The 55215-nt window shown below is 70.8% G+C and carries 57 protein-coding genes (1 of these 57 cut by a window edge); 33 read left to right on the top strand and 24 right to left on the bottom strand.

Features of this window, described 5'->3' with window-relative positions; all coding sequences use genetic code 11:
• Nucleotides 1-792, bottom strand: partial view of a phosphogluconate dehydratase gene (gene edd / locus A6A25_RS05055; protein WP_073886570.1) — the 5' portion only. Its footprint begins 1074 nt before the window's first position; the window shows 792 of its 1866 coding nt (coding positions 1-792); it begins with the start codon at nucleotides 790-792; its stop codon lies beyond the left edge, outside the window.
• Between the two features lie 227 nt (nucleotides 793-1019).
• On the opposite strand from edd, the gene A6A25_RS05060 reads away from it, so the two are divergent.
• From A6A25_RS05060 to A6A25_RS05075, 4 genes are all read left to right on the top strand, one after another.
• Nucleotides 1020-1316 carry a hypothetical protein gene (locus tag A6A25_RS05060; protein WP_073886642.1) on the top strand — a complete coding sequence of 99 codons (297 nt, stop codon included), beginning with the start codon at nucleotides 1020-1022 and terminating at the stop codon, nucleotides 1314-1316.
• A 118-nt stretch (nucleotides 1317-1434) separates the two neighbouring features.
• A complete protein-coding gene (locus A6A25_RS05065) occupies nucleotides 1435-2196 on the top strand; it encodes a hypothetical protein (protein ID WP_073886571.1) in 762 nt (253 codons plus the stop codon).
• 9 nt (nucleotides 2197-2205) lie between these two features.
• A complete protein-coding gene (locus tag A6A25_RS05070) occupies nucleotides 2206-4083 on the top strand; it encodes a fumarate reductase/succinate dehydrogenase flavoprotein subunit (RefSeq protein WP_073886572.1) in 1878 nt (625 codons plus the stop codon).
• Between the two features lies 1 nt (nucleotide 4084).
• Nucleotides 4085-4834 (top strand): succinate dehydrogenase/fumarate reductase iron-sulfur subunit, encoded by a 750-nt coding sequence (locus tag A6A25_RS05075; protein WP_073886573.1) that lies wholly within the window; start codon nucleotides 4085-4087, stop codon nucleotides 4832-4834.
• A 58-nt stretch (nucleotides 4835-4892) separates the two neighbouring features.
• Here A6A25_RS05075 and A6A25_RS05080 read toward each other — a convergent pair whose 3' ends face one another.
• The 5 genes from A6A25_RS05080 to A6A25_RS05100 form a co-directional block, all read right to left on the bottom strand.
• Nucleotides 4893-5096 (bottom strand): hypothetical protein, encoded by a 204-nt coding sequence (locus tag A6A25_RS05080; RefSeq protein ID WP_073886574.1) that lies wholly within the window; start codon nucleotides 5094-5096, stop codon nucleotides 4893-4895.
• On the bottom strand, nucleotides 5093-6298 hold the full coding sequence (locus tag A6A25_RS05085) for an MFS transporter (protein WP_073886575.1): 1206 nt from the start codon (nucleotides 6296-6298) through the stop codon (nucleotides 5093-5095). The genes A6A25_RS05080 and A6A25_RS05085 overlap by 4 nt, the downstream gene beginning before the upstream one ends.
• A 68-nt stretch (nucleotides 6299-6366) precedes the next feature.
• A complete protein-coding gene (locus tag A6A25_RS05090) occupies nucleotides 6367-6957 on the bottom strand; it encodes a TetR/AcrR family transcriptional regulator (protein ID WP_073886643.1) in 591 nt (196 codons plus the stop codon).
• Between the two features lie 48 nt (nucleotides 6958-7005).
• Nucleotides 7006-7317, bottom strand: a complete 312-nt coding sequence (locus A6A25_RS05095) for a hypothetical protein (RefSeq protein WP_143192961.1) — start codon at nucleotides 7315-7317, stop codon at nucleotides 7006-7008.
• A 200-nt stretch (nucleotides 7318-7517) separates the two neighbouring features.
• Nucleotides 7518-7988, bottom strand: coding sequence for a hypothetical protein (locus A6A25_RS05100; protein WP_073886577.1), 471 nt, complete (start codon nucleotides 7986-7988; stop codon nucleotides 7518-7520).
• Nucleotides 7989-8209: 221 nt separating this feature from the next.
• Between A6A25_RS05100 and A6A25_RS05105 the strand changes: the two genes are divergently transcribed.
• On the top strand, nucleotides 8210-8734 hold the full coding sequence (locus A6A25_RS05105; RefSeq protein WP_073886578.1) for a hypothetical protein: 525 nt from the start codon (nucleotides 8210-8212) through the stop codon (nucleotides 8732-8734).
• A 198-nt stretch (nucleotides 8735-8932) separates the two neighbouring features.
• Here A6A25_RS05105 and A6A25_RS05110 read toward each other — a convergent pair whose 3' ends face one another.
• The 3 genes from A6A25_RS05110 to A6A25_RS05120 form a co-directional block, all read right to left on the bottom strand.
• Nucleotides 8933-11776 (bottom strand): vitamin B12-dependent ribonucleotide reductase, encoded by a 2844-nt coding sequence (locus A6A25_RS05110; RefSeq protein WP_073886579.1) that lies wholly within the window; start codon nucleotides 11774-11776, stop codon nucleotides 8933-8935.
• Between the two features lie 105 nt (nucleotides 11777-11881).
• Nucleotides 11882-12340, bottom strand: coding sequence for a transcriptional regulator NrdR (gene nrdR / locus A6A25_RS05115; RefSeq protein WP_073886580.1), 459 nt, complete (start codon nucleotides 12338-12340; stop codon nucleotides 11882-11884).
• Between the two features lie 196 nt (nucleotides 12341-12536).
• Nucleotides 12537-13034, bottom strand: coding sequence for a LysM peptidoglycan-binding domain-containing protein (locus tag A6A25_RS05120; protein WP_143192962.1), 498 nt, complete (start codon nucleotides 13032-13034; stop codon nucleotides 12537-12539).
• Nucleotides 13035-13275: 241 nt separating this feature from the next.
• Between A6A25_RS05120 and lexA the strand changes: the two genes are divergently transcribed.
• Nucleotides 13276-13953, top strand: coding sequence for a transcriptional repressor LexA (gene lexA, locus A6A25_RS05125; protein WP_241828507.1), 678 nt, complete (start codon nucleotides 13276-13278; stop codon nucleotides 13951-13953).
• Nucleotides 13954-13957: 4 nt separating this feature from the next.
• Here the strand turns inward: lexA and A6A25_RS05130 are convergent, their stop codons facing one another.
• Genes A6A25_RS05130 through A6A25_RS05140 form a run of 3 tightly spaced genes read right to left on the bottom strand, consistent with a single transcriptional unit; the run spans nucleotide 13958 to nucleotide 16977 of the window.
• Nucleotides 13958-14989 (bottom strand): hypothetical protein, encoded by a 1032-nt coding sequence (locus tag A6A25_RS05130; protein WP_198932570.1) that lies wholly within the window; start codon nucleotides 14987-14989, stop codon nucleotides 13958-13960.
• Between the two features lie 4 nt (nucleotides 14990-14993).
• A complete protein-coding gene (hflX, locus tag A6A25_RS05135) occupies nucleotides 14994-16439 on the bottom strand; it encodes a GTPase HflX (protein WP_073886583.1) in 1446 nt (481 codons plus the stop codon).
• A 43-nt stretch (nucleotides 16440-16482) separates the two neighbouring features.
• Nucleotides 16483-16977 carry an ArsR/SmtB family transcription factor gene (locus A6A25_RS05140; RefSeq protein ID WP_073886584.1) on the bottom strand — a complete coding sequence of 165 codons (495 nt, stop codon included), beginning with the start codon at nucleotides 16975-16977 and terminating at the stop codon, nucleotides 16483-16485.
• A gap of 62 nt (nucleotides 16978-17039) precedes the next feature.
• Here A6A25_RS05140 and A6A25_RS05145 point away from each other — a divergent pair, with 62 nt between their 5' ends.
• From A6A25_RS05145 to A6A25_RS05155, 3 genes are all read left to right on the top strand, one after another.
• On the top strand, nucleotides 17040-18257 hold the full coding sequence (locus tag A6A25_RS05145) for an MFS transporter (protein WP_073886585.1): 1218 nt from the start codon (nucleotides 17040-17042) through the stop codon (nucleotides 18255-18257).
• Nucleotides 18258-18358: 101 nt separating this feature from the next.
• The gene (locus A6A25_RS05150; RefSeq protein WP_158073681.1) at nucleotides 18359-18625 is read left to right on the top strand and encodes a hypothetical protein; all 267 of its coding nucleotides are present in this window, start codon (nucleotides 18359-18361) and stop codon (nucleotides 18623-18625) included.
• Nucleotides 18618-19478 (top strand): SMP-30/gluconolactonase/LRE family protein, encoded by an 861-nt coding sequence (locus tag A6A25_RS05155; protein WP_073886587.1) that lies wholly within the window; start codon nucleotides 18618-18620, stop codon nucleotides 19476-19478. Before A6A25_RS05150 ends, A6A25_RS05155 begins: the two co-directional genes overlap by 8 nt.
• On the opposite strand, the gene dapF is transcribed toward A6A25_RS05155, so the two are convergent.
• From dapF to A6A25_RS05170, 3 genes are read right to left on the bottom strand one after another with little or no spacing between them, the layout of a single operon-like run.
• The gene (dapF, locus tag A6A25_RS05160; protein WP_073886588.1) at nucleotides 19475-20275 is read right to left on the bottom strand and encodes a diaminopimelate epimerase; all 801 of its coding nucleotides are present in this window, start codon (nucleotides 20273-20275) and stop codon (nucleotides 19475-19477) included. The two genes, A6A25_RS05155 and dapF, sit on opposite strands and share 4 nt — an antisense overlap.
• Before the next feature lie 10 nt (nucleotides 20276-20285).
• Entirely contained in the window at nucleotides 20286-21194 is a 909-nt protein-coding gene (gene miaA, locus A6A25_RS05165) for a tRNA (adenosine(37)-N6)-dimethylallyltransferase MiaA (RefSeq protein ID WP_073886589.1), read from the bottom strand.
• A gap of 4 nt (nucleotides 21195-21198) precedes the next feature.
• Nucleotides 21199-21888 (bottom strand): class III extradiol dioxygenase subunit B-like domain-containing protein, encoded by a 690-nt coding sequence (locus tag A6A25_RS05170; RefSeq protein ID WP_073886590.1) that lies wholly within the window; start codon nucleotides 21886-21888, stop codon nucleotides 21199-21201.
• Between the two features lie 185 nt (nucleotides 21889-22073).
• On the opposite strand from A6A25_RS05170, the gene A6A25_RS05175 reads away from it, so the two are divergent.
• Entirely contained in the window at nucleotides 22074-23408 is a 1335-nt protein-coding gene (locus A6A25_RS05175; RefSeq protein ID WP_073886591.1) for a DUF349 domain-containing protein, read from the top strand.
• A gap of 458 nt (nucleotides 23409-23866) precedes the next feature.
• Here the strand turns inward: A6A25_RS05175 and A6A25_RS05180 are convergent, their stop codons facing one another.
• Nucleotides 23867-24352 (bottom strand): Rv2732c family membrane protein, encoded by a 486-nt coding sequence (locus tag A6A25_RS05180; protein WP_241828500.1) that lies wholly within the window; start codon nucleotides 24350-24352, stop codon nucleotides 23867-23869.
• Nucleotides 24340-25806: a tRNA (N6-isopentenyl adenosine(37)-C2)-methylthiotransferase MiaB gene (gene miaB / locus A6A25_RS05185; RefSeq protein ID WP_073886592.1), complete on the bottom strand. Its 1467-nt coding sequence runs from the start codon at nucleotides 25804-25806 to the stop codon at nucleotides 24340-24342. Before miaB ends, A6A25_RS05180 begins: the two co-directional genes overlap by 13 nt.
• Nucleotides 25807-25863: 57 nt before the next feature.
• Here miaB and A6A25_RS05190 point away from each other — a divergent pair, with 57 nt between their 5' ends.
• Nucleotides 25864-26811 carry a TAXI family TRAP transporter solute-binding subunit gene (locus A6A25_RS05190; RefSeq protein ID WP_241828501.1) on the top strand — a complete coding sequence of 316 codons (948 nt, stop codon included), beginning with the start codon at nucleotides 25864-25866 and terminating at the stop codon, nucleotides 26809-26811.
• Between the two features lie 260 nt (nucleotides 26812-27071).
• Nucleotides 27072-27995: a beta-propeller fold lactonase family protein gene (locus A6A25_RS05195; protein ID WP_241828502.1), complete on the top strand. Its 924-nt coding sequence runs from the start codon at nucleotides 27072-27074 to the stop codon at nucleotides 27993-27995.
• A gap of 1 nt (nucleotide 27996) precedes the next feature.
• Here A6A25_RS05195 and A6A25_RS05200 read toward each other — a convergent pair whose 3' ends face one another.
• On the bottom strand, nucleotides 27997-29376 hold the full coding sequence (locus A6A25_RS05200) for a HAMP domain-containing sensor histidine kinase (RefSeq protein ID WP_073886594.1): 1380 nt from the start codon (nucleotides 29374-29376) through the stop codon (nucleotides 27997-27999).
• On the bottom strand, nucleotides 29377-30048 hold the full coding sequence (locus A6A25_RS05205; protein ID WP_073886595.1) for a response regulator transcription factor: 672 nt from the start codon (nucleotides 30046-30048) through the stop codon (nucleotides 29377-29379).
• A gap of 161 nt (nucleotides 30049-30209) precedes the next feature.
• Between A6A25_RS05205 and A6A25_RS05210 the strand changes: the two genes are divergently transcribed.
• The 4 genes from A6A25_RS05210 to A6A25_RS05225 all read left to right on the top strand — a co-directional run bounded on the left by A6A25_RS05210 (nucleotide 30210) and on the right by A6A25_RS05225 (nucleotide 33478).
• Nucleotides 30210-30938 (top strand): amino acid ABC transporter ATP-binding protein, encoded by a 729-nt coding sequence (locus A6A25_RS05210; RefSeq protein WP_198932576.1) that lies wholly within the window; start codon nucleotides 30210-30212, stop codon nucleotides 30936-30938.
• 62 nt (nucleotides 30939-31000) lie between these two features.
• Nucleotides 31001-31888 carry a glutamate ABC transporter substrate-binding protein gene (locus A6A25_RS05215; RefSeq protein WP_073886597.1) on the top strand — a complete coding sequence of 296 codons (888 nt, stop codon included), beginning with the start codon at nucleotides 31001-31003 and terminating at the stop codon, nucleotides 31886-31888.
• Nucleotides 31889-31958: 70 nt separating this feature from the next.
• A complete protein-coding gene (locus tag A6A25_RS05220) occupies nucleotides 31959-32633 on the top strand; it encodes an amino acid ABC transporter permease (RefSeq protein ID WP_073886598.1) in 675 nt (224 codons plus the stop codon).
• Nucleotides 32630-33478 (top strand): amino acid ABC transporter permease, encoded by an 849-nt coding sequence (locus A6A25_RS05225; RefSeq protein ID WP_073886599.1) that lies wholly within the window; start codon nucleotides 32630-32632, stop codon nucleotides 33476-33478. The genes A6A25_RS05220 and A6A25_RS05225 overlap by 4 nt, the downstream gene beginning before the upstream one ends.
• A 58-nt stretch (nucleotides 33479-33536) precedes the next feature.
• On the opposite strand, the gene A6A25_RS05230 is transcribed toward A6A25_RS05225, so the two are convergent.
• Nucleotides 33537-34628: an Rv2629 family ribosome hibernation factor gene (locus A6A25_RS05230; protein WP_143192963.1), complete on the bottom strand. Its 1092-nt coding sequence runs from the start codon at nucleotides 34626-34628 to the stop codon at nucleotides 33537-33539.
• A gap of 48 nt (nucleotides 34629-34676) precedes the next feature.
• Between A6A25_RS05230 and A6A25_RS05235 the strand changes: the two genes are divergently transcribed.
• The 8 genes from A6A25_RS05235 to A6A25_RS05265 all read left to right on the top strand — a co-directional run bounded on the left by A6A25_RS05235 (nucleotide 34677) and on the right by A6A25_RS05265 (nucleotide 42165).
• The gene (locus A6A25_RS05235) at nucleotides 34677-35375 is read left to right on the top strand and encodes an EcsC family protein (RefSeq protein WP_073886601.1); all 699 of its coding nucleotides are present in this window, start codon (nucleotides 34677-34679) and stop codon (nucleotides 35373-35375) included.
• 68 nt (nucleotides 35376-35443) lie between these two features.
• Nucleotides 35444-36643 (top strand): MFS transporter, encoded by a 1200-nt coding sequence (locus A6A25_RS05240; protein WP_073886602.1) that lies wholly within the window; start codon nucleotides 35444-35446, stop codon nucleotides 36641-36643.
• A 183-nt stretch (nucleotides 36644-36826) separates the two neighbouring features.
• Complete coding sequence (locus A6A25_RS43835) at nucleotides 36827-36979, top strand: hypothetical protein (RefSeq protein WP_158073682.1); 153 nt, start codon at nucleotides 36827-36829, stop codon at nucleotides 36977-36979.
• Between the two features lie 32 nt (nucleotides 36980-37011).
• Nucleotides 37012-37203, top strand: a complete 192-nt coding sequence (locus tag A6A25_RS05245) for a hypothetical protein (RefSeq protein ID WP_073886603.1) — start codon at nucleotides 37012-37014, stop codon at nucleotides 37201-37203.
• Between the two features lie 36 nt (nucleotides 37204-37239).
• Nucleotides 37240-39879, top strand: a complete 2640-nt coding sequence (locus tag A6A25_RS05250) for an ATP-binding protein (protein WP_073886604.1) — start codon at nucleotides 37240-37242, stop codon at nucleotides 39877-39879.
• 49 nt (nucleotides 39880-39928) lie between these two features.
• A complete protein-coding gene (locus A6A25_RS05255; RefSeq protein WP_073886605.1) occupies nucleotides 39929-40468 on the top strand; it encodes an NADPH-dependent FMN reductase in 540 nt (179 codons plus the stop codon).
• On the top strand, nucleotides 40465-41634 hold the full coding sequence (locus A6A25_RS05260) for an MFS transporter (RefSeq protein WP_073886606.1): 1170 nt from the start codon (nucleotides 40465-40467) through the stop codon (nucleotides 41632-41634). The genes A6A25_RS05255 and A6A25_RS05260 overlap by 4 nt, the downstream gene beginning before the upstream one ends.
• A 102-nt stretch (nucleotides 41635-41736) precedes the next feature.
• A complete protein-coding gene (locus A6A25_RS05265; RefSeq protein ID WP_073886607.1) occupies nucleotides 41737-42165 on the top strand; it encodes a CBS domain-containing protein in 429 nt (142 codons plus the stop codon).
• Nucleotides 42166-42204: 39 nt separating this feature from the next.
• Here A6A25_RS05265 and A6A25_RS05270 read toward each other — a convergent pair whose 3' ends face one another.
• Nucleotides 42205-42735 carry a CGNR zinc finger domain-containing protein gene (locus tag A6A25_RS05270; protein WP_198932571.1) on the bottom strand — a complete coding sequence of 177 codons (531 nt, stop codon included), beginning with the start codon at nucleotides 42733-42735 and terminating at the stop codon, nucleotides 42205-42207.
• A 62-nt stretch (nucleotides 42736-42797) separates the two neighbouring features.
• Here A6A25_RS05270 and A6A25_RS05275 point away from each other — a divergent pair, with 62 nt between their 5' ends.
• From A6A25_RS05275 to A6A25_RS05285, 3 genes are all read left to right on the top strand, one after another.
• Nucleotides 42798-43448: a maleylpyruvate isomerase family mycothiol-dependent enzyme gene (locus A6A25_RS05275; protein ID WP_073886609.1), complete on the top strand. Its 651-nt coding sequence runs from the start codon at nucleotides 42798-42800 to the stop codon at nucleotides 43446-43448.
• Between the two features lie 77 nt (nucleotides 43449-43525).
• Complete coding sequence (locus A6A25_RS05280) at nucleotides 43526-44458, top strand: DUF3500 domain-containing protein (RefSeq protein WP_073886647.1); 933 nt, start codon at nucleotides 43526-43528, stop codon at nucleotides 44456-44458.
• Nucleotides 44455-45087, top strand: coding sequence for an endonuclease V (locus A6A25_RS05285; protein ID WP_083667986.1), 633 nt, complete (start codon nucleotides 44455-44457; stop codon nucleotides 45085-45087). The genes A6A25_RS05280 and A6A25_RS05285 overlap by 4 nt, the downstream gene beginning before the upstream one ends.
• Here A6A25_RS05285 and A6A25_RS05290 read toward each other — a convergent pair.
• Nucleotides 45075-46295, bottom strand: coding sequence for a 6-phospho-beta-glucosidase (locus A6A25_RS05290; protein WP_073886611.1), 1221 nt, complete (start codon nucleotides 46293-46295; stop codon nucleotides 45075-45077). The two genes, A6A25_RS05285 and A6A25_RS05290, sit on opposite strands and share 13 nt — an antisense overlap.
• Nucleotides 46292-47158, bottom strand: coding sequence for a LysR family transcriptional regulator (locus tag A6A25_RS05295; RefSeq protein ID WP_073886612.1), 867 nt, complete (start codon nucleotides 47156-47158; stop codon nucleotides 46292-46294). Before A6A25_RS05295 ends, A6A25_RS05290 begins: the two co-directional genes overlap by 4 nt.
• Before the next feature lie 71 nt (nucleotides 47159-47229).
• Here A6A25_RS05295 and A6A25_RS05300 point away from each other — a divergent pair, with 71 nt between their 5' ends.
• Nucleotides 47230-48126, top strand: a complete 897-nt coding sequence (locus A6A25_RS05300) for an alpha/beta hydrolase (RefSeq protein WP_073886613.1) — start codon at nucleotides 47230-47232, stop codon at nucleotides 48124-48126.
• Nucleotides 48126-49289 carry an MFS transporter gene (locus A6A25_RS05305; protein WP_073886614.1) on the top strand — a complete coding sequence of 388 codons (1164 nt, stop codon included), beginning with the start codon at nucleotides 48126-48128 and terminating at the stop codon, nucleotides 49287-49289. The genes A6A25_RS05300 and A6A25_RS05305 overlap by 1 nt, the downstream gene beginning before the upstream one ends.
• Here A6A25_RS05305 and add read toward each other — a convergent pair.
• Nucleotides 49246-50247, bottom strand: coding sequence for an adenosine deaminase (add, locus tag A6A25_RS05310; RefSeq protein WP_073886615.1), 1002 nt, complete (start codon nucleotides 50245-50247; stop codon nucleotides 49246-49248). The genes A6A25_RS05305 and add overlap by 44 nt on opposite strands.
• Nucleotides 50248-50406: 159 nt before the next feature.
• Here add and A6A25_RS05315 point away from each other — a divergent pair, with 159 nt between their 5' ends.
• The 4 genes from A6A25_RS05315 to A6A25_RS05330 all read left to right on the top strand — a co-directional run bounded on the left by A6A25_RS05315 (nucleotide 50407) and on the right by A6A25_RS05330 (nucleotide 54916).
• Complete coding sequence (locus tag A6A25_RS05315) at nucleotides 50407-52248, top strand: Xaa-Pro dipeptidyl-peptidase (protein WP_073886616.1); 1842 nt, start codon at nucleotides 50407-50409, stop codon at nucleotides 52246-52248.
• Nucleotides 52249-52340: 92 nt separating this feature from the next.
• Complete coding sequence (locus tag A6A25_RS05320; protein ID WP_073886617.1) at nucleotides 52341-52853, top strand: M23 family metallopeptidase; 513 nt, start codon at nucleotides 52341-52343, stop codon at nucleotides 52851-52853.
• Nucleotides 52854-52982: 129 nt separating this feature from the next.
• A complete protein-coding gene (locus tag A6A25_RS05325; protein ID WP_073886618.1) occupies nucleotides 52983-53744 on the top strand; it encodes a M23 family metallopeptidase in 762 nt (253 codons plus the stop codon).
• A 116-nt stretch (nucleotides 53745-53860) separates the two neighbouring features.
• Nucleotides 53861-54916, top strand: a complete 1056-nt coding sequence (locus A6A25_RS05330) for a DUF4192 domain-containing protein (RefSeq protein WP_073886619.1) — start codon at nucleotides 53861-53863, stop codon at nucleotides 54914-54916.
• The last annotated feature ends 299 nt before the right edge of the window (nucleotides 54917-55215 follow it).

The raw sequence follows: 55215 nt of genomic DNA on the forward strand, positions 1-55215 counted from the left end.
CGCGGCCTCCTCGGTCAGCGACTTGCGCAGCTTGGTGCCCGGCGGCACGAAGCTCGCGCCGGGCAGGTGCAGGCCCATGACCTCGACCACGAGCTGGTTGGAGTTCGCCGTGCCGTAGAACGTGCAGGTACCGGGGCTGTGGTAGGACTGCGCCTCGGCTTCGAGCAGGTCCTCGCGGGTGGCCTTGTTCTCCGCGAACAGCTGCCGCACCCGGGCCTTCTCCGAGTTCGGCAGGCCGGAGTGCATCGGGCCGGCGGGCACCAGGATCGTCGGCAGGTGCCCGAACGACAGCGCGCCGATCAGCAGGCCGGGCACGATCTTGTCGCACACGCCGAGCAGCAGCGCCGAGTCGAACATCTCGTGCGACAGGGCGACGCCGGTGGCCATCGCGATGACCTCGCGGCTGAACAGCGAGAGCTCCATGCCCGCGCGGCCCTGGGTGATGCCGTCGCACATGGCGGGCACGCCGCCCGCGAACTGCGCGACGCCGCCGACGGCCCGTGCCGCGTCCTTGATCCACGCCGGGTACTCGTGCATCGGCTGGTGGGCGGACAGCATGTCGTTGTACGCGGACACGATCGCCACGTTCGGGCGACGCAGTGCACGAAGGAGGTCTTTGTCACCGCCCGTGATCCCGGCGAACCCGTGCGCCAGGTTGCTGCACGCCATGTCGCGGCGGGCGGGGCCCTCTTGCTGGGCCCGGGCGATGCGTTCCAGGTAGGCGGACCGGCCGGCGGCGCTGCGGGCGGCGATTCGAGCCGTCACTTCGGCGACGACGGGATGCACGCTCATGGTTCGCTGTCTCCGGTGGTGATCACGGGCCGTGGTGGGCCCGGTGGGACGACAGCGCTGGCGTCGCACGGACGGACGTGACAGCAGGCACACTATGTCACGACACATGATCGTGACAAAAACGATTCAGATCCTGGGACGCGACCCGGGACACACTGTGGTTCTTGTCACAGCGCCTTCCACTTGGCAGAGTCGGCACACGGACCGACCCGAGGGAGGTGCTGACCATGACGTCCTCCGAGATCGTGGAGCTGCGCCGGGCGCTTGGCCAACTGCGCCACTGCGTCGGCGGCCTGCGCGCGCGGTACGGCGACGTGGCCGCGGTGCAGAGGCTGGCCAACGACGTCGAACGCCTGGACATCGACGCGACCGAACTGTTGGACCTGGACAGCACGCCCCGCCAGCGCCAGGCGCCGCGGGTCGAGCGGGAAGTCGTCGTCGTCCCCGACACGCCGTACGACCCGAAGCTGTGGCACGACGCCGACGACGAAGGGCTCGGCGGCTACCGCAGCCATCGAACCTGACCCGAGGACGAGACCGGCCCCCGCGTGCGAACGCGGGGGCCGCTCCCGTTTACGGGCCGGTTATGTGTCCCAAACCACAATGTGTGACGCACCACAACGACGTGGAACGAGGTGAGGTATGAGGGCGCAGATCGCCCAGCGCACGTTGCGCACGGACCGGTGGTGGCTACCGCCGCTGGCGACGTTCGCGGGCCTGCTCCTGATTTCGATCTACGCGGCCGTGCGGACTTTCATGGGCGACCACTACTGGGTGGACGAGTACCGCTACCTGACGCCCATGTACTCGCCGTGCCTGACGGAGGAGTGCCTGCCCAACGCGGCGCACTTCGGGCGGCTGCTGCCCGAGCTGCCGGGGTTCCTCACCCCGCCGGTGATCATCATTCCGTTCCTGCTCGGCTTCCGAGTGACCTGCTACTACTACCGCAAGGCGTACTACCGGGCGGCGTGGATGTCCCCTCCCGCCTGCGCGGTGGCCGAACCGCACGCCAAGTACACCGGCGAGACGCGGTTCCCGCTGATCGCGCAGAACCTGCACCGCTACTTCTTCTACGCGGCCTCGCTCCTGCTGCTGATCAACATCTACGACGCGTTCTACGCCTTCAGCACCGGCATCGGCCTGGGCAACATCGTGCTGCTGGTCAACGTCGGCCTCCTGGCCGCGTACACGCTGTCGTGCCACTCGTGCCGCCACATCGCGGGCGGGCGGCTCAAGCACTTCTCCAAGCACCCGGTCCGGTACTGGGCGTGGACGCAGATCTCCAAGCTCAACGCCAAGCACATGCAGCTGGCGTGGGCCTCGCTGATCTTCGTCTGCGTCACGGACCTCTACGTCGCGCTGGTCGCCTCCGGGACGATCGCCGACCTCCGATTCGTCAACTGAGGAGTGGTTTTGCCCGAGCTGGAACGGCATTCGTTCGACGTGCTCGTGATCGGTGCCGGCGGTGCGGGGCTGCGCGCCGCGATCGAGGCCCGCGAACACGGGATGCGCACGGCGGTGCTGTGCAAGTCGTTGTTCGGCAAGGCGCACACGGTGATGGCCGAGGGCGGTATCGCCGCGGCCATGGGCAACGTGAACTCGAACGACAACTGGCAGGTGCACTTCCGCGACACGATGCGCGGCGGGAAGTTCCTGAACAACTGGCGGATGGCCGAGCTGCACGCCAAGGAGGCGCCCGACCGGGTCTGGGAGCTGGAGACCTACGGCGCGCTGTTCGACCGCACCAAGGACGGTCGGATCAGCCAGCGCAACTTCGGCGGCCACGAGTACCCGCGGCTGGCGCACGTCGGCGACCGCACCGGGTTGGAGCTGATCCGCAGCCTGCAGCAGAAGGTGGTGTCGCTGCAGCAGGACGACTTCGCCGAGACCGGCGACTACGAGTCGCGGCTGAAGGTGTTCCAGGAGTTCACCGTCACCGACCTGGTGCTGGACGAGGGCCGCGTGGCGGGCGCGTTCGGCTACTGGCGCGAGTCGGGCCGGTTCGTGCTGTTCGAGGCGCCCGCCGTGGTGCTCGCGACCGGCGGCATCGGCAAGTCGTTCAAGGTGACGTCGAACTCGTGGGAGTACACCGGCGACGGCCACGCGCTGGCCCTGCGCGCGGGCGCGTCCCTGATCAACATGGAGTTCGTGCAGTTCCACCCGACCGGCATGGTCTGGCCGCCGTCGGTGAAGGGGATCCTGGTCACCGAGTCGGTCCGCGGTGACGGCGGCGTGCTGCGCAACTCCGACGGCAAGCGGTTCATGTTCGACTACATCCCCGAGGTGTTCAAGGACAAGTACGCCGACAACGAGGCCGAGGCCGACCGCTGGTACGCCGACCCGGGCAACAACCGGCGGCCACCGGAGCTGCTGCCGCGCGACGAGGTGGCGCGGGCGATCAACTCCGAGGTCAAGGCCGGGCGCGGGTCCGAGCACGGCGGCGTGTTCCTGGACGTGTCCACGCGCCTGCCCGCCGAGGAGATCATGCGGCGGCTGCCGTCGATGCACCACCAGTTCAAGGAGCTGGCCGACGTCGACATCACCGCGCAGCCGATGGAGGTCGGGCCGACCTGCCACTACGTGATGGGCGGTGTGCAGGTCGACCCGGACACGGGCGCTTCGTCGGTGCCCGGGCTGTTCGCGGCGGGCGAGGTGTCCGGCGGGATGCACGGCTCGAACCGGCTGGGCGGCAACTCGCTGTCCGACCTGCTGGTGTTCGGGCGCCGGGCGGGCGCGGGCGCGTCGGACTACGTGGGCGGGCTGTCGGCTCGGCCGGTGTGCTCGGACGAGGCCGTGGCCGAGGCGGAGCGGACGGCCGTGGCGCCGTTCTCCGGTGCCGACGGTGGCGGTGAGAACCCGTACACGCTGCACATGGAGTTGCAGCAGGCGATGAACGACCTGGTCGGCATCATCCGGAAGGCCGAGGAGATGGACCAGGCGGTCGAGCGGCTGGAGGAGCTGAAGCGGCGGGCCGCGACCGTGGTGGTCGAGGGGCACCGGCAGTTCAACCCCGGCTGGCACCTCGCGCTCGACCTGCGCAACATGCTGCTGGTCAGCGAGTGCGTGGCGCGGGCCGCGCTGCTGCGCACGGAGAGCCGTGGCGGGCACACGAGGGACGACTTCCCGAGCATGGACGCCGAGTGGCGGCGCAAGCTGCTGGTCTGCCGGTCGGCGGGCTCGTCGGTCGAGGTCGTGGAGGAGCCGCAGGTCCCGATCCGGTCGGACCTGCTGGCGTTGTTCGAGCACAGCGAGTTGCAGAAGTACCTGACCGCCGACGAGCTGGAGGGCTGACATGGGGTACCAGGGGCACTTCCGGGTGTGGCGCGGTTCGGACGAAGGCGGTGGGCTGGAGGATTTCACCGTCGAGGTCAACGAGGGTGAGGTCGTGCTCGACGTCATCCACCGGTTGCAGGCGACCCAGACGCCGGATCTCGCCGTGCGGTGGAACTGCAAGGCGGGCAAGTGCGGGTCGTGCTCGGCGGAGATCAACGGCAAGCCGCGGCTGCTGTGCATGACGCGGATGTCGGTGTTCGCGGAGGACGAGACGGTGACCGTGACGCCGATGCGCACGTTCCCGGTGATCCGCGACCTGGTCACGGACGTGTCGTACAACTACCAGAAGGCACGGGAGATCCCCGCGTTCAAGCCGCCGGCCGGTGTGGCGCCGGGGGAGTACCGGATGCAGCAGGTCGACGTGGAGCGCTCGCAGGAGTTCCGCAAGTGCATCGAGTGCTTCCTGTGCAACAACACGTGCCACGTCATCCGCGACCACGAGGAGAACAAGGAGTCGTTCGCCGGGCCGCGGTTCCTGATGCGGGTGGCCGAGCTGGAGATGCACCCGCTCGACCAGGCCGACCGCGTGCAGGAGGCGCAGTCGTCCCACGGCCTGGGGCTGTGCAACATCACCAAGTGCTGCACCGAGGTCTGCCCCGAGCACATCAAGATCACCGACAACGCGCTGATCCCGATGAAGGAACGCGTCGCCGACCGCCGTTACGACCCGATCGTCTGGCTGGGCAACAAGCTGTTCCGGCGGTCCTGAAGTCCGGACAGGGCGGTGCGGAACAGCACCGCCACGTCGACCACGAACCCGCGTCGCGTCATCCCCGGGTGGCGCAACGCGGGGCCGTGGTCCCAGACGACCGTGACGACCGCGCACCCGCCTCGCCGACCTGGAACCGCCGGCCGCTCCGCACGATCGCGGGCCGCAGCCGTGCGCGACGGGCGAAGTCCGGATCACCGACCTCCTGCCGCCGCCGCGCCTCCGCCTCGAAGTCCTCGACCCAACGCCCGAAACCGCTCACGTCCGTCCTCCTGTCGTCGTGCCGTCCAGGATGGACGGGTCGGCGGGGGCGGACCGTGTGGATCCGGTGGAGGCTTTGTGGAGATCCGGGAGCAGGCTGACCAGGCCGAGCACCGCGAGCCCCACGCCGAGCCACAGCGGCGCGCGCAGGCCGTGGTCGGTGATGAGCAGGCCGCCCAGCCACGAGCCGATGATGATGCCGAGCGTGATGAACGAGCCGTGCACGGTGTTGACCAGCGGTCCGGTGCTGCCCGTCCGCTGGACCCGGGTGACCAGCGCCGGGTTCATCGTGACGCCGACCAGGCCGATGCCGAGCAGGCTCACCACGGTGGGCAGCTTGGCGTCGGTGAACAGGGCGAAGCCGGTGAGGAACAGGGCGTTGAGCCCGAGGCCGGTGACCAGCGTCGGCAGCGCGTACCGGTCGGCGAACCGGCCGACCACGTGGTTGCCGACGACCGTGGCCGCGCCGTAGGCGACGAGCAGCAGCGGGACCGTGCCCGTGGCGAAGCCGGTGACGTCGGTCAGGATCGGGTTGGCGTAGCTGAACGCGGCGAACGTCGCGCCGATGACGCACGTGCTGGTGGACAGCACCAGCCACAGCTTCGGCCGGGCCACGGCCCGCAGTTCGGCGCGCACGCCGCCGTCGCCGCCGGCGCGGTCCAGCCGGGGCACACCCGCGACCGTGCTGGCGGCGGCCACGACGGTGAGCACCGCGATGCCCCAGAACGCCGCCCGCCAGCCGAGGTGCTCGCCGAGGAACGTGGCCAGCGGCAGGCCGAGCAGCGTGCCGAGCATCAGCCCGTTCAGCACGGTCGCGGTGGCCCGGCCGCGCAGGTTCTCCGCGACCAGGGCGGACGTCACCGACAGCGCCACGCCGAAGAACGCCTGTGCCGCCGCGCCGGTGACGACCCGCGCGACGAACATGACGCCGTACCCGGTGGCGGTGGCGGCGAGGACGTTGCCGACGAGGAAGACGGCGAACAGCGTCATCAGCGCGGGCTTGGGGCGCAGGCGGAGCATCAGCACGGTGAGCAGCGGTCCGCCGACGGCCATCGCGGCGGCGAACGCGGTGATCAGGTAGCCGATCTCGGGGATGGTGACGTGCAGGCCGTCGGCCATCTGCGGCATGAGTCCGGCGACGACGAACTCGCTGGTGACCATGGCGAAGATGCCGAGGGCGAGCAGGTGGACGACACGGGGCATTCCGGTGCTCCTATTTTGTATTGATCTATCCAAAACGCGGGCAGCGTCGAAAGGGCTCAAGGCGTCCTTCAGAGGGCTTCGAGTGCGGTGTCCGCGATGGCCTTCAAGGTCGGGATGTCCGCGCCGCCCTGGCTGGCGACCCGGATGCCCGCGATGACGGCGTTGAGGAACCGCGCCAGCTCCGCCGGGTCGCGCCCGGACCTGAACTCACCGTCCCGCAGGCCGGTCGCGATGACCGCCCGCAGCGCGTCCAGCCTGCGTCGCTGGTCGCGTTCGACCAGCTCGGCGGCCTCGCGGTCCCGTCCGGCCAGCTCCACGGTCGTGTTCACGGTGAGGCAGCCGATCCCGCGATCGTCGCGCCGGTTCTCCACCTCGCCCGCGATGACCGCGTCGAACAGGTCGCGCAGGCGGTCCTCCGGTGACCGCGTCTCGTCGTCGAGCAGTGCGATCTGGCTGGCGGTCATCAGCTCGGTGTAGCGGATGAGGGCGCGCTTGAAGAGCTCGTGCTTGCTGCTGAACGTGTTGTAGATGCTGCTGCGCCCCAACCCGGTGGCGCGGCACAGGTCTTCGGTGGACGTGGCCTCGTAGCCGTTCGCCCAGAACGTGCGCATGGCGGCGTCGAGCGCTTGCTCCTCGTCGAACTCCTTGGGTCGGGGCACGTGGCTCACGCTAGCAGTTCTGGAACGGCCTATCCAAAACTCAGCGGCTCACGCCGGTCCAGCGTCGGCCCGCGCCAACCGCTCCGACAACCCACCGGCCACGTCCCCACCGCCCACGTCCTCCAGCACGCCGGGGACGTCCTGGGCAGCCATCCCCACCGCGAGCACGTGCAGGCCGTCCCGGCGCGCCCTCTCGGCGGACCCCGGGTCACCGAACCACTCGTCCCAGTCGTTCGGCGTGACCACCGTCGTGACGCAGCCGCTCATCGACACCAGCTCGCCCTCCGGCAACCCGGCGTCCTGCCAATCCCGCCGCCCTTCCCGCGCCGCCACCCGGTACCCGGCCAGGACGTGCGCCATCAGTCCCACCCACTCGCTCGCATGCCCGGCATCGTAGGTTCCGCGCACGGCACGGGCGTGCGAAAAAACGGGCGATCAGCCGGCGAGACTTGTCCGAGTGTCAGGTTCGAGACTCGCCGATGACGGTACAAACCCGGTACCAAGCCGCGGCTGCGTGCTCTCGCACGGCGGGCGGCAGCCATGACCTGAAGAGGTCGCTGTCAACGCAGCGCTGCGTGCTGGTGAGGCACCTCGATGAGTTCGACGCCGGTCAGATCGCAGACGGTCCGCAGTCGAGTTCGCCATTGCGGCTGGGTGTCCAGGGCGGGGACCACCACCGCGGCGCGGGCCGCGGTCCGGTCCAGGCCCTGCCGGGTGAACCAGGGGTCCAGTGCCGTGGCGCTGCGGATCCAGTGCCGGTACAGCACCGCCTGGCCGACCGCGTGCCGGTAGTAGCCGCCGACACCGCGGGCTCCCCGCACCTTCATCTCGACTGCCCATGGCACCTTGCCCTGGCGCATCAGGGCATCGAGGTAGCGGGCGGCGTTGCTCGTAGTTCGGCCCCAGCGGGGGCCCTGGAAGCGGCAGCGGAGCACCACGGAGGACACCGAGTTGGCCCAGTCGGGCTTGTCGTCGATGTCGTGTGCACCCCACCGCTCCAGCGCGGCCTTCAGCTCGTCGCGCGTGATCACGCAGACTCCCGTTCTCCCCATCGCGTCGTGGCGCTGGTCGGTCGGTGGCTGGTCACGACGCCGTAGCCGTTCAGGGTGCCGGACCCCACTCGGGTTCGTCGAGCTCGACGTCGCCGTTCAAGTCACCGGCGCATACTCGACAGGCAAGCCTTGTGAGTATGCACCGCAGGGGTCTACGCTGATACCCGTCAAGCAAGCCTTTCGGGTATTGGGAGTGCGGCGTGATCCACATCAAGCTGGGCGAGAAGCGGTCGATCCTGCCCGAGCACAACGACGAGATGCGCCGGGAGTGGGTCGGCTACGACCCCATGTTGTCCCCTGAGGCCATCTTCGAGCAGAACCGAGGCCGTTGGCTGTTGGGCAGCCGGGCGGAGAAGGAGAAGTACGCCGTGTTCAGCCACGCCGGGGTCATCCGATGTGTGGCCGAGATCGCCGGCTTCGAACCCTTCGGCAAGAAGCGCGCGATCATCGGCACCGTCCTCGGCGCCGGTCATCCGGTCCACGACGCCCTCATCAACACGGCGGCGCCGGACACCTTCCGCAACCCGGTGACCTACGCCCCCGACCCGGGAGCAGCGATGACCTGTGCGTGCGGCTGTGGTAGCCCGGTGGCCGGTCGCAGCACCTTCGTCGCCGGCCACGACCAGCGCGCCGTGCACCGCCGCATCACCGCGCAGTGGGGTTCCACGCTCGGCTTCCTCACCTGGTTCGACGCCACCTACGGCCGGCCCGACGGCACCGGCTGACCAGGCGCTGCTCACGTCGCCGGCTGACCAGGCGCCGCGACCGACACCCGTCGCACCCGGCGCCGCGCACCCCCGACGCGCCCGCTCGCGGGGCGTCGAGGGCGACTCGCGCGAACGGCGGCTCGCACGTGGTGACATCCGGCGCGCCCGCCGGGATGTTCCGCGAGAATCCGCAGGACATCCCGGCGAGCTTCGCGATCAGCTGCAGCCCGAGGTGGAGCCGCAGCCCTCGCACAGGTAGCACGAGCCGGCCGGGCGCATCTTCGTGCCGCACGTCATGCACAGCGGAGCGTCGGCGGCCTTGCCCAGGTGCAGTTCGAGCAGTTCCGTGGAGCTGCCCACCTTGATGTCCTGCGGCTTGGACTTCTTCTCCGCCTGGGCCGGCTCGGTGGTCGGGGTGGCGTCGACCGACGTGCGCAGGCCTTCCAGGTCCACATCACCGTTGCCGTAGTCGGACGCCACCTGCGCGGTGCGCTCGTCGGCGGTGAAGATGCCCAGCTGGGCCCGCTTCTCGAACGGCAGGTAGTCCAGCGCCAGGCGGCGGAACAGGTAGTCCAGGACGCTGGTCGCGATGCGGACGTCCGGGTCGTCCGTCATGCCCGCCGGCTCGAAGCGCAGGTTCTGGAACTTCGAGACGTAGAACTCCAGCGGGATGCCGTACTGCAGGCCCACCGAGATGGACATCGAGAACGCGTCCATCACGCCGGCCAGCGTCGAACCCTGCTTGCCCAGCTTGACGAAGATCTCGCCCAGGCCGTCGTCCGGGTACGACCCGGCGTGCAGGTAGCCCTCCGCGCCGCCGACCGTGAACGACACCGTCTGCGACGGGCGCTTCTTCGGCAGCCGCTTGCGCACCGGGCGGTACTCCACGACCGTCTCGGTCTTGGCCTCGACCGCCGAGGACGCCTTGGCCGACTTGCCCGCCGACAGCGGCTGGCCGACCTTGCAGTTGTCGCGGTAGATCGCCAGCGCCTTCAGGCCGAGCTTCCAGCCCTGGTAGTAGATCTCCTCGACCTCCTCGACGGTCGCCGTCTCCGGCATGTTCACCGTCTTGGAGATCGCGCCCGAGATGAACGGCTGCACCGCGGCCATCATCCGCACGTGGCCCATCGGCGCGATCGAGCGGTCGCCCATGGCGCAGTCGAACACCTCGTAGTGCTCGGGCTTGAGGCCCGGCGCGTCCACCACGTGGCCGTGCTCGCCGATGTACTCGACGATCGCCTCGATCTGCTCCTGCTGGTAGCCCAGCACCTTCAGCGCCCGCGGCACGGTCTGGTTGACGATCTGCATCGAGCCGCCGCCGACCAGCTTCTTGAACTTCACCAGCGCCAGGTCCGGCTCGATGCCGGTGGTGTCGCAGTCCATCATCAGGCCGATGGTGCCGGTGGGCGCGAGCACGCTGGCCTGCGCGTTGCGCCAGCCGTTGCGGGCGCCGATGCGCTGGCACTCCTGCCACGCCTTGGTCGCGACCTTCTGCACCGCGCCGTCGTTCGCGTGGTACGTGCGCAGCATGTCGTTGGCGGCCGAGTGCTTGCGGATGACCCGCTGGTGCCCTTCGGCGTTGCGGGCGTACCCGTCGTACGGGCCGACGATGCCCGCCAGCTCGGCGGACCGCTTGTACGCCACGGCCTGCATCAGGGACGTGATCGCGGCGGCCAGCGCGCGGCCACCCTCGGAGTCGTACGCGTGACCGGTCGCCATGAGCAGCGCGCCGAGGTTCGCGTAGCCGATGCCCAGCTGGCGGAACGCGCGGGTCGTCTCGCCGATCGCGGGCGTGGGGAAGTCCGCGAAGCAGATCGAGATGTCCATCGCGGTGATGATCAGCTCGACGGACTTGGCGAACAGCTCCGCGTTGAACGTGCCGTCGTCGGACAGGAACTTCATCAGGTTCAACGACGCCAGGTTGCAGCTGGAGTTGTCCAGGTGCATGTACTCCGAGCACGGGTTCGAGGCCGTGATGCGGCCCGACTCCGGCGTGGTGTGCCAGTCGTTGATCGTGCCGTCGTACTGGATGCCCGGGTCGGCGCACTCCCACGCGGCCTTCGCCAGCTTGCGGAACAGGTCCTTGGCGTCGACGTGCTCGATGACCTCGCCGGTCATCCGGGCGCGCAGGCCGAACTGGCCGCCGTTCTCGTAGGCGTGCATGAACTCGTCCGACACCCGGATCGAGTTGTTCGCGTTCTGGTACTGCACGGACACGATGTCCTTGCCGCCCAGGTCCATGTCGAACCCGGCGTCGCGCAGCGCGCGGACCTTGTCCTCCTCGCGCGCCTTGGTCTCGATGAACTCCTCGACGTCCGGGTGGTCGACGTCCAGCACGACCATCTTCGCCGCACGGCGCGTCGCGCCACCGGACTTGATGGTGCCCGCGGACGCGTCCGCGCCGCGCATGAACGACACCGGGCCGGACGCCGTGCCGCCGGAGGACAGCAGCTCCTTGGACGAGCGGATGCGCGAGAGGTTCAGGCCCGCGCCGGAGCCGCCCTTGAAGATCAGGCCCTCCTCGCGGTACCAGTTCAGGATCGACTCCATCGTGTCGTCGACCGACAGGATGAAGCAGGCGCTGACCTGCTGCGGCGAGGTGGTGCCGACGTTGAACCACACCGGCGAGTTGAAGCTGAACACCTGGTGCAGCAGCATCCAGGTCAGCTCGTGCTCGTAGATCTCGGCGTCGTCGTCGGTGGCGAAGTAGCCGTGCTTGAGGCCGGCCTCGACGTAGGTCTTCACCACGCGGTCGATGAGCTGCCTGAGGCTGTGCTCGCGCTGCGGCGTGCCCACCGCGCCGCGGAAGTACTTGCTGGTGACGATGTTGGTGGCGTTGACCGACCAGAAGTCGGGGAACTCGACACCGCGCTGCTCGAAGTTCACCGAGCCGTCGCGCCAGTTCGTCATGACGACGTCGCGGTGCTCCCAGGTGACCTCGTCATAGGGGTGCTTGCCCGCGGTGGTGTAGACGCGCTCCACCTTCAGCTTGGCGTTCTTGTCCCCCGCGCCGTTGCGGGTGGCCGTCTTCTTGCTGGAGCCACCGACGGTCTCCGTCATCCCGGGTCCCTCTCGTCTTGCTCGTCTTGGAAAATTCTCTGCGGCGCGACCACGTCCGGGCTCCCCGTCCGAGGCGGTCGCGCGTTGTCCTGCGTCGCGTTCCGCTCAGTCGTCAGTGCGCTGGGCGGTGCGAAGATCGGCGATCTCCTTCTCGAAGTCCTCGACGGAGGAGAAGGAGCGGTAGACGGAGGCGAACCGCAGGTAGGCCACCTCGTCCAGGTCGCGCAGCGGGCCGAGGATGGCCAGGCCCACCTCGTGGCTCGGGATCTCGGCGTTGCCGCCCGAGCGGATGGACTCCTCGACGCGGTGCGCCAGCTGCTGGAGGGCGTCCTCGTCCACCGGGCGGCCCTGGCAGGCGCGTCGCACGCCGTTGACGACCTTGTCGCGGCTGAACGGCTCGGTGACGCCGGAGCGCTTGACCACCGCGAGCACGGCTTCCTCCACGGTGGTGAACCGGCGACCGCAGCTCGAGCACGAGCGCCTGCGGCGGATCACCTGGCCCTCGTCGACCTCCCGCGAGTCGACCACGCGGGAGTCGGCGTTGCGGCAGAACGGGCATCGCACGACTGGTCCCCCCTCCTGCGGGCAGCATCCATCGCGTCAGCCCCCGTGATGGGGAAAACCCCAACCTGTGGACTAACTACAACGGTGTAACCACTAGATGTAGGGGTCAACCTATGCCTGGGCCCTACTGCTTCGCAACTCAACACGCGTGGCCCGGGTCACTCGAACGGCTCTACCTGCACGACCCGCGAGGAGGTCAAGGGGTGCCGTGGGGGACGACCAGGGACTGGCCGGGGACGACGTCGGAGGCCGGGAGGGGGTTCAGCTCGCGGATGCGGGCGACGACGGCGTCCGGGTCGCTGGCGGGTGCGCTGCGCTCGGCGACGTCCCACAGGGTCTCGCCCACTTGGACGTGCACGACGCTGGTGCGTTCGGGGACGGTGGTGGCGCCGGAGACGTACAGGTAGAGCAGGCTCAGCAGGGCGGCGAAGGCCGCGGCGACCGCCGCGTAGGCGACGAACTGGACGGCGGGGTGGCGGCGCGGGCGGGTCTCGCAGGCGACCGGCTCGGGCGCGGTCTGGTGCACGGCGAGCGGCCGGGGGCGGGTCGACGGGCGGCGGTTGTCCTTATCGTGTACCTCGAACCGGCGAAGGACCCGTGGTCCAGGTCGCAATCCCGCGCCGAGGGCGACATCCTCGACACCGGCACCGTCCACCAGTTCGAAGCCGTTCCGGGTGCCAATGACCACCGCCATGATGTCCTCCAACGCAGGTCATCCGATCATGATCGAACCTGTGTTCGATCGAACGTCCGTGCGAATGTCTACCACTTCGTCGGGCGAAATCGCTAGGACACGCCGACGTTTACTTCGAACAGGTGTTTGATCTGGACACGGAACGCGACTACCGTCCACAAGTGAAGATCGTCGGAGAGCCGGCCTGGGCAATCGGGACCGGTGAGGAGGAAGCACCGTGGCACGCAAGACCAACGAAGACCTGCGCACCGCAGCCGTGCCCTCCGCGCCCGAACCGGCGGACATCGCGGGCAACGCCGGGCTCACCCTGCGCCAGCGCAAGGTGCTCGACGTGATCCGCGACTGGCTCGACCGGTTCGGCTACCCGCCCAGCGTGCGTGAGATCGGGGAGGCGGTCGGCCTGACCTCCACCTCTTCGGTCGCCCACCAGCTGCGCGCGCTGGAGCGGAAGGGGTACCTGCGGCGCGACCCGAACCGGCCGCGCGCCGTGGGCGTGCTGCCCGCGGAGATCGTGACCGGCCTCGACCCGGCCTCCAAGCCGACTCCCGCGTACGTGCCCATGCTGGGCCGCATCGCGGCCGGTGGGCCGATCCTGGCGGAGGAGGCGATCGAGGACGTGTTCCCGCTGCCGCGCGAGATCGTCGGCGAGGGTGACGTGTTCCTGCTGAAGGTCGTGGGTGACTCGATGGTGGACGCCGCCATCACCGACGGCGACTGGGTCGTGGTCCGCCAGCAGCCGACGGCGGACAACGGCGAAGTGGTGGCCGCGATGATCGACGGCGAGGCCACCGTGAAGACGTTCAAGCGCAAGGAGGACGGCCACGTGTGGCTGATGCCGCACAACGAGGCCTACCAGCCCATCCCCGGTGACGAGGCGTCGATCCTGGGCAAGGTCGTGGCGGTCCTGCGCAGGCTCTGATCTCTCACGCCCGACGGCGGCGCGACCGGCGCACGAGTGCTCCCACCAGCACCAACGCCACCGCGCCGCCGCCCACCACCGGCCACGGCGACGACGTGTCGCCCGCCGGGGGAGCGGTGTCGTCCGCGGCCGCCGGGGCGTCCGGTGCAGGCGTGGTGGTGGAAGTGGGTGCGGGCGGCACGGCCAACGCCGCCGCGCCCGTCACCGCGCGCACGGCGGACGACGTGCCACCGGCGTTGCCGAACTCGGACGCCGACAGCAGCGTGCCGTCCGGGTCGAACGCGATCGCCTCGCCCTGCGGCTCACCCGCCAGCGGGACCCGCACCGGGTCGGACTCCAGCGCCTTCGCCAGGTCGCCGTCCGGTACCGGGAACAGGTACGCGTCGGTGTAGGTGCGCAACGCCGCCACCCGACCGTCCCGCGCCATCGCGCCACCCGTGACCAGGCGCGTCACCACGGAGTTCTGCAACGGCCCGCCCGCGGTGTCCGTCGTGCTGATCGACACCCGCGCCACCTGCTCCATCGGCGTCGGTGCGCCCTCGCTCAACCCGGACGCCGGCCGGTACACCAGCGCGGAGCCGATCGTTTCCTTGGTGATGATGTGCGGAATGCCGGAACCGTCGAGCAACAATGCTTCGGCGTCGTGCTTTCCGTCAGGGTACGTCAGTCGGTACAAACGAGCGCTGCCGTCCGGTGAAACCGCGTGCAATGCCACGGTTTCGCGTGATTTCCCGTTGTCGCCGATGTCCGCCACCCAGAGCGTTCCGTCAGGGGCCAAGGCGAGGTCTTCGACGTCGAACGGGTTGTTCGGCGCGGTGATGGTCCGGGTGATCGCGCAGGTGCGGTCGAGCACCTGGATCTGCAACCGGCCGTTGTCGCTGTCGTTCACCGCGAACCACTGGTCGCCGTTGGACGCGAGCCCGGACAGCTCCTCCAGCCGCTGGTCGGTCACCGCGCACACGTCGGCGACGGCCGGTTCCGCCACGGCGGAACCGGCCGTCACCACCAGCCCCAGTGCTACCAGCAACGCTCGCAACGGCTCAGGCGCGGCTTCCGTTCACGGCGAACTGCTCCAGCACGCCCGCCAGGTCCGGCCGGACCCGGGCGGACAGCTCGGTGCCCTCCTCGGTGTGCCGCTCCTTGAGCACCTCGCCCTCGCGGTGCACGCGCGCGACCAGCTCGCCCCGCGCGTACGGCACGAGCGCGTCGACCACGACCTCCGGCCGGGGCGTCATGGCCGCGATGCGCTCACGCAGCTCGGCGATGCCCTCGCCGGTGTGCGCGGACACGAACACCGCCGTGGGGAACAGGTGCCGCAGCCGGGCCAGGCCCAGCTCCGCCACCGAGTCGATCTTGTTCACCACGAGCAGCTCGGTCGGCATCGGGTCGTCGCGCCGCGACGAGATCTCGGTGATCACCTCGCGCACCGCCTTGACCTGCTTCTCCGGCATCGCGTCGGACCCGTCGACCACGTGGACCAGCAGGTCCGCGTCGGCGACCTCCTCCAGCGTCGACCGGAACGCCTCGACCAGCTGGTGCGGCAGGTGCCGCACGAAGCCGACCGTGTCGGTCAACGTGTAGGGCAGGCCCTCGGGCGTCTCGGTGCGCCGCGTGGTCGGGTCGAGGGTCGCGAACAGGGCGTCCTGCACCAGCACCCCCGCGCCGGTCAGCGCGTTGAGCAGGCTGGACTTGCCCGCGTTCGTGTAGCCCGCGATGGCCACGTTCGGCACCGAGTTGGCCACCCGGCGGTGCCGCTTGGTCTCCCGGATGACGCTCATCGCGGCGATCTCGCGGCGCAGCTTGGAGATGCGCGCGCGGATGCGCCTGCGGTCGGTCTCGAGCTTGGTCTCACCGGGACCGCGCAGACCCACGCCGCCGTTGCCGCCGCCGGCACGACCACCGGCCTGCCGGGACAGCGACGCACCCCAACCGCGCAGTCGCGGCAGCAGGTACTGCAGCTGGGCCATCTCGACCTGCGCCTTGCCTTCACGCGTGGACGCGTGCTGGGCGAAGATGTCGAGGATCAGCGCGGTGCGGTCGACGACCTTGACCTTGAGCTTCTCCTCCAGCTGCCGCAGCTGGCCGGGGGAGAGCTCGCCGTCGCAGATCACCGTGTCCGCGCCGGTCGCGATCACGATGTCGCGCAGCTCGCCCACCTTGCCGGAACCGATGTAGGTGGCCGGGTCCGGCCGGTCGCGGCGCTGCACGAGGCCTTCCAGCACCTCGGAGCCCGCGGTCTCGGCGAGCAGGGCCAGTTCGGCCAGGGAGGCCTCCGAGTCGGCCGCCGTGCCCTCGGTCCACACGCCGACCAGCACGACCCGCTCCAGCCGGAGCTGGCGGTACTCGACCTCGGTGACGTCCTCGAGCTCGGTGGACAACCCGGCTACGCGGCGCAGCGCGGCTCGCTCTTCGAGCGCCAGGTCGCCGGTGGACAGCTCGTCCTCGTGGTCGAGCCAGTCGTTGCTGTTGTACGTGTTTTCCGTCATTTGCCCTTCATCGTCCCACGGCACCCCGACCCGGACCGAGTGGTTAATCGCCTGGGTAGAGAGCCAGGTAGATCGCCACGCGTTCCCCGTCGGGGTGGGCCGGCTCGGTTGCCAGCTCATCCAACAACGTCTGGAGGCGCCGTTTTAGTTCCTCGGGGTCGACGCGCGTGACGAGCCGGAACTGCTTCATGGCGGCCGGGCCTACGTCGGCGACCTCGCTCAGGAACGCCTGGAACACGGCCTCGCTGGTCTGCTCCGGGTACGGGACGTCGCCCTTGGTGAGCCGCCAGGACAGCCCGGTCGACCGGTAGGGGATCTCCCGCGCCCCTCGGTTGCCCGTGCGCTCCTCCTGGGGCTCCAGGAAGCCGGTGGCGACGAGTTTGCGCACGTGGTGGAGGGTGGTGGCGGGGTCTTTGCCGAGCCGTTCGGCGATCTCCTTGTTGGTCAGCGCCCGGTCGTACGTGAGCCGGATGATGCGCAGCCGCACCGCCGAGGCCAGGGCTGCGGCTTCGTCGTCGGTCGCCGGGCGTCTCTCCACCCACCAAGCATAGAGAACCAAGTGATTGACAGTTTCCAATCACTCCCGCGACACTTCCCGCCGTGTCCCTCTGGTCTCATCGCGACTTCCGCCTGCTGTGGGCAGGCGACACCATCAGCCAGTTCGGCTCCACGATCGGCCGCACCGTGTTGCCGCTGCTCGCGGTGGGCGCGCTGGCCGCCACGCCGTTCGAGATGGGTGTGCTCTCGGCGGCGGGCACGGCCGCGTTCCTGCTGATCGGGCTGCCCGCCGGGGTGTGGGTGGACCGGCAGAGACGTCGGCCGGTGATGCTGGTGGCCGACTTCACCCGGGCCGGGCTGCTGCTGTCGGTGCCGCTGGCGTGGTGGCTCGGCGTGCTCACGTTGGCCCAGCTCGTCGTGGTCGCCCTGCTGGTCGGGGCAGCCACGGTCATGTTCGACGTGGCCTACCAGTCGTACCTGCCGGTCCTGGTCGGGCGGGACCAGCTGGTCGACGGCAACTCGAAGCTGGAGGCCAGCCGGGCCGTGGCGGAGGTGTCGGGCCCGGCGGCGGCCGGTGGCGTGGCGCAGCTGGTCGGCGCGGCGATCGGCGTGCTGGCCACCGCGGTCGGCTACCTGGCTTCGGCGCTGTTCCTGCTGCGCATCCGCACGGTGGAGCCGCCGCCGCGGCAGCCGGACAAGCCCGGTCTCGTCCACGAGATCGCCGAGGGCCTGCGGTTCGTCTTCGGGCACCGGTCGCTGCGCGCGATCGTCGGCTGCACGGGCACCGCGAACTTCTTCGGCGGCATGGCGGCGGCCGTGCTGGTGCTGTTCCTGGTCCGCGACCTGGGCCTGTCCGAGGGCGTGGTGGGCCTGGTGCTCAGCACGGCGGGCATCGGCGGCGTGCTGGGTGCGCTGACCGTGAACCGGTGGAACGCGCGCTTCGGCCAGACCAAGGTGATCTGGCTGTCCGGCCTGGTCACGTGGCCGCTGGGGGTGCTCGTGCCGCTCGGCGCGGCGGACTGGCGGATCGTGTTCGTGCTCATCGGCGAGGCGGCGGTGGCGTACGGGGCGACGGTCTACAACATCGCCCAGGTCAGTTACCGGCAGTCTTTGTGCCCAGACCACCTGCTCGGCCGGATGAACGCGAGCATCCGGTTCGTGGTGTGGGGCTCGATGCCGCTGGGCGCCCTGGTCGGCGGCGTGCTCGGCGGTGGTATCGGGGTCACGGCCACGTTGGCGCTGGGCATGGGGTTGCAGGCGGCGTCCGTGCTGTGGGTGGTGCTGTCCCCGCTGAGGAAGCCCGATGCCGTTACCGCGTGACTTCCGGCTGTTCTGGGTCAGCGACGCGGTCAACGTGCTCTTCCTGCTGCGCGACCTGGCGCTGTCGACGGCGGTCGCCGCGGTGCTGCTGGGGGTGGGTGGTGCCGGCGACGCGGTGGCGGGGCCTGGTCGCCGGTCGGTTGGCGCGGCTCGGGCAGGTGCGGCTGGTGTGGCTGTCGTTGCTGGTCACGCAGCCGGCGTGGGTGCTGGTGCCGGTGGCCGAGCCGGGGTGGGGGGTGGCGTTGTTCGCGGTCGGCACGCTGGTCGCGTCGGCGGGGATGCTCCTGTCCGTCGTTTGGGTACTCCTGTCACCGCTGCGATCGATGCGGGACCTGCCCGTGATCACTAGCGTCGAGGGGCATGGCTGACACCACCGTGCTGCGCGAAGGTCTCCGGTTCGGCGAGGGGCCGCGCCAGGGACCGGACGGGCGGCTGTACTACTCGGACTTCTACGACCACCAGGTCCGGGCGCTCGACCTGGGCACGGGCGAGGAGGAAGTCGTCTGCGAGGTGCCGGAGCAGCCCTCGGGGCTGGGCTGGCTGCCGGACGGGCGGCTGCTCGTGGTGTCGATGAAGGACCGCAAGGTGCTGCGGCTGGAGGACGGTGGCGCGCTGGTCGAGCACGCAGACCTGAATGGCGTCGCGACCTTCCACGCCAACGACATGCTGGTCGACGCGCACGGCCGCGCGTACGTCGGCAACTTCGGCTTCGACCTGCACGCCGCCATCGCGGCGGGTGGCGAGGCGCCCATGCTCGAACCGGGCTGGGTCGCGCCCGGCACGCCGTTGGCGCTGGTCAGGCCGGACGGGTCGGTCGAGGTGGCCGCCGAGGACCTGAAGTTCCCGAACGGGATGGGGCTGCTGCCGGACGGACGGCTGGTGGTGGCCGAGACGCTGGCGTTCGAGTTGACGGTGTTCGACGTGGATTCCGACGGCCGGCTGTCCGGGAGGCGGGTGTTCGCGTTCCTGCGCGACCACGGGATCGCGCCGGACGGCATCGCGGTGGACGCCGACGGCGGTGTGTGGGTCGCGCCCGCGCTCCAACCGTTCGTGTTCCGGGTCGAGGAGGGTGGGGAGATCACCCGGAAGGTGGAAACCGGTCAGGTGTGCTTCGCGGTCGCGATCGTGGACGGCAGGCTGGTCTGCTGCACGGCGCCCAGTTCGCAGCCCGAGGTGGTGGCCGGCGCGCGGTCGGGCAAGCTGGAGGTGTTCGACCTCTAGAGCGAGTCCCACCACGACTGGTCGAGTTCGCCCCGGGCCAGCAGGACGGCCGGTCCGGTGAGCGTGGAGCCCTCCTCCTCGATCACCACCGACACCTGTCCACCGAGGACGTCCACAGTGGCCTTGCCGGTGTGCCGACCCGTCCCGTACAGCCACGACGCCACCGAGGCCACGGTGCCCGTGCCGCACGACCGGGTCTCGCCCACGCCGCGCTCGTGCACGCGCATCTTCAGGGCACCCTCGTCGAGGACGTTGACGAACTCGACGTTCACGCCGTGCGGGAACTGCACCGGGTCGTGACCGGGCGGCAGCTTCAGGTCCAGTTCCGCGACCGGCACCTCGGTCACGCACGCCAGGTGGGGGTTGCCGACGTCCACCGCGACACCGCCGAAGGCGGTGCCGCCGACCGTGGCCGTGCCGGTGCCGGTGACCAGCACGCGACCCATGTCCACGGTCACCGTGCCGTCGTCGTGCACGGTGACGTGCCGCTCACCGGCGCGCGTACCGACGGTGAACTCCCCCGAGGGCATCAACTCGGCCTCGACCAGGTACTTCGCGAACACCCGCACCCCGTTGCCGCACATCTCGGCGATCGAGCCGTCGGCGTTGCGATAGTCCATGAACCACGGGCCGAAGTCGGGTCGCACGATCCGCAGCACGCCGTCCGCGCCCAAGCCGCGCCGCCGGTCGCAGAGCGCGCGCACCCGTGACCCGGTCAGGTCCAGCAGGCCGTCCGCGTCGGGCAGCACGACGAAGTCGTTCTCGGTGCCGTGGCCCTTCAGAAACTCGATCCCCACGGGCACCAGGCTACGGCGTCACCAGCTTGAGCACGTCCTCGGTCAGGGTGGCGGAGCCGGCGTCGAACCAGGTGACCCGCTGGTCGCGGCGGAACCAGGACCGCTGCTTGCGCACGAACCGCCGGGTGGCCTGCGCGGTCGCGGCGGCGGCCTCGTCCAGTGGGTACTCGCCGTCGAGCGCGGCCAGCACCTGCTGGTAGCCCAGCGCGCGGGACGCCGTGCGGCCGTCGCGCAGGCCGCGTGCCTCCAGGGCGCGCACCTCGTCCACCAGGCCCTCGTCGAACATGCGCGTGACGCGCGCGTCGACCCGCTCGTCCAGTTCGGACACGTCGCGGTCGAGGCCGACGAGCACGGTGCCGTACCGGGCGGGGCCCGGCTTGGGCAGGGTGGCGGAGAACGGCTGACCGGTCAGCTCGATGACTTCGAGCGCGCGGACGACGCGGCGGCCGTTGCTGGGCAGGATCGCGAGCGCGGCGGCCGGGTCGAGCTGCGCCAGCCGCCCGTGCAGCGTCTCCGACCCGAACACGGCCAGCTCCTGTTCGAGCTGGGTGCGGATCTTCTCGTCCGTGCCGGGGAAGGTGAGGTCGTCCAGCACGGCCTGCACGTACAGGCCCGAGCCGCCGACCAGGACGGGAGTGCGGTGCTCGGCGAGCAAGCGTTCGATGGCGGAGCGCGCTTCGCGCTGGTAGGCGGCCACGGACGCGGTCTCGGTCACGTCGAGCACGTCGAGCAGGTGGTGCGGTACGCCGTGGCGCTCGGCTTCGGTGATCTTGGCCGTGCCGATGTCCATGCCCCGGTAGAGCTGCATCGCGTCGGCGTTGACCACCTCGCCGCCCAGTTCGACGGCCAGCCGCACGGCGAGGTCGGACTTGCCGGTGGCGGTGGGTCCGACGACGGCGACGGGGATCGGGGTGTGCACGCCCTCAAGCCTCCCAGACGGCGAAGTGGTAGCCGACGCCGAACGGGGCTTGGAACGCGGACCGGGTGCAGCGCCACGGGCCCGGGATGCCGGCGGCCACCTGCCAGGCGGCCCGGCCGGCGGCGCCCAGTTCGGCGGCGGTGCCGGGGTCGAGGGCGCGCAGGGCGGCGGTGTCGGCGGTGGCCAGCGCCTCGCGGACGTCCTCGTCGAAGGGGCCGGCGCGGTCGTCGGGGCGGCCGACGGCGAGGTCGCCGTGGCGGTGGGAGCCGTCGCCGAGGATCAGCACGGCGGGTACGCCGGCCAGGCGCCGGCCGAGGGCGACGCAGTCGGAGGTGGGCAGGTCCGGGGGGACGAGGTGGACGCGGACCGTGCGTGCGCCGACCCGTTCGCGCAGCCAGGCGGCGATGAGGGCGGGGAGGGGGAGGTCGTCCGTCGGGTCCGCGGGGCCGGGAGAGGCCGTGAGGGACACCCGCACGTCGACCCCGAAGCCGCGGAAGGTGCCGGAGACGCCCTCGACGGTCCGCGGGCCGGACGGGTCGACCCCGACGGCCACCCAGTCCGGGGAGTGGGAGGCCAGGTCCCGGGCCACGTCCAGGCACGCCGAGCGCACCGGTTCGGTGTCCGCCGCGGCCCCGGAGACCAGTTCGGGCACCAGCAGCGGAGGGTGCGGCACGACCACCAGGCGCGAGATCATGGCAGTCCACGCTACTCATCGGCCACCACCGGTACCGATGCGAGCCTTGACCTGTTTGAATGCGCGCGAGGTACTGGGCACTCTTAGGGAGCGTCGCGGTACTCGGGTGCTGGGCCCCGTCGTAGGCGGGGCGCCCGTGGTCGGCACGGGCACCACGAAGTGGGCAGGCGAGGAGGAAGCCGGCGATGACGGAGCACGAGACGACACCGGGAACCACTGGCGACAGTGGTGCGGGGGCGGTGGTCGAGGAGACCCGGGTGGAAGCGACGCCGGTCGTGGCGCCACCGCCGGTCCCCGTGGCGTCGGACCACCCTGACCGCTGGGGGCGCGTGGACGCGGACGGCACCGTCTACGTCAAGACGGACGAGGGCGAGCGGGTCGTCGGTTCCTGGCAGGCGGGCGAGCCCGCCGAGGGCCTGGCGCACTTCGCGCGCCGGTTCGACGACATCCGCACCGAGGTCGAGCTGCTGGTGACGCGGCTGTCCTCCGGCGCGGGCGACCCCAAGCACGCGCTGACCAGCGCGAAGCACGTCCAGGAGAGCCTGGCCGACGCGGCCGTGGTCGGTGACCTCGCCGCCCTGGCCGCTCGCGTCGAGCACGTGCTGGTCCTGGCCGAGAAGGGCCTGGAGGCCGCGAAGGCCGCCAAGGACGAGGCACGGGCGGCGGCGGGCGCGCGCAAGCTGGAGCTGGTCGAGGAGGCCGAGGTACTGGCCAACGAGTCGACCCAGTGGAAGGCGGCGGGCGACCGGCTGCGGCAGATCCTGGACGAGTGGAAGACCATTCGCGGGGTCGACCGCAAGACCGACGAGCAGCTGTGGCGGCGGTTCTCCAAGGCGCGTGACGCGTTCAACCGCAGGCGCGGGTCGCACTTCGCCGACCTGGACCGGCAGCGCAGCGTGGCCAAGAACCGCAAGCAGGAACTGGTCGAAGAGGCCGAGAAGCTCATCGAGTCCGACGACTGGGGCCCCACGGCCGGTCGGTACAAGGAGCTGATGGTCGAGTGGAAGGCCGCCGGGCGTGCGCCCAAGGAGGCCGACGACGCGTTGTGGCAGCGGTTCCGGGCCGCGCAGGACGCGTTCTTCGCCAAGCGGTCGGAGGCGTTCAGCGAGCGTGACGCCGAGTTCGCGGCCAACGCGAAGCTGAAGGAGGAACTGCTCGCCGAGGCCGAGCGGATCGACCCGTCGGTGGACTTGGAGGCTGCTCGGCAGCAGCTCTACAAGATCCAGGAGCGGTGGGACGCGATCGGCAAGGTGCCGCGCGAGCGGGTCCGGGAGCTGGAAGGAAAGCTCCGGGCGATCGAGGAGCGGGTCCGGGGTGCGGTCGACGCGCAGTGGCGCAAGTCGGATCCTGAGGCCGAGGCTCGGGTCGCGCAGTTCCGCGAGCGGGTCGAGCAGTTCGAGGCTCAGGCGGCGAAGGCGCGGTCGGCCGGGGACAAGCGGCGGGCCGAGCAGGCTGACGCTCAGGCCAAGCAGTGGCGTGAGTGGTTGGCGGCGGCTGAGCAGGCGGTCGCGAGTCGGTAATTGAATTCTGTCGAGGGTCGGCCGCGGTGTCGCTACCGGCTCGAGATATCACGTCCGGCTCGATTTGACATGGGGCCCCTTACGGGTACTCCAGGCAGGCCAAAGCCGGCAGGCCCGGCGGGGAAAAGCGTCCCGCCAGGCCTGCCGGCTTCGACCAGCCTAAAGCACCCGAACCCCATGTAAAATCGGGCCTCTGCGGTCCGGCTGCGGGCCCGATCGGTGCAGGTGCAGGCGGGGATGGTGACCTGCTATGCCGGCTCTGCTTTTTATTTGGCCGTTCGGCCATTGGGTCTGGGTTTTATTCATTCACAACGGCACCACGGCATAACTGGCGGCGGCCGACGAGGCTCGATTTTACATGGGGTTCGGGTGCCGTAGGCTGGCTTTGGCCTGCCTGTGGTGCCCGTAAGGGGCCCCATGTCAAATCGAGCCGGAACGCAACCACGGCACTTATCGAATCACTGCATCGGCGGTCGGGAAGCAGCCAGTCTCAGCCATTTCACCAACAACACCACTATCGCCACAACAGCCAAAATCAACCCCAGCCCCGGGCCAGGCCCAGGGTGGTGACCGGTCGTCGTCTGAGTCGTCCAGATCGACAACACCCCAGCCACCGAAGCGGCGAACGAAGCCAGCGCGCAGATCCAGGCCAACGCCCACCGGCGAACGGCAAGCGTCACCGCAGGCAGCAGCACCCCCACGACCACGGCCCCGTAAGCGAACAGCTGGGGCAGGCCCTTGCCCTCGCCGAGCAGCACGCGCAAGCCCTGGATCCCATCGGTCCACGGCAGGATCAGCGACACCAGGATCGCCAGCGCGGCGACGGCGATGGTCAGCGCCCCGGCACCGGGGTCGAAGCGCTTGGCCGCCGAACGTCCTACCCGGTCGATCTCCTCGCGGAGGCCGGCCAGGTCGTCGTTGTTCTCACTCATCAGACCGCGCACCCGCCGACCGTCGCGGGCAGGGGGGCGGGCTTGCCGAACGACGGCAGGCCCAGCGTCACGCCCGGCGTCTTCGGCTTCAGGCCGGCCTCGGACCGGTCGCCCGCCTTGGTCCGGCGGTGCGACAGGAGCGGGCCGTCGGCGATCAGGTTGTGCGGCGCGCCGTAAGTCACGACGGTCTCCACGACGTCACCGGGGCGCACGTGGGCGTCACCGGGCGTGAAGTGGACGAGGCGGCCGTCGCGGGCGCGCCCGGTCATCCGGTGGGTCTCGGCGTCCTTCCGGCCTTCCCCCGACGCGACCAGCAGTTCGACCTGGCGACCGACCTGCTCGCGGTTGAGTTCGTGGGCGATCTCGTTGACCAGGGTGACCAGGCGGTCGTAGCGCTCCTGGACGACCTGCTTGGGCAGCTGGTCGGGCAGCTCGGCGGCGGGTGTGCCGGGGCGCTTGGAGTACTGGAACGTGAACGCCGACGAGAACCGCGCCTCGCGGACGACGTCCAAAGTGGCTTGGAAGTCCTCCTCGGTCTCGCCGGGGAAGCCCACGATGATGTCGGTGGTGATGGCGGCGTCCGGCATGGCCGCGCGCACCTCGTCCAGGATGGACAGGTACTTCGTGGTCCGGTACGACCGGCGCATCTCCTTCAGCACGCGGTCCGAGCCGGACTGCAGCGGCATGTGCAGGGAGTGGCACACGGCGGGCGTCTCGGCCATCGCGGCGATCACGTCGGAGGTGAAGTCCTTCGGGTGCGGCGAGGTGAACCGGACCCGCTCCAGGCCCTCGATGCCGCCCGTCGCCCGCAGCAGCTTGCCGAACGCGTACCGGTCGCCGAACTCGACGCCGTAGGAGTTCACGTTCTGGCCGAGCAGCGTCACCTCCAGCACGCCCTCGTCGACGAGCGTCTGCACCTCGGCCAGCACCTCGCCCGGACGGCGGTCCTTCTCCTTGCCGCGCAGCGACGGGACGATGCAGAACGTGCACGTGTTGTTGCAGCCCACCGACACCGACACCCAGCCGGAGTACGCCGAGTCACGGCGCGCGGGCAGCGTCGAGGGGAAGGTCTCCAGCGAGTCCAGGATCTCGACCTGGGCCTCGCGGTTGTGCCGGGCGCGTTCGAGCAGCACCGGCAGCGAGCCGATGTTGTGCGTGCCGAAGACCACGTCGACCCACGGCGCGCGCTTGACGATCTCGCCCTGGTCCTTCTGCGCGAGGCAGCCGCCGACGGCGATCTGCATGTCGGGGTTCGCGGACTTGGCGGGGGCGAGGTGGCCGAGCGTGCCGTAGAGCTTGTTGTCGGCGTTCTCCCGCACGGCGCAGGTGTTGAACACGACGACGTCCGGTGTGGCGTCGCCTTCGGCGGGCGTGTAGCCCGCGTCCTCCAACATGCCGGCCAGGCGCTCGGAGTCGTGCACGTTCATCTGGCAGCCGAACGTGCGGATCTGGTAACTGCGAGTCACTGCACCTAGTCCTTCCGTCGGGTCCAGCGTAGAGCGTGGACGTGCGACGATGCGCAGGTGTCGGGAACGCTGCTGCGGTTGCACGCGGTCGGGGCCGCCTTGGCCCTGGCCACCCTGTCGTTGAGCGCGTGCGGTGACGACTTCGACCACGTCAAGCTGACCATGGCGGCCGGCAGCCCCGCGGGGGTCTACCACCAGTTGAGCACGGCGCTGGCCGAGGCGTGGACCCGGGACCCCGGCATCGCGCGTCCGCAGGTGGCGAGCACGGCCGGCTCGGTGGACAACCTGGACCGGTTGCGGACCAACCAGGCGCAGGTCGGGTTCTCCGCGGCGGACGCGGCGGAGAACAAGCAGAAGGGGCCGGAGGGCCACAAGCTGTACGCGTTGGCCCGGATGCACGACGACTACTTCCAGGTCGTGGTGCGCGGCGACCTGCGGGTGACCAAGCTGACCGACCTGAAGGGCCTGCGGGTGAGCGTCGGCGCCCGCGACTCGGGGGTGAAGCTGATCGGGGAGCGGCTGCTGGCGTCGGCGGGCCTCTCGGCGGAGCGGGACCTGGATGTCCAGTACATGGACCTGGAGACCAGCACGGCGGCGATGCGCGACGGTGCGCTGGACGCGTTCTTCTGGTCCGGCGGTGTGCCGACGACCGCGGTCACCACGCTGGCCACGACGGTGAAGCTGAACATGCTCGACCTGAGCGATGTGCTGCCGGAGCTGCGCGAGGACTTCCCGGTGTACGGCTCGGCGACCCTGCCCGCGTCGGCCTACCAGCTGGAAGGCGGCCCGGTCGTCACGCTGGTGGTGCGCAACTTCCTGCTGGTGAACGACACGATGTCGGACGATGTGGCGGAAGCCCTGGTCAGGGGCCTGTTCCAGGCGCAGTCGGCCCTGGTCGCGGCGAGCCCGGTGGCGAGGTCGATCGAGGTCCGCTCGGCGATCGAGACCACGCCGATCGAATTGCACCCCGGTGCCATGCGCTATTACCGGGACGTCAAGGTTTAACGCCTTCGACGTCATTCTGACGGTGGAATCCGCACGCGTGGGCGCTCGCCCAAGTCGGGGTCAAGCGCGGCCTCGACCGGCGCTATTCAGCACTGGGTCGTTAGCGTGACAGCAGGCGCGGGACCAGCGGAGTCCTGCGGGAAGCCCCACGCCGAAACGGGGAGCTCATGTCCGTTCATTCGGTATGCACGCGTATTCATGAATCGTCTTCTTCGTTCCTTGCCCCATCGCGGATCCCCCGTCTGGGAGTCGCCGTAGCGGTGTTCGCCGTGCTGGCCGGCACCGGTTTCGATTCCTCACCTAGATGGCCGACCCGCATTCAGGTGTTCGTGGCCAACAGCGGGTCCGACAACGTCACCGTGTACGACACGCGGCTGGGCAAGGTGACAGCCACCATCGGGGTCGGCGACTACCCCGCCGGCGTCGGCGCGCACCCGTCCGGCCACCGCGTCTACGTCACCAACGAGTCGTCCAACACCGTCTCCGTGATCGACACCCGGTCGCTCGCCGTGGTCGCCACCGTGCCCGTGGGGGCCAACCCCTTCGGCGTCGCGGCCACACCGACGCACGCCTACGTGACGAACTTCGGTTCCGGCAACGTCACGGTCATCGACACCGCGACGAACGCGCCGGTGGGGACCATCCCGGTCGGGCGGTTCCCGCACAGCGCGGTCGCCGACCCCGACGGTTCGCGCGTCTACGTGACCAACAACGGCAGCGACAGCGTCACGGTCATCGACGCCCGGTCGCAGACGCCGGTGGCCACCATCCCGGTCGGTGTCTTCCCGTCGGGCATCGCCATCTCGCCCGACGGCGAACGGCTGTACGTAGCCAACACCGGCGACGACACGGTGACCGTCATCGACACCGCCGGCAACCGCCCGACCGGAACCACCAAGGTCGGGAACGCGCCCCTGGGCGTCTCGGTCACACCCGGTGGCCGGGTGCACGTCGCCAACACCGGCTCCAACACGGTCAGCATCCTCGGGCCGTCCGGCAAACCCCTCGACGTGGTGAAGGTCCAGCGCATGCCCGAGGGCTCCGGGGCGGCGCCCGACGACAGCTTCGTCTACATCACCAACACGGGGTCCGACACCGTCTCGGTCATCGACGCCGAGAGCGGCAAGCCCGCCGACCCGTTCGCCGTGGGTGACCAGCCGGAAGGCGTGGCGGTCACGTCCTGAGTCACGCCGCCGGGAACTCCACGGTCACGCGCAGGCCGCCGCCTTCCGGCGACTCCAGCCGCACGGAACCGTCCACCCGCTCCACGATCTGCCGCACGAGCGCGAGCCCCAGGCCGGAGCCCTGCACGTTCTGGTGCGCGGGGCTGCGCCAGAACCGGTCCGTGGCGCGTTCCAGCTCGTCCGGGGCGAGGCCCGGACCCTCGTCCCGCACCGACAGCCGCACCACGCCGTCCCGCCGCCGCACGTCGACGCGCACCAGGGTGCCGTCCGAGGTGAACTTCAGCGCGTTGTCCAGCAGCGCGTCCAGCACGGTCTCCACGCCGCGCGGCGGCACCAGCGCCGTGCCACCGGGCTCGCCGTCGAGCACCAGGTGCACCTCGCGCGCCGCGGCGGCGGGCTGCCACGCCGACAGGCGACCGGCGACCGCCCGGTCCACGTCCACCGGCACGGGGTCGACCGACTGGGCGCCCGCCCGGGCCATGGACAGCAGCTCGTCCAGGATCCGGTTGAGCCGGTTGGCCTCGTCCAGCGCCGCCGCCTGGTGCGCCGCGCCCTCGCCGACCACGTGGTCTTCCAGGTTGGACAGGCGCAGCTTGAGCGCGGTCAGCGGGTTGCGCAGCTGGTGCGAGGCGTCGGCGACGAACGCCCGCTGCGCCGCCAGCACGTCACCGACGTTGGCCGCCATCTGGTCGAACGACCGCGACAGCTGCCGCAGCTCCGGCGGGCCGTCGGACGCGCCGACCGGCTCGACGGGCTGCCCGGACACCACCGCCGCCAGCAGCCGCCCGGTCGCGTCGTCCAGCCGCCGCACGGGCCGCAACGTCCACCGGACCAGCGGCAACGCCACGAACACGCCGAGCGCGAGCACCAGCAGGCTGCCGCCGAGCAGCACCGACCACCACACCAGCACCTCGACCCGCGTCTTCGTCGTCGGCGAGAACGTGACCACCGCGCCCCGGACCTCGCCCGCCTCCAGCACCGGCTCGGCCAGCACCAGCTCGGTCGACTCCCACGGCATGACCAGCTCCGGCGCGACCGGCTGGCGGCCGGCCAGCGCACCGCGCACCAGGTCGGCCACCTCCGGCGAGGTCACGTCCACGTCGTCCGACGACGCCGCGACCACCTGCCCGTCCCGGCCCAGCAGGGCCACCCGGATGCCGTACAGCTCGTGGTAGCGGCGCAGCTCCGGCTTGAGCACCTCCGGCTGGTCGTCGATGAACGGCCGCTGCGCCACGGACGCGAACCGCGTGGTGTCGGTGAGCCGGTCCAGGAACATCTCCTGCTGCTCGGCCTGGGCCACGCCTCGACCCAGCGGTACGCCCAGGCCGAGCAGCACGAGCACGACCAGCGTCAACACGATGCCCAGCAGCCGCGACCGCACTCAGCCCCCGCTCAACCGGTACCCGACACCGCGCACCGTCTCCAGCAACGAAGGACGCCCGAGCTTGGTCCGCAACGTCGCCACGTGCACGTCCAGCGTCCGGTTGGCACCCGCCCAGGTGCGTCCCCACACCTCCGCCAGGATGCGCTCCCGGGTGCACACCGCGCCACCCGCCGCCACCACCAGCGCCAGCACCTGGAACTCCTTGCGCGACAAAGCCACCGGTTCACCCGCCACGGTGACTTCGTGCCGACCCAGGTCGACCCGCACGTCGGCGACCTCGAACACCTCCGTGCCGGTGCCGCCCACGCCGACGGGGTCGCCGCGCCGCCGCCGCACGGCGTGCACGCGGGCCACCAGCTCACCCACGTCGTACGGCTTGACCAGGTAGTCGTCCGCGCCCGCGTGCAGGCCGAGGATGCGGTCGTCGATCTCGCCGCGGGCCGACACGACGATGATCGCCACGTCGCTCGCCGCGCGGATGTGCCGGCACAGCGTGACGCCGTCCACGTCGGGCAGGCCGAGGTCGAGCAGCACCACGTCGACCCCTGTCAGCCGATCGAGTGTCCCCCGGCCGGTTGCCTGCCGGTCTACTGTGAAACCGCGCCGGGTGAGCGCCGGCACCAGCGCTTCTGCCACGCGGTCGTCGTCCTCGACCAACAGCACGCGCACCGTGGAGCCTCCCCGATAAGTGTCGCCACCCTGTGACAGAGTTGAGACCCTAAGTCTTGCTCAACCGCCTGGACTGGTGTGGTGATTCACACCTAGGTTTCCGCCATCGCTCAGGAACCCCTACTGGAGGACTGATGACCGCCGCCACTCCTGCTCCGCCGATGATCCGGATGGCGGGCGTGGACAAGTTCTTCGGACCCCTGCACGTGCTCAAGGACGTGACGCTGGAGGTACCGAAGGGGCAGGTCGTCGTGGTGCTCGGGCCGTCCGGCTCGGGCAAGTCCACGCTGTGCCGCACGATCAACCGGCTGGAGCCGATCGAGTCCGGTGTCATCGAGGTGGACGGCCAGCCGCTGCCCGCCGAGGGCAAGGAACTCGCCCGGCTGCGCGCCGACGTCGGCATGGTGTTCCAGTCGTTCAACCTGTTCGCCCACAAGAGCATCGTCGACAACGTGATGCTCGCGCCGGTGAAGGTCCGCAAGACCCCGGCGGCCCAGGCCCGCAAGACGGCCATGGAGCTGCTGGAGCGGGTCGGCATCGCGAACCAGGCGGAGAAGTACCCCGCCCAGCTGTCGGGCGGGCAGCAGCAGCGCGCGGCGATCGCGCGCGCCCTGGCGATGCGGCCCAAGGTGATGTTGTTCGACGAGCCGACCTCCGCGCTGGACCCCGAGATGGTCCAGGAGGTGCTGGACGTGATGACGACGCTGGCCAAGGAGGGCATGACCATGCTCGTGGTCACCCACGAGATGGGCTTCGCCCGCAAGGCCGCGGACCGGGTGATCTTCATGTCCGACGGCGAGGTCGTCGAGGACTCGACGCCGGAGGCGTTCTTCTCCGCGCCGAAGTCCAACCGCGCGAAGGACTTCCTTGGCAAGATCCTGACCCACTGAAGTCCCACGACCGCGGCGCTGAGCCTGGCGCCGCTCTACCGAAGAAGAGCAGGAGTAAGACGATGAGGGTTCGCACCCTTGCGGTGGCGCTGCTGGCCGGCGGCCTCGCCCTGACCGCGTGCGGCAAGGAGGGTGGCCCCGGCGACACGGGCACGGCGCCCCCTCAGCAGGTCGCCACCGACGTGAAGGTCGAAGGCTCGCCGACGTTCGACAAGATGAAGAACCGCGGGCGGGTCGTCATCGGTGTCAAGGAGGACCAGCCCGGCCTGGGTTACAAGAACCCGACCAGCGGCAAGTTCGAGGGTTTCGACATCGAGATCGCGAAGCTCGTCGCGGCCAAGCTCGGCTTCGCCGACGACAAGATCGACTACAAGGCGATCCCCTCGGCCGGTCGCGAGCAGGCGCTGATCAACGGTGACGTGGACTACTACGTCGGCACCTACACGATCAACGACAAGCGCAAGCAGCAGGTCGCGTTCGCCGGCCCGTACTTCACCGCCGGCCAGGACCTGCTGGTGAAGAAGGACGACAACGAGATCACCGGCCCGGAGACGCTCAAGGGCAAGAAGGTCTGCTCGGTGACCGGCTCCACGCCGATCCAGAAGGTCAAGTCCGACGGCCTGACCGAGCCGGAGAACATCGTCGAGCTGCAGACGTACTCGCTGTGCGTCGAGCAGTTGGAGCAGGGCACCGTCGACGCCGTCACCACCGACGACGCGATCCTCAAGGGCTACGCCTCGCAGTCGCCGGACACGCTGAAGGTCATCGGCAAGCCGTTCTCGAACGAGCCCTACGGCATCGGCCTGCCCAAGGACGACAAGGCGCTGCGCGACAAGGTCAACGACATCCTCGAAGCGGCCATCAACGGCGAGGACTGGAAGAAGGCCTACGACGCCACCCTGGGCAAGTCGGGTTCCCCCGCCCAGAAGCCCGTGCTCGAACGCTACTGATCAACGCTCCGCGGCCGGCCGTCGCTGTGCGGCGGCCGGCCGCACCACACCCACCTAGCCGAGGAAGCCGATGGACGTCCTGCTCGACAACCTCGACCTGTACGGGCCCGGGTTCCTCAACACCGTCGAGCTGTTCCTGATCTCCGCGGTCGGGTCGCTGGTGTTGGGGACGATCCTGGCGATGCTGCGGGTCGCCCCGGTCCCGGTGATGCGGGCGATCGGCACCACCTACGTGACGCTGATCCGCAACACGCCGCTGACCCTGGTGTTCTTCTTCTTCGCCTTGGCGTTCCCGCTGCTCGAGATCGTGAACGCGGACACGTTCGGCGGCTCGGCGGCCAGCTACTACTTCAGCGCGGCTCTCATGGCGCTGATCCTCTACACGTCGGCGTTCGTGTGCGAGGTCGTGCGGTCGGGCATCAACACCGTGCCGGTCGGCCAGGCGGAGGCGTCCCGCGCGCTGGGGCTCACGTTCGGCCAGATGCTGGGTTCCGTGGTGCTGCCGCAGGCGACGCGCGCGGTCGTGCCGCCGATGATGAGCACGATGATCGCGCTGCTGAAGAACACCACCATCGCGGCGGGCTTCTCGGTGTTCCAGGCGGGCTCCATCAGCCTCAACCTGTCCGAGCGCGGCGAGAACCAGCTGATCGGCCTGCTGTGGGTCGCGGCGTTCTTCGTGGTGCTCGTGATCCCCATGACCCTGCTGCAGCGCAGCCTCGAGAAGCGGTGGAGCATCGCCCGATGAGCTCGGTCCTGTTCGACGTCCCCGGGCCGCGCGCCCGGCTGCGCCACCGCCTCTACGCGGCCCTCACCATCGTGGTGGTGCTCGGCCTGATCGGCTTCGTGCTCTACCGGTTCGCCGACACCGGCCAGTTCGAGGGCAAGAAGTGGTCGTGGCTGGAGTACGAGAACATCCAGCTGGATCTGGTCAACGCGCTGCTGAACACGCTCAAGGCGTTCGGGATCGGCGCGGTGCTCGCGATGGTCTTCGGCGCGGTGTTCGCCGCGGGCCAGCTGTCCGACCACAAGATCATCCGCGTGCCGTCGATGCTGGTCGTCGAGCTGTTCCGCGCGGTGCCGCTGGTCGTGCTGATCTTCGTGTTCCACTACGGCGTGTCGCCCGGTCCGCCGCTGTACTCGGTGGTGCTCGGCCTGACGCTCTACAACGGCTCGGTGCTGGCCGAGGTGTTCCGCGCGGGTGTGCTGTCCCTGCCGCGCGGGCAGAGCGAGGCGGCCTACGCGTTGGGCATGCGCAAGACGCAGGTCATGACGAACGTGCTGCTGCCGCAGGCGGTGCGGGCGATGCTGCCGGCGATCATCAGCCAGCTCGTCGTGCTGCTCAAGGACACCGCGCTCGGCTTCCTCATCACCTATGACGAGTTGCTGGACTTCGCCCGCGACTACGGCAGCTACTTCGAGTTCGGCCGGCCGCTGATCCCGGTCACGATCGTGGTGGCCGCGCTGTACATCTCGATGTGCCTGCTGCTCACGTGGCTGGCCACGTACCTGGAGAAGCGCAGCCGGCGCGACAAGAAGGTGGTCGAGCTGGAGAAGAAGCCGGCCGAGGACGTCGTCGCCGCGGCGGTCTGAACACCCTGAACGGCTGGTCGGAGCGTCCCTCGGGGGCGGTCCGACCAGCCGTTCGGCGTCAGTAGCGCAGTAGGGCGCCGACACCCTCGCGCAGGCCGGTGGTGTCCGTGACGACGACCTGCGCGCCGGTCGCCGCCGCGGCCGTGCCCAGCGCCTCGTCGGCCCGGTGCTCGCCGATGTGCTCGACGCCGAGCCCGCGCAGCTCGTTCTCCTTCAGCGCGACCTGGGCGGGGTCGTCACCGGAGAACACGGTGCGGTCGCCCAGCGCCGGGTCGGACACCAGCAGCGCGGCCACCTTCGCCTCGCGCAGCGCCTCCACCACCGGTGCCAGGCCCTGGACCGCGCGGCCGTGCGGTCGGCCCGCCTCGGCGGTGAACTCCTCCACCACGTCGTTGTCCAGGTCGAACTGGTACTGGGCCACGAGCGACTGCACGGCGTGGTCGAACGCGTCGTCGTCGGCGCCCTCGGCCAGGCTCGCGCCCTCCACCTCGATCAGCACGTCGCGGCAACGCGGGCTCAGCTCCTCGCGCACCTCGGCCCGCGCCTGCACCTCGCCGCCCAGCACCAGCAGCCGCGCGTCCAGGTCCGTCACCAGCCGGTCCACCTCGGCGGCGACCAGCGCCGCGTTGCGCCTGGTCGTCTCCTCCACGGCGTTCTGGAACCGCCGGTGCGACCACCCGCCACCGCGGACCTTGTGCAGCGGGTACTCCTCACCGCGCACCTCGTCGTGCACCTCGGCCGCCCGCTCACCGCGCCCGTCGTACCCGTGCAGGTCCGCGCCCGCCCGGTCGACCAGCACGACGACGTGCGGCACGGCGGGTTCCATCCAGGTGGCCAGCGGCAGCAGGAGCGGCAGGTCCGACCAGCGCACGGTCTCCACGGCGGGCGGGCGCGGCAGCACGCGGTCCAGCAGCAGCCTGCCGTGCGCGGCGACCAGCGCCCGACCCGACTTGCCCGGCACCGGCGCCAGCACGGCCTCCTGCATCGCGTCGAGCGTCGCGTCGTCCGCACCCTGCCGGGCCAGTTCCTCCCGCACCCCGCGCCAGCGCAGCTCCATGGCCTTGGCCGCGTCCTCGGTGTCGTGCGAGGCGTCCAGGTAGACCGACGCGAACGGGCCGCGTTGCCTGACCAGCTCTCCCAACGAAGACATGTCCATTGGCCTCGGCTACCCGATCGGGCGCCGCGTAACCTCGGTGGCATGGTGGACGAACCGGGTGCGATCACCAGGGTGCAGCAGAGTGCCGTTGACCACCTCCTCAAGGTGGGCATCAACGGGTTCGGGCCGTTCAAGAGCGCCCGGCAGATGGCCGTGGAGGCGTTGGACAAGGGGTTGACGCCGGAGGAGGCGATCAAGCACCTGATCCGGACGCACGTGGCGGCGGCGGGCGTGCAGGGGTTCGCCACGAACGTCGGCGGCCTGATCACGCTGCCGGTCACCTTGCCCGCCAACCTGACCGCGTCCTACCTGGTGCAGACGCACCTGATCGCCTCGATCGCCGCCGTGCACGGGCACGACCTGGACAGCGACGAGGTGCAGACCGCGATCCTGGTGTGCCTGCTCGGCAACGCCGGTACCGAGCTGCTGAAGAAGGCGGGCATCAAGGTGGGCTCCAAGCTCACCATGAACCTGATCGAACGCATCCCCGCCCAGCTCATCCGCGAGATCAACAAGCGGGTCGGCTTCACCCTGCTGGCCAAGTACGGCACCAGTAAGGCGACCGTCACCCTGGTTAAGGGCGTACCGCTGGTGGGTGGCGTGATCGGTGGCACGTTCGACGCCGTGACAACGCGTGCCGTGGGCGCCTTCGCCTCCCGCTTCTTCACCGAGCGGGAGGAATCGCCGGCGGTCGTGGAAGGCACCGTGATCGAGGGCGAGATCGTCGAGATCAGCGAGTGATTGGCCCAACGTAAGCGCTCAGGCTTGGCCCTTAGCATGGGCCAATCGGCCGCCTAGCGTGACGTCCCATGGGGACGACGAAGGTGCTCGCGGTCGCGCAGGTGGCCAACTCGGTCGGTGACGGGGCGTTCTACGTGTGCTCCGCCCTCTACTTCACCCGGGTCGTGGGGCTGTCGGCGACGGCGGTCGGGGTGGTGTTGACGGTGGCCTGGGCGGTCGGTGCGGTGGTCGGGGTGGGGTTGGGGCACCTCGCCGACCGGTTCGGGCCGAGGCGGGTGGCGGTCGGGTTGGCGGTGGTCACGGCGGGCGCGTTGGCGTCGTTCCTGGTGGTCCGGTCGTTCTGGGCGTTCCTGGTGGCGGCGTGCGTCTACACGTGCGGGCAGTGCGGGTTGGCGGCCGCGCGGCAGGCGTTGCTGGCGGGGTTGGTGGAGCCCGCGCGACGGACGCGGGTGCGGGCCGTGCTGCAGTCGGTGGTCAACGGCGGGTTGGCGGTCGGCGCGGGGTTGGGTGGGCTGGCGCTGCACGTGGACACGGCGGCGGCGTACCTCGTGGTGTTCGCGCTGGACGCGGTCGGGTTCCTGGTGGCGGCAGTGGTGTTGTGCCAGGTGCCGGAGGTGGTGGCGGTCGCCCGCACGGGACGGCTCGGTGTGCTGCGGGACCGGCCGTATGCGCTCGTGGCATTGCTGAACTCGGTCCTGCTGCTCTACATGCCGATGCTGAGCCTGGTCGTGCCGCTGTGGGTCGCCGAACGCACCTCCGCGCCCAAGTGGGTCGTCGGCCTGCTCTTCGTGCTCAACACGGGCGCGGTCGTGGTCGGGCAGGTGCGGGTGGCACGCGGTGTCACGGACCTGCGCACGGCCGCACGGTCGGTGCGGCGCGGTGGGGTGTTGTTGCTCGCTTCCTGCGTGGTGTTCGCGTTGTCCGCGGGTGTACCCGAATGGGTGGCGGTGGCGGTGCTCGTCGTGGCGGCGGGCATCCAGGTCGTCGGCGAGATGCTGCACGGCGCCGGCTCGTGGGAGATCGGCTTCGGCCTCGCGCCGGCCGACAAGCAAGGCCAGTACCAGGGCTTCTACGGCACGGGCACGGCCGTCGCGCGCACCGTGGGCCCCTTGCTGCTCACCACGCTGGTGCTCGGCGGGGGAGTGGCGGGCTGGCTCGTGCTCGGCGCGCTGTTCCTGGCCGCCGCACTGGCGATGACGCCCGCCGTGGCATGGTCGCAGCGGTCGAGATCCGGGCCCGTCGCGAAAAGGATTGGCGCCGCAGCGTGAAGCAGGCTAACGTCATGACCATGTTCTTCCAGATCTACCTCTGAGGACTTCTTCCTCCAGCGCCGCACCGGCCTCGGGCCGTGCCGCGCTCTTCTCCTGGTGGCCTTAGCGGCTCTTCTCACGACCGTGTCGCATCACGGGTCGTAGCCCTTTGCACGCCTCGAACACCGAGGAGGCGAACGCATGCCCACCATGCGCAACGAACCACCCCACGACGGTCAGCCGTCCAACCGCGCCGCACGCCGCGGCGCCCGCTCGAACGGCGCGGTGCAGCCGCGCTTCGGCGGTGGCCGAGCTGTCGCCAACCCGCGCCAGTACGCCATGCGGCGTCGCTGACCAGCGACTTCGCCACACTCCAGGAGGCACACATGACCGACCAGGACACCCCGCAGGCCGACGACGTCGAGCAGGCGGAGCCGGAGCAGACCGCCGTCCCGCTCAACCGCGCGGCCCGCCGCGGCCACGCCCAAAAGAACGGCGGCGTGAACAAGGTCCCCGGCCGCCCGCACCAGAACACGTTCGTGGGACGACGCGTGTTCCGGCGCACCAGCGGCGGCTGATGGACCGGACGCCGCACGACTAGTCTCCGGTGCGCGATGAGCGCACACCTGGTGAGCCCGGAGCTGGTCGGGCGGTCGGCCGAACTCGAGCACCTCGCGGGCGCGTTCCAGAACGCGCCCGCGACGGTGCTCGTCGGCGGTGAGGCGGGCGTCGGGAAGTCCCGGCTGCTCGACGAGTTCACCGCCAATCTCGACGCGACCGTGCTGCTGGGTGGCTGCGTCGAGCTGGACGGGCTGCCGTTCGCGCCGTTCGTCGCGGCGCTGCGCGGTGTCGCGGTGGCGGACGCCGAACGCGCCGATCTCGCACCGCTGCTGCCCACCTCCCACCGTGAGCCGACGGGTGACGAAGCGCGACCGAGGCTGTTCGAGGGCGTGCTGTCGTTGTTGGCCAGGCTGTCCGAGCGACGGCCGGTGGTCCTCGTGGTCGAGGACGCGCACTGGCTGGACCGCTCCAGCCGCGACCTGCTCGACTTCCTGGTGCGCAACCAGCGCGCCGTGCCGCGGTCGTTGGTCGTGGTGACCTACCGGTCCGACGAGCTGGGCGGCCCGGTGCGGCCGTTGCTGGCCGAGCTGAGCCGGGTGCCGTGGGTGCGCCGGTTCGAGGTGCCCCGGCTGTCGGCCCGGCACGTGCGCGCCCAGCTGCGCGGCATCCTCGGCACGGAACCGGATCCGGTATCCGTGCTCGCGGTGTTCCGGCGCAGCGAGGGCAACCCGTTGTTCGTCGAGGCCCTGGTGGACGGCGCGGCGGAGCTGTCGCTGGAGGAGTTGCTGCTCAGCCGGGTCGAACGGCTGCCGCCGGACGCCGTCGCCCTCGTGCGCGCGGCCGCGGTCGGTGGGCGGCGCGTTTCCCATGAGCTGCTGAGCAAGGTCCACGACGCCACGCCGATGCGGTCCATTGTGGACGGCGGGGTGATGGTCGTGGACGGTGACGGCTACGCGTTCCGGCACGCGTTGATCCGCGACGCGGTCTACCGGCGGCTGCTCCCCGGCGAACGGGTCGAGCTGCACGCGCGGTACGCCGCCGTGCTGCCGGGTTCGGCCGCCGCAGAGCTGGCCCACCACCGGTACGCGGCCGGTGACGTGACGGGCGCGGTGTCCGCCGCGTGGGAGGCCGCCGGCGTGGCCCGTCGTGCGCTGGCCTACGCCGAGCAGCTGGCCATGTTGGACCGCGTGTTGTCGTTGTGGGACAACGCTTCCCACCTCGGTGTCGACCGGCTGACCGTGCTGGAGGCGGCGGGTGAGGCGGCGAGCCGCGCGGGCGAGCACGAGCGCGGCGAGGAGCTGACGAGCGAGCTGTTGGCCGACCTGGACCCGGAGGTCGAGCGGATCCGGTACGCGGCCGTGCTGGAGCAACGCGGTCGGCTGCGGACCCAACTGGGGCGGCCGGGTGCGGTGGAGGACCACCGGGAGGCCGTGCGGCTGGCACCCGAGGGTCACCCGATCCGGGGGTACCTGCTCAACTCGCTGGCCGCCCGGCTCATGGCGATCCCGCTCCCGGACGAGGCGCGGGAGGTCGCTCAGGAGGCGTTGGGCGCGGCCCACCACGCCGGTGACGACCCGTCCGAGGCCGCCGCGCTGATCACGTTGGCCGTGCTGGACGCGCGGCTCGGCGACTTGGATGCGCAACTACCCAGGCTCCGGCGTGCGCGGGCCATCGCGGAGAGCATCGCCGCGCACCGCGTGCGGCTGCGCGCGCTGCACTGCGAGTCGTCGATGAACGAGGCGTACGGGCGGCTCACGGAGGCCGAGGAGCTGGCCAGGCTCGGCCTGCGGACCGCGCGCGAGCTGGGGCTGGCCCGGTCCGCGGGCGCGGCGCACGCCGTGGACCTGGCTCGGGCGCTGATCGCCGCGGGCCGGTGGGACGAGGCGCTGGAGTGCGTCGACCACGCGCTGGACCACGCGCCGCCCGCCGTCTACCACGCGCACCTGCTGTGCCTGGCGGGGTTCGTGGACGTGCGGCGCGGCGACGTGGACCGGGCCGAGTGGGCGTTGACGCGGGCGCGCGAGCTGGCGGACACGCCGTTCATCCAGGACCTGATGCAGTTGCCGCGACTGGAGACCGAGGTGCGGTTGGCCCGGGGGCGGCCGGACGAGGCGGCGGCCGTGGTGCGGGCCGCGTTCGACCTGCCGCACGCGCGGATCGCGTCCCGGTTCTCCTGGCCGCTGGCCGCGTTGGGCGTGCGGCTCGGGGTGGCGGTGCCGGACCTGCCGGTGGCCGGTCCGGTGCAGGCCGCCTGGGCGTTGACGTGCCGGGGCGAATGGCAGGCCGCGGTCGAGGCGTGGGAGGCGTTGGGGCAGCCGTTGTGGCACGCCGAGGCGTTGTACGGGCTGGCGTCGCAGACACGGGACGCGGACGCGCTGCGCCGGGCGGCTGAGTTGGCCGAAGGGCTCGGTGCGACGCCGTTGCGGGACCGGGTCGCCGACCTGGCGCGGCGCGCGCGGGTGACGTTGACCGGCGAGGGCGAGTCGCACCGGGCCCGGTTCGGCCTGACCGCGCGTGAGGTGGAGATCCTGCGCCTGGTCACCGACGGGCTGGCCAACCGGGAGATCGCCGAACGGCTGTTCATCTCGGTGAAGACGGCGAGCGTGCACGTGTCGAACATCCTGGGCAAGCTCGGCGTCGCCAACCGGGTGGAGGCGGCGGCGACCGCGCACCGGCTGAGGCTGTTCGAATAGGGCTCGTGCCCGATGCCGCGCGGGGCGCCTTAGACCGACCGTTGACGGCATGGAGATCTTGGGTATCGCGGGGAGCCTCCGCGCGCAGTCGTTCAACCGCAGGCTGCTGGCCGCCGCACGGCACGAGTTGCCGGACGGCGCGCGGTTGACGTTGTGGGACGGGTTGGCGTCCGTGCCGCCGTTCGACGAGGACGCCGAGGACGGACCGGTGCCTGCGGCGGTCGCGGCGCTGCGGGAGGCCATCGCGTCGGCCACCGCGTTGCTGATCGCCACGCCGGAGTACAACGGCTCGGTGCCGGGGCAGTTGAAGAACGCGCTGGACTGGGCGTCGCGGCCGCACGGCGCGGGCGTGCTGATCGGCAAGCCGGTCGCGGTGGTGGGCGCGAGCCCGAGTCCGCGCGGTGCGGCGTCGGCGCAGGACGACCTGCGTCGGGTGCTGGGCAGGACCGGTGCGTCGGTGCTGGGCGTGCCGGTGGCGGTCGGGGAGGCGTTCCGGCAGTTCGACGAGCACGACAGGTTGCTGGACCACGGGCTGCGCGCGGCACTCGCCGGGTCACTGGCGGAACTGGCCGGTCGGGTGGTCGTGTGACCGCGGTGCTGGAGCGGACCCGCTGGGGAGCGGTGCTGGCGGTGTCGTCGGGAGTCGTGCTGGCGGCGCTCGACCTCACCGCCGTCGCGGTCGCGCTGCCGGTGCTGGGCGCTGACCTCGGCGCCGGTCCCACGGTCACGCAGTGGGTGCTGCTGGCCTACAACCTGCCGCTGATCGCGTTGAGCCTCCCGGCCGGGCGGTGGCTGGACCGGGCCGGGCACCTGCCCGCGTTCCTGCTGTCGGTCGGCGGGTTCGGTGCGACGAGCCTGCTGATCGCGATCGCGCCGAACGCCGAGGTCGTGCTGGCGGGACGGGGGCTGCAAGGGGCGTTCGGCGCGTTGATCGGCGCGGTGACCATGCCGATCATCGCGGCGAACGTGCGTCCCGAGCACCGAGCGCGCGCTATGGGGATCGTGCTCACGTTGATCCCGTTGAGCGGTGTGGCCGGGCCCGCGGTGGGCGGGCTGCTGACCGACCTGTTCGGCTGGCGGTCGGTGTTCCTGGTCAACCTGCCGGTGGTGGCGGTCGCGGTACTGGTGGGCCGGCGCGGGATCGCGGCCGACGGGCGCGGTCTGCCGTGGCCGGGTCGGCGGCTGCTGGTGGAGTCGGTGGTGCACGGTGCGCGCGTGCTGCGGCGGCCGACGCTGGCGCTGCCGTTGGCGGCGTTGCCGTTGATCGTCGCGGGGGTGGGCGCGCTGAACTTCGTCGTGCCCTACGTGTTGGTGGGCCTGCCGTCGCGGACGGTGGGGCTGGTGCTGCTGGCGTTGTCGGCGGGCATGGCGGTGCTGTCGCCGATCGCGGGCCTGATCGCGGACCGTTACGGGTACCGGGTGGTCGCTCTCGCGGGCAGTGGTGTGATCTTGATCGGTACCGTGCTGCTGCTCCGAGCGGGTGATGATCCGTGGGACCTCGCGTGGCGGCTGGCGGTGATCGGGATCGGGCACGGGCTGTTCGCCGGACCGCACGCGGCGGTCCTGCTGGAGCGGACCCCTCCGGAGCTGATGGGCACCTCCGGAGGCGTGACGACGCTGGTCCGCACGGTGGGCTTCTCCGTCGGGCCCGCGGTGGGCGCGGCGCTGGGCGGGTTCGGGCAGACCGTCGCGGTGCTCGTCGCGATCACCGCGCTGGGCGTGCTGCTGACCGCCGCGCAGCTGAAGGTGCGGTGACGGCGCAGTGCTCTCATCGGGCGCGTGATCTGCCGATCACGTGCCCGGCGAACTAGCCTGAGCTGGGTAGCAACCGGGTCCGGCGGAGATCGGGAGGCGCCCATGAGGATCGCTGACGTGTTGCGCAACAAAGGTCCGGCCGTGGCCACGGTCGAGTCCAGAGCGTCGGTAGCGGATCTCGTCGCCGCGCTGGCCGAGCACAACGTGGGCGCGATGGTCGTGCTCGGGCCCGAGGGCATCGCCGGGATCGTGTCCGAACGCGACGTCGTGCGCAAGCTGCACGACCGGGGCGGCGAGCTGCTGGCCGCGCCGGTGTCGGAGATCATGACCAGCGAGGTGTTCACCTGCACCCCGCGTGATTCGGTCGACAGCCTCACCGTCCTGATGACCGAACGGCGCATCCGGCACGTGCCGGTGGTCGACGGTGGCGAGCTGGTCGGCATCGTCAGCATCGGCGACGTGGTGAAGAGCCGGATCAACCAGCTGCAGGAAGATCACGACCAGTTGACCGCGTACATCGTGCAGGGCTGACCACCGGCCGCGCGGGTGCCCCGGGGTGCCCGCGCGGTCTCACGCGTCGCGGCCGCGGTGGTAGTGCCGGCTGACCCTGGCCCGGTTGCCGCACGACGGTTTGCACCACTCCTGCCGGGGGTGTGCCTTGACGAAGTACCGGACGCACCGGGGCGCGGGGCAGGCGCGCAGGTCCGCCCGCGCGCCACTGGCCAGGAACTCGATCGCCGCCGTCGCCAGCGTCGCCAGCAGGCGGTCGCCGTCGTCGGCGGAGTCCAGGTAGCGCAGCCGCGGTTGCCCGTCCCACTCCAGTTGCGCCGCCCGGGGCACCCGCGCGGCAGCCTCGTTGACGATCACCAGCGCGCGCTCGAAGTCCATCAGGTGTGGTGAGTCCATGCGCTCATGGGCCTGTGCCGCGTGCGCGAACAGCGATCGCACGGCCCAGCGCAGCTCGACGGCCCGCTGTCGCAGCGACTCGTCCGCCCGCAGCCCGGCCCACGCGGTGAAGCCCTCCGGCGTGGCCAGGTCGTCGGTGAGCCCGCCGTGCCCGTCGTGCCGGACGGTGCCCGCGAACTCCAACGCCAGTGCCACCCCGGCGAGTCTAGTGGTAGGTTCCCTAACGCATTTGAGCCGACAAGCCATTAGGGGGAGTTGTGACGATCCAGGCGAACGCGCTGGACGCCCACCGCAGGCTGGCCGCCGTGATCGAGGACCTCACCGATGAGCAGGTGGCACAGCCGTCGGTGCTGCCCGGCTGGACGCGCGGCCACGTGCTGGCCCACCTGGCGAACGTCACCGTCGCGCTGGCGGGCCAAGCCGAGCACGAGGGCACCAAGGTCGAGCCCTACGCCGGCGGGCGGCCCGCGCGCGACGCCGCGATCGAGGCGGCAGCCGGCCGGACCGCCGGGGAACACCGGGCCGCGATCGCCGACGCCGTCGCGAGGCTCACCAAGGCCTGGGACGACGTCCGCGACTGGGACACCCCCGTCTTCTACCGCGACGGCACGCTCGTCGGCACCGCCTACGGCGTCTGGCGCGAGGTCGAGATCCACACCCGCGACCTCGACCTCGGCCCGGTCACGTGGTCACCGGAGTTCTGCGACCACGCCGTGGACTTCCTGGCGGCACGCGTGCCCGACGGCGTCCGGCTCACCCTCCTGGCGCCCGACCGCACGTGGACCGTCGGCGAGGGCGAGGACGTCACGTTGACCGGCTCGCGCACCGACCTCGTCGCGTGGCTCGCCGGCCGTGAGCCGGACGGTCCGATCATCGGCGACCGGCCCGAGCTCAAGCCCTGGCCGTAGACCGGCCGGAACCCCTCCGGCTCACTCCGGGACTGCCACCTGCTGCTCCGCGACCTCAAGGCGGATAAGTTCGAGTGATGCTGCACGAGATCGCCGAGGCCTCCAAGGGCTTCCTCGACCTGTTGGACGACGGGCAGCGCACGGCGGCGGTGGGGACCATGGCCGACGACCTGCGCACGGCGTGGGCGTACACGCCGGGCGCGCGGCCGGGGGTCGTCTACGGCGATCTCGCTCGTGACCAGCGCAAAGCCGTGCACCGGTTGCTGTCGTGCGTGCTCAGCCCGCACGCCTACGCGCAGACGACGGCCATCATGGCGCTGGAGGACGTGCTGGACGACCGCGAAGGCGGCACCCGGGACCGGCACCAGGGCGACTACTGGACCGTGCTGCTCGGCGAGCCCGGTGACGAGCCGTGGGGCTGGCGGGTCGAGGGGCACCACCTGTCGGTGAGCGTGGTGGTGGCCGACGGACGCGTGTCGGCCACCCCGTTCTTCCTCGGCGCGCACCCCGCCCGCACCACCTACCGCGGCCGGACGGTGCTGCAGCCGTTGCGGCTGGAGGAGGAGTTGGCCCGCGAGCTGCTGGACCGGATGGGCCGCACCGCCCGGGGGCTGGCCGTGGTCGCCGACACGCCGCCGCCGGACCTGAAGACCGGCAACGCGCGCCGCGTCGGCGACCTCGACCCCGTCGGCGTCACGCCCGCGCAGCTCGACCGGGCGTCCCGCGGGCTGCTCGTCGGGCTGGTCCGGTACTACCTCGACCGGCTCACCAGCGATCTGGCCGACGAGGAGTTCGACGCGCTGGACCTGGACCGGCTCCACTTCTCGTGGGAGGGCTCGGACAAGCGCGGCGCGGGGCACTACTACCGGATCCAGGGGCCGGACCTGCTGATCGAGTACGACAACACCGACAACGACGCCAACCACGCGCACTCGGTGTGGCGACGGCGATCGGGTGACTTCGGCGAGGACCTGCTGGCCGCGCACCGCGCCTCGGTGTGGCACCGGTGACTCCCGAAGAGGCGATCGCCGAACAGGAACGGCTGCGGCCGCGCGTGTCGACCGAGACCGATCCCGGGCTGGTGGTGCGGCACGTCGCCGGGCTCGACGTGTCCTACGCCGACGACGACCGGCTGGCGGCGGCGATCGTGGTGCTGGACGCGGACACGTTGGAGACCGTGGACTCCGTCGTGGTGACGGGCAGGGCGGAGTTCCCCTACATGCCGGGGCTGTTCGCGTTCCGGGAGCTGCCGTCGTTGCTGGAGGCGATGGACGAGCTGACCGTGCGGCCGGACCTGCTGGTGTGCGACGGGCAGGGGTTGGCGCACCCCCGGCGGTTCGGGTTGGCCTGCCACCTCGGGGTGCTGGCGGACCTGCCGAGCGTGGGCGTGGCGAAGACGCCCATGGGCCGGTTCGACCCGCCGGACGACGTGCGCGGCGCGCACACCGATCTCGTGGACGACGGCGAGGTCGTCGGGCGCGCGCTGCGGACGCGCGAGGGTGTGAAGCCGGTGTTCGTGTCCGTGGGGCACCGCATCGACCTCGACCGGGCGTGCGCCGAGGTGTTGCGGCTGTGCGTGACGCGGCTGCCGGAGACGACCCGGCGTGCCGACTCGCTGGGCCGGGCTCAGCTCAGGTAGGCCAGCTCGGGGTGCCGCCGGACGTAGGTGTCCAGCAGGCTCTTCGCGGTGGCGACCGAGTCGACCAGCGGGTGCAGGGCGAACGCCTTGAGAGCGGCCGATCGGGTGCCTTCCATGATCAGCCGGTCCACCGCCTTGACCGACGTGACGAGACCGGCCGCGTGGTCGGGCAGCGGGCTCACCGGCAGCGGACGCGCGCCCGTCGCGTCCACCTCGCAGGGCACCTCCACGATCGCGTCATCGTCCAGTGTGGACAGAGTGGAGTTGTTGGGCACGTTGAGGATCAGCGTCGCGGGCTCGTTGTCCGCGATGGCCCGCATGAGCGCCATGGCGACGTGCTCGTACCCGCCGCCTTCGACGCTGTCGCGCTCACGCTCCTGAGCCATGTACGTCGCTTCACGTTCCAGTCGCGTGGTCTCCCAGTCCACGTCACCGTCGTAGAAGCGTTGTTGTTGGCTGAGCAGGAAAGCGCCGCGGTTGTCGCCCAACGCCTCACGCGTCGAGTAGTAGTAGTGCAGGTATTCGTTGGGGATCACGCCCAACGCGCGCAACCACTCCGCGCCGAACAACCGGCCTTCCTCGAAGCTCGTCAACGCAGCGTCGTCGGCCAGCAGGGTGGGCAGCAGGTTCTCCGTGCCCAAGTAGACGCCCTGCAACCAGCCGAGGTGGTTCAGGCCCGCGTAGTCGAACGTCGGGTCCTCCACGTCGAGCGCCTTGGCGACGCGGCGGCACAGGCCCAGCGGCGAGTCGCAGATACCGATCACGCGTTCACCCAGGTGCCGGGCCATGACCTCGGTGATGAGCCCGGCCGGGTTGGTGAAGTTGACCACCCACGCCTGGGGCGCGAGTTCGGCGACGCGCCGCGCGATGGCGTCCGCCACCGGCGCGGTGCGCAGCCCGTAGGCGATACCGCCCGCGCCGACGGTCTCCTGGCCCAGGACGCCGTGCGCGTGCGCGACCTCCTCGTCGATCGCCCGTCCGGCCAGGCCGCCCACCCGGATCGCGGAGAACACGAAGTCCGCGCCGCGCAACGCCTCGTCCAGGTCCGTGGTGGCGGTGACCGGTGGGCCGTTCCGCAGCACGCGCCGGATCGCGTCCAGCCGGTCCGCGTCCACGTCGTGCAGCACGACCTGGGTGATGTGCTCGTCCAACGCCTTGTGCACGAGCGGCACGCGGAAGCCGCCGCCGCCCAGGATGACCAGCCTCATGCGTCCCATCCTGCCCCGGCGAGCAGCGTCACGAAGGCCGACGCGAGCGGGTCCGGGCTCTTGTGCGCGTACGCGACGAGGGTCCTGCGCACCGGGGGATCGGTGCGTAGGACCGCGCCGTCGAACGTCTCCGGCACGATGTTGCGCGGCACGAGCGCGGGCCCGAGCCCCGACGCGGCCAGCACGGGTGCCGCCGCGGTCTGCTCGGTGCGCACGGCCGCCCCCGGCTGGAAGCCCCGGTCCGCGCACGCCGCGTCGACCAGGTCGGCCAGCCCGTTGCCCGGCGCGTAGTGCACCCAGCCGACGTCGGCGAGCGCGCGCAGGTCGATCGGCTCGCGGTGGGGCGTGTCGGGCGGCAGCACGATCACGAACTCCTCCACACCCAGTCGCTGCTGGAAGCCGACCCAGTTCACCGGCTCGGGTCCGATCGCGATGTCGGCCTGCCCCTCGGCCATCGCCTCGCGCAACTCGTCGGCGTGCCGGTGCTCGAACAGGCGGATCCGCACGTCCGGGTGTTCCGCGCGCCAACACCGGAGCACCGGCGGCAGCACGCCGAGGGTGAGCGAGTAGAGCGTGGCCACGCGCAGTTCACCGCACTCCACGCCCGCCGTGCGTCGTGCGGCGGTGAGCGCGCGCTCCGCCTCGGCCAACGCGGCACGGGCGTGCGGCAGCCAGGCACGACCGGCGGGCGTGAGGCGGACGGCGCGGGGCAACCGGTCCAGCAGTCGCGCGCCCACGGCCCGTTCCAAGGCGCGGATCTGGTGGGAGAGGGCGGGCTGCGTGACGTGCAGCAGTTCGGCGGCCCGGGTGAAGGAGCCTTCGTCCACGACCGTGACCAGGTACTCGAACTGCCGCAACGTCATGACTTCAGCTTATGGGTTCGAGAAAGAGCATGCCTTGGACTTATCACCGCTGGTCATCGGATGATCGGTTCATGCCATTGAACGAGCAGGCGCGCTCGGTACTGGAGAAGCTGGCGGGCGCGCCCGCGTTGGAGGAGTTGACCGTCTTCGAGGCACGGCAGGCGCAGTGGGGGTTCCTGGCGTTCCAGGGCGCGCCGGAGCCGGTGGCCCGCGTCTCGCACCTCTTCGTGCCCGGCCCGACGGCCGACCTGCCCGCGCGGATCTACTACCCCGAGGGCGACGGCCCGTTCCCCGCGATCCTGTTCCTGCACGGCAGCGGCTGGGTGACGTGCAACCTCGACATCTACGACGTGGCGCTGCGCGCGTTGGCCAACGCCACCGGGCACGCGGTGTTCGCGGTGAACTACCAGAAGGCGCCGGAGCACCCGTTCCCCGTGCCGCTGGACGACTCGTACGCGGCCACGGCGTGGCTGTTCGAGCACGCGGCGTCGGTGGACGTCGACCCGGCGCGGATCGGGGTGATGGGTGACAGCGCGGGCGGCAACCTCGCCGCCGCGGTGGCGCTGGAGGCCCGCGACCGGCTCGCGTTCCAGGTGCTGGTGGTACCGGCGCTGGACGCCGACTTCACCACCCGGTCCTATGTGGACCGAGCGACCGGCTACGGGCTGTCGACGGGGACGATGCGCTGGTTCTGGTCGCACTACCTCGGCTCGGCGCCGGTCTCCGAGCTCGCCGCGCCGCTGCGCGCGTCGCTGGACGGGCTGCCGCCCGCGTTCGTGGCCATCGCCGGGCACGACCCGGTGCGTGACGACGGCGAGCGGTACGCGGCGAAGCTGGCGGCGGCCGGTGTGCCGGTGGTGCTGCGCGAGTTCGAGGGCACGATTCACCCGTTCGTGTTGATGGACGGTGTGCTGGACGAGTACCGCGTGCTGCTGGGTGAGTTGCGGACCTGGTTGGGTGCCCGATGATGCCGCCCGCGTTGCTCGCGCTGGCCGTCGGCGCGTTCGGCATCGGGACCACCGAGTTCGTGATCGTGGGCCTGTTGCCGCAGGTGGCGGGTGATCTCGGGGTGTCGATCCCGTCGGCAGGGCTGCTGGTCTCCGGCTACGCGCTCAGCGTCGTGGTCGGCGCGCCGCTGATCACGGCGGGCGGGTCGCGGCTGCCGCGCAAGCAGCTGCTGGTCGGCCTGATGGGGTTGTTCATCTTCGGCAACCTGGTGTGCGCGGTGGCCGACGACTACGCGTTGTTGATGGCGGGACGGGTCGTCGCCGCGCTGTGCCACGGCGCGTTCTTCGGCGTCGGCTCGGTGGTGGCGGCCGGGTTGGTCGCGCCGGACCGGCGGGCGCGGGCGATCGCGATGATGTTCACCGGGTTGACCGCGGCCAACGTGCTCGGCGTGCCGGCGGGCACGGCGCTGGGGCAGGCGTTCGGGTGGCGGTCGACGTTCTGGGCGGTGACCGCGCTGGGCGTGACCGGGCTGGTGGGGATCATGGCGCTGGTGCCGCCGCAGCCCGCGTCGGACGGCCTGCGCGGCGAGCTGGCGGTGTTCCGGCGGCCGGGGGTGTGGCTGGCCCTGGTGACGACGGCGCTCGGGTTCGGCGCGGTGTTCGCGTCGTTCACCTACGTCGCGCCGATGATGACCGAGGTGGCCGGGTTCTCGCCGGGTGCGGTGACGTGGCTGCTGGTGCTGTTCGGTGCCGGGCTGTGCGTCGGCAACGTGATCGGCGGGCGTGCGGCGGACCGCCGGCTGATGCCCAGCCTGTACGCGTTCCTGGGTCTGCTCGCGGTGGTGTTGGTGGTCTTCGTGTTCACGGCGCGGTGGCCGGTGCCAGCGGCCGTCACGATCGCGGTGTTCGGCGTGTTCGGGTTCGCGACCGTGGCGCCGTTGCAGGCCAGGGTGCTGGAGCAGGCGTCGGGCGCGCCCGCGCTCGCGTCGGCCGCGAACATCGCCGCGTTCAACCTCGGCAACGCGGCGGGCGCGTGGCTGGGCGGCGTGGCGATCGACGCCGGCCTCGGCTACACCTCGCCCAACTGGGTGGGCGCGGCCATGGCGCTGGCCGCGCTCGGCGTGGCGGTGGCGAGCGGTGTCAGTGGCCGAGCCCGTCGATCTCGGCCAGCAGTGCACGTTTGAGGTCTTCCGGCGCGAAGCTGGCCCGTACCCCGGTGCGGGCCAGTTCCGCGAGCTCCGGCTTGCCCAGGCCGAACGCCTCGTGGCACAGCAGGTACTCGCGGTCCAGGTCGGTGTGGAACATGCCGGGGTCGTCCGTGGCCAGGGTGACCGGCACGCCCGCGTCGAGCAGCTTCGGCAACGGGTGGTCCCCGATGTCCTTCACCGCGGCCGTGCGGAGGTTCGAAGTCGGGCAGACCTCCAGCGTGATCCGCTCGGCGGCCAGCCTGCGCAGCAGCTCCGGGTCCCGCGCGGCGCTGGTGCCGTGGCCGATCCGCTCGGCGTGCAGGTCGTCCAGCGCTTCCCGGACCTGGTCGGGGCCGGTGGTCTCGCCCGCGTGCGGCACGCAGTGCAGGCCCGCGTCCCGGGCGATGGTGAACGCCTCCCGGAACGCCCGCCGCGGCGCGTCCGCCTCGAACCCGCCCAGGCCGAAGCCGACGGTGCCCGGCGGCCGGTGCGTGACGGCGTACTTCGCGCTGGTCAAGCCGAAGTCCCGGTCCCACACCCCCGGGATGTCGAACACCCACGCCAGCTCGACGCCGTGCTCGGCCTTCGCCCGTTCACGGCTGGTGGTCAGCGCTTCGTCCAGCTCCTCCGGCGCGATGCCGGCCCGCAGGTGGCTGGTCGCGCTCACGGTCACCTCGGCGTAGCGGACGTTGCGCCGCGCCTGCTCCGCGGCCAGGCCCAGCACCAGCGCGGCGACGTCGTCGCCCGTGGTGACCAGGTCGTTCACCGCCGCGTAGACGTCGATGAAGTGGCCGAAGTCGGTGAACTCGTAGAACCGGAGCAGGTCGGCCTCGTCGGTCGGTACCCCGCGCTGCGGGTGCCGGCGGGCGAGGGTGAGGACGGTGGCGGGGGAGGCTGACCCGACGAGGTGGACGTGCAGTTCCACCTTGGGCAGCGCGGCGATGAAGTCACGCATGGCCCCGGCGAGTCTGCACAGGTCTCCGTCGCTGGTCAAGGGGCCGTTCGTCGGGTGTTCGGGTGACGTCCACAGTGGACTCCGGACGTGCTTGACACCGGTTGTGGCGCGGGGGAGGGTCAGCCGCAAACCTGTCCTACACATGATGGGGGTTCGGTCGTGAAGGGTGCACGGAGAGCCGCGGTGCTCGCCGCTCTGGTCACGGTGGGGCTCGCGCCCGCGGTGGCGCAGGCCGCGGCGGAGGGCCCGGTGTTCGTCGGTGGCGAGGCGCAACCCGTCTTCGACCCGAAGGACGTGGTGCGCGAGAGCGTGTGGGTGCGCGCGCCGGTCGACAGCGACCGCGACGGGCGCGACGACGAGGTCTACACCGAGGTGGTGCGCCAGAAGGCCACCGACCGCGGGCTGAAGGTGCCGGTCGTGTACTTCAACAGCCCGTACTTCTCCGGCGGCAACGACGTGGCCAACCACGGCGTCGACGTCGAGCTGTACGTGCCCAACCGCCGCGGCGGGTACGACAAGCGCGACGGGTCGCTGCTCAAGGCGCAGGCGGACGAGCGGATCGCCGCCGCCGTCGGGCCCAACCCCGCGCCGATCAGGTCCGGGCGCTACGAGGACTACTTCCTCTCCCGCGGCTTCGCCGTGGTGTACGCCGAGTCGCTGGGCACCGGCAAGTCGTCCGGCTGCCCCACCTCGGGCGGGCACAACGAGACCGTCGGCTCGAAGTCCGTGGTCGACTGGCTCAACGGCCGCACCACCGCCCGTGACGCGGCGGGCGCCCCCGTCGTGGCGGGGTGGACCACCGGCAAGGTCGGCATGATGGGCGTGTCGTACAACGGCACCCTGCCCAACGCCGTCGCCGCCACCGGGGTCGAGGGCCTGGAGGCCATCGTGCCCATCGCGGCCATCTCCAGCTGGTACGACTACTACCGGGCCGACGGCGCGGTGGTGGCGCCCGGCGGGTTCCAGGGCGAGGACCTCGACGTGCTGGCGGAGTACGTCTACACGCGCGCGGACCGGGAGATCTGCAAGCCCGTGATCGCCGACGTCGCGGCCCGCCAGGACCGGGTGACCGGCGACTACAGCGAGTTCTGGGACGAGCGCAACTACGTCAAGGACGCGTCGAAGGTGCGGGCCGCGGTGCTGGCCGTGCACGGGTTGAGCGACTGGAACGTCAAGGTCAAGCACGTCGCGCAGTGGTACGAGGCGCTGCGCAAGCACGGTGTGGAGCACAAGATCTGGCTGCACCAGTCCGGGCACACAGACCCCGACACGCTGCGCTCGGTCGAGTGGCGGCGCACGATCAACCGGTGGTTCAGCCACTACCTGTACGGCGTCGACAACGGCATCGAGCGCGAGCCCAAGGCGACGATCCAGCGCGAGGACAAGACCACCTGGGTGGATGAGGCCGACTGGCCCGCTCCCGGCACGTCGACCGCGCGCGTGTACCCGTGGGCGGGTGGCACCGCCAAGGGCGCGTTGCGGTTCCAGCCCGTGCCCGGGAACGCGGTGGTGGAGTCGTTGCGCGACGACGCGTCCAAGCTCGCCGAGGACCTGGTCGACCTGCCCAGCTCCGGCAACCGGCTCTCCTACGCCACCGCGCCGACCACCGCGCCGGTCCGGTTCTCCGGTGTCGCCCGGGTCGACCTGGCGATCTCGTTCGACCGGCCCGCGGCCAACGTGACCGCGTTGCTGGTGGACCGGGCGCCGGACGGCACGTCGCACGTGATCACGCGGGGGTGGACCGACCCGCAGAACCGGGTGTCGCCGTCGCGGACCAAGCCGATCGAGCCGGGCAAGCGGTACCGGGTCGAGGTGGAGCTGGAGCCGAACGACTACGTGGTCCCGTCTGGTCACCGGGTGGAGTTCGTGCTGATCTCTTCTGACCACGACTACACGTTGCGGCCGCGGCCGGGCGCGGGGCTGTCGATCGACCTGACGTCGACGGTGCTGGAACTGCCCGTCGTCGGTGGCGTCACCGCGTTGCGCCGATCGGTGGGTTAGAAAGTAATTCACGCAGCGTCTACTTCGAAACTCTTCCACTGACGGGCGCGGTTGTGGTCGGATCTCCGCCACAGTCGTCAAGGAGGTGGCAGATGAGCCGTACCCGCCGCGCGTTCGTCACGGCACTGGTCGCACCGTTGATCGGCCTCGCCCTCACGCAGGGCGAGGCCGTCGCGGCGCCCGCGTTCCAGCTGCCGTTCCCGTGCAACCAGGTGTGGGAGGGGCAGACCCGGACCAGTCACAGCCCGGCCAACGCGGTCGACTTCAACCGCGCCAACGACCTCGGCGACCCCGTCGTGGCGTCCGCCGGCGGCACGGTGACCCGCGTGGAGAACACCGGCAGCACGAGCTACGGCCGGTGGATCGAGATCGGCCACGGCGGTGGGTGGCGCACCCGGTACGCGCACCTGTCGGTGCAGCGGGTGAGCGTCGGCCAGGCCGTGAGGCGGGGTCAGCGCATCGGCGACGTCGGCTCGACCGGCGGTTCCACCGGGCCGCACCTGCACTTCGAGCAGCTGTTGAACGGCGTGCCGCAGCGGATCGTGTTCAACGGCTCGCAGATCTTCTACTGGGGCACCCGCAACTACACCAGCCGCAACTGCTGAGTGGGCTACGGGTCGTTGCGCCGTTCGGTTGGTTAGGAACTAATTCACCAACTCAACATCTGGTAAGTGTTCCACTAAGGCGGCTGCGCGTGGTCGGATGACCACCCCCAGTCGTCAAGGAGGTGGCAGATGAGCCGACGCGTGTTCGTCACGGCCTTGGTGGCGCCGCTGATCGGCCTCGTCCTCACGCAGGGCGAGGCCGCCGCGGCGCCGAACTTCCAGATGCCGTTCCCGTGCAACCAGGTGTGGGAAGGCCAGACCCGCACCAACCACAGCCCCGCGAACTCGGTCGACTTCAACCGGGCCAACGACGACGGCGACCCGGTGGTCGCGTCGGCGGGTGGCAGTGTCACCCGGGTCGCGAACACCGGCAGCACCAGCTACGGGCGGTGGGTCGAGATCGACCACGGTGGCGGTTGGCGCACCCGGTACGCGCACCTGGCCACGCAGGCCGTGTCCGTGGGGCAGTCGGTCCGGATCGGCCAGCGGATCGGCACCGTCGGGTCGACCGGCGGTTCCACCGGGCCGCACCTGCACTACGAGCAGAGGCTCAACGGCGTCGACCAGAAGATCAGGTTCAACGGGACGCAGATCTACTACTGGGGCACGCGCAGCTACACCAGCCGCAACTCGTGCGGCACCAGCGTGACCGGCACGGTCGGCACCGACAGCGGCGCGTCGGTGACCATCCGGTCGGGGCCGGGCACGCAGTACGCGGCCGTCGGCTCGGTGGCCAACGGCGCGACGGTGACGATCAGCTGCCAGGCGCGCGGTGAGACGATCACCGGCAAGTACGGCACCACCAACCTGTGGGACAAGATCGGGTCGGGTTACATCTCCGATGCCTACGTGTACACAGGTTCGGACGGTCAAGTGGCACCGAGCTGCTGAGTTTCCGCAGGTCGCCGGGCCGCTCCCACTTCGGTGGGAGCGGCCCTTTTCGAGTTGTCCACAGATCGCCACCGACCGCCGGCCGACCGGGACCCCATTCCGCCAAGGTCGGACCCATGACGAAGCTCCTGCCACCGACCCGCCTGCGCGACCCGGGCGACCTGATCGCCGCCGTGCCGCACCTGCTCGGCTTCCACCCGTCCGATTCGGTCGTGGTCCTGGTGGTCCGCGACCACGACGTGACCATGACCTTGCGCATCGACCTGCCACCACCCGGCGTATCGCACCGCGTGGCCGACCTGCTCATCGCGCCGCTGGCCAGGTGCCGCGGTGACGACGCGGTGGTGGTCGTGATCGGCGGCGGTTCGGGTGATCCTCCCGAGGACCTGCCGCACGACGCGTTGGTCGACGAATTGGACGACGCCCTCTACGAGGCCGACGTGCCGCTCCTGCTGGCGGTGTGGACGCGTGCGACGGCCAAGGGCGAGCGCTGGTTCGACTACCACGACGTGGGCACCACCGGCCTCGTGCCGGACCCGTCGAGCACGGCGTTCGCCGCGGCGTCCGCGGCGGACGGTCACGTCACCTACCCGAACCGCCAGGCGCTGGCCGACCTGCTGACCCCGGACCCACCGGCCGCGCTGTCCCGCCGAACCACCCTGCTCAACCGCCTGTCCGCCGAGTTCCCACACCCGGACGACATCGTCCCCACCCGCCACCGAGACCTGATCCACGCCGAGGTCCTCCGTGCGGGCACCCGAAAACGCCCGTTGACCGACGAGGAGGTCGCCGACCTGGCCCACGCCCTGTCGAACCCGTTGACCAGGGACGCCAGCCTGGTCTACTGCACCAGCGACCACGCCCGGAACGCCGAAGCCCTGTGGACCGAACTGATCCGGGCGTGCCCGACCCCGGAACGCGCGGAACCGGCCGCTCTCCTCGCCTTCTCGGCTTACATCAAGGGGAATGGCCCTCTCGCCTACTTGGCCCTGGATCGAGCCGAGGAGGCCCACCCGCGCCATCGCCTGACCGGGCTGTTGCGAGCTGCCCTGAACTCCGGCATCCCTCCGAACCAGATCCGGAACCTGGCCCGACAGGTTGCCGCTACCGACTGGGCCACCCCGCCTGCCGATGTGAACGGATCAGTCATCCGAAAAGATCAAAAGCTTTGAAATGCGTCCTCGCCGGACGGGCAGATCAGCAGGATGACATTCCCCGGTCCCGTCTCGGTCTTGTTGGGTTGGGAACTCCGGTTGGGTTGGTGGTCCCGGACTCCGTGTCATCCCACCGACCTCCCTCCGGGTTACCACACGCGTCAAGGGCGGCGCGAGGTCCCAGTGAAGTAGGAGGCAAGGCTGGACGCGCCGCCCTTGACACGTGCGGTAAGGCTGCGCCAGGTCGGCGGGATGACACGAAACCCTCCTACAGATCTTGAAAGGTCAGGGTGATCATGCGTTCCTCGGCGTGTCCT

The organism is Saccharothrix sp. CB00851 (assembly GCF_001905065.1).
Classification (GTDB): domain Bacteria; phylum Actinomycetota; class Actinomycetes; order Mycobacteriales; family Pseudonocardiaceae; genus Actinosynnema.

What these genes read in the sequence shown, in the direction of transcription:
- A6A25_RS05060 (WP_073886642.1), top strand. Translation starts at nt 1,020, where the DNA reads ATGACGTCCTCCGAGATCGTGGAGCTGCGCCGGGCGCTTGGCCAACTG.
- A6A25_RS05065 (WP_073886571.1), top strand. Translation starts at nt 1,435, where the DNA reads ATGAGGGCGCAGATCGCCCAGCGCACGTTGCGCACGGACCGGTGGTGG.
- A6A25_RS05075 (WP_073886573.1), top strand. Translation starts at nt 4,085, where the DNA reads ATGGGGTACCAGGGGCACTTCCGGGTGTGGCGCGGTTCGGACGAAGGC.
- A6A25_RS05085 (WP_073886575.1), bottom strand. Translation starts at nt 6,298, where the DNA reads ATGCCCCGTGTCGTCCACCTGCTCGCCCTCGGCATCTTCGCCATGGTC.
- A6A25_RS05095 (WP_143192961.1), bottom strand. Translation starts at nt 7,317, where the DNA reads ATGGCGCACGTCCTGGCCGGGTACCGGGTGGCGGCGCGGGAAGGGCGG.
- A6A25_RS05110 (WP_073886579.1), bottom strand. Translation starts at nt 11,776, where the DNA reads ATGACGGAGACCGTCGGTGGCTCCAGCAAGAAGACGGCCACCCGCAAC.
- A6A25_RS05120 (WP_143192962.1), bottom strand. Translation starts at nt 13,034, where the DNA reads ATGGCGGTGGTCATTGGCACCCGGAACGGCTTCGAACTGGTGGACGGT.
- hflX (WP_073886583.1), bottom strand. Translation starts at nt 16,439, where the DNA reads ATGACGGAAAACACGTACAACAGCAACGACTGGCTCGACCACGAGGAC.
- A6A25_RS05155 (WP_073886587.1), top strand. Translation starts at nt 18,618, where the DNA reads ATGGCTGACACCACCGTGCTGCGCGAAGGTCTCCGGTTCGGCGAGGGG.
- A6A25_RS05170 (WP_073886590.1), bottom strand. Translation starts at nt 21,888, where the DNA reads ATGATCTCGCGCCTGGTGGTCGTGCCGCACCCTCCGCTGCTGGTGCCC.
- A6A25_RS05175 (WP_073886591.1), top strand. Translation starts at nt 22,074, where the DNA reads ATGACGGAGCACGAGACGACACCGGGAACCACTGGCGACAGTGGTGCG.
- A6A25_RS05210 (WP_198932576.1), top strand. Translation starts at nt 30,210, where the DNA reads ATGATCCGGATGGCGGGCGTGGACAAGTTCTTCGGACCCCTGCACGTG.
- A6A25_RS05215 (WP_073886597.1), top strand. Translation starts at nt 31,001, where the DNA reads ATGAGGGTTCGCACCCTTGCGGTGGCGCTGCTGGCCGGCGGCCTCGCC.
- A6A25_RS05220 (WP_073886598.1), top strand. Translation starts at nt 31,959, where the DNA reads ATGGACGTCCTGCTCGACAACCTCGACCTGTACGGGCCCGGGTTCCTC.
- A6A25_RS05225 (WP_073886599.1), top strand. Translation starts at nt 32,630, where the DNA reads ATGAGCTCGGTCCTGTTCGACGTCCCCGGGCCGCGCGCCCGGCTGCGC.
- A6A25_RS05230 (WP_143192963.1), bottom strand. Translation starts at nt 34,628, where the DNA reads ATGTCTTCGTTGGGAGAGCTGGTCAGGCAACGCGGCCCGTTCGCGTCG.
- A6A25_RS05235 (WP_073886601.1), top strand. Translation starts at nt 34,677, where the DNA reads ATGGTGGACGAACCGGGTGCGATCACCAGGGTGCAGCAGAGTGCCGTT.
- A6A25_RS05240 (WP_073886602.1), top strand. Translation starts at nt 35,444, where the DNA reads ATGGGGACGACGAAGGTGCTCGCGGTCGCGCAGGTGGCCAACTCGGTC.
- A6A25_RS43835 (WP_158073682.1), top strand. Translation starts at nt 36,827, where the DNA reads ATGCCCACCATGCGCAACGAACCACCCCACGACGGTCAGCCGTCCAAC.
- A6A25_RS05245 (WP_073886603.1), top strand. Translation starts at nt 37,012, where the DNA reads ATGACCGACCAGGACACCCCGCAGGCCGACGACGTCGAGCAGGCGGAG.
- A6A25_RS05250 (WP_073886604.1), top strand. Translation starts at nt 37,240, where the DNA reads ATGAGCGCACACCTGGTGAGCCCGGAGCTGGTCGGGCGGTCGGCCGAA.
- A6A25_RS05255 (WP_073886605.1), top strand. Translation starts at nt 39,929, where the DNA reads ATGGAGATCTTGGGTATCGCGGGGAGCCTCCGCGCGCAGTCGTTCAAC.
- A6A25_RS05265 (WP_073886607.1), top strand. Translation starts at nt 41,737, where the DNA reads ATGAGGATCGCTGACGTGTTGCGCAACAAAGGTCCGGCCGTGGCCACG.
- A6A25_RS05280 (WP_073886647.1), top strand. Translation starts at nt 43,526, where the DNA reads ATGCTGCACGAGATCGCCGAGGCCTCCAAGGGCTTCCTCGACCTGTTG.
- A6A25_RS05290 (WP_073886611.1), bottom strand. Translation starts at nt 46,295, where the DNA reads ATGAGGCTGGTCATCCTGGGCGGCGGCGGCTTCCGCGTGCCGCTCGTG.
- A6A25_RS05295 (WP_073886612.1), bottom strand. Translation starts at nt 47,158, where the DNA reads ATGACGTTGCGGCAGTTCGAGTACCTGGTCACGGTCGTGGACGAAGGC.
- A6A25_RS05300 (WP_073886613.1), top strand. Translation starts at nt 47,230, where the DNA reads ATGCCATTGAACGAGCAGGCGCGCTCGGTACTGGAGAAGCTGGCGGGC.
- A6A25_RS05305 (WP_073886614.1), top strand. Translation starts at nt 48,126, where the DNA reads ATGCCGCCCGCGTTGCTCGCGCTGGCCGTCGGCGCGTTCGGCATCGGG.
- add (WP_073886615.1), bottom strand. Translation starts at nt 50,247, where the DNA reads ATGCGTGACTTCATCGCCGCGCTGCCCAAGGTGGAACTGCACGTCCAC.
- A6A25_RS05320 (WP_073886617.1), top strand. Translation starts at nt 52,341, where the DNA reads ATGAGCCGTACCCGCCGCGCGTTCGTCACGGCACTGGTCGCACCGTTG.
- A6A25_RS05325 (WP_073886618.1), top strand. Translation starts at nt 52,983, where the DNA reads ATGAGCCGACGCGTGTTCGTCACGGCCTTGGTGGCGCCGCTGATCGGC.
- A6A25_RS05330 (WP_073886619.1), top strand. Translation starts at nt 53,861, where the DNA reads ATGACGAAGCTCCTGCCACCGACCCGCCTGCGCGACCCGGGCGACCTG.